We start from the raw sequence: 57,671 nt of genomic DNA on the forward strand, positions 1-57,671 counted from the left end.
GGCGGGCTATATGAATGGCACGATCACAGCGAAAAGCACCTGGGCGGACTCGCAGGATATTGACAGCAACGGCGTCTTTGCGGGCATCTATGGCGACCGGCGCTTCGGGCGCGTGACCGTTGGGTGCGGTGTTGCCGGGGGCTGGCAGTCAAATGACAGCACGCGTTTCATTAATGACAACACCGCACTGACCGGCGGGCTTACCCTCGGTGAGAGCTGGGCAAGCGCGTCGTACGAAAGCTGGTTCATCACCCCGGAGGCCTCTCTGTCCGCTGCCATCCAACTCGGCGACACCGGTCTTGTTCTGACGCCAACCGTGCGGGGCCGCTACGCCCTGCAACACACCGCCGCCTACGAGGAAAGCGGTTCGAACGCCAATGCGTCGGTGGACGCCCATTCGCTAGGCGTGGTGGAAGGAGATTTCGAACTCGCGGTGTCAAGAGATATCGGCCCGGCCGCCCTGACGGGCCGCGCCGGCTATCTGCTGCGCAGCTCAGTAGGCGATGACGACGTGCCCGTGACGCTGCTCGGCATCACCAACGCCGTCGGCCTCGACGCAACCGACCGCTCCGCCGCCTATGCCGGGGCATCGCTCGATCTGCATCTCGGCTCCAATGCCAGCTTCACCCTGGACGGTCAGGGCACCTTCTCCGACGACGTCGACGCCCTCCAGGGCATGGCCCGCCTCGCGATCCGCTTTTGAGCGGGGCGTTGCAGCTCGGCAGTGACCCTCTGTTTGTGATCCCGGCCAAGCGCAGGGCGAGCCGGGATCGGGGAGGCAGGAGCGTTGGCGTTCTTGCCCTCGGCAGCCGCTGGCGTCGCGGCGCCCCGGCCCCGGATCTCACGAAGTTCGTCCGGGGTGACGGTTGGGCGCTGCTTGCCCCTGCCTGTCGTCATGCCATGGCTTGACCCACTGCTGTCCGGTTTGGGAAACACAATCGAGCTTACGTCGTTGAGAAAGCCATATATCTCCGTGCGGCGCCAAATTGGGATACGGAATTGTATCCCCGATTTGTCGTCCCGGTTTGCCGCATATGCGGCAAGACCGGGAACCAGTACTCCAAGTGGCTGGATCTTGAAAAAAAAAGAGAAACAGGTGGTTACTGGGTTCCGGCCTTCCGCTTCGCTTCAGCCGGAATGACAAGTTCCTTTTCTGCGGAGCTCCTCACGAGATCCAAGTCGGGTTAAACCGGACAGCAGTGGGCTTGACCATGGCATCCATGCCGCTCCATCGCCACCTTGCAAAGATCGTATCTGTAGACGCGTCACGGCATGGATTGCCGGATCAAGTCCGGCAATGACGCAGATGTTGGGGACGAGGTTTGGCGTCTTCACGCTCGTGCTGCACCCCGGACGGCGAGGGGAGCGGATGCGCTCTCTTTCCCACCGGCGTCATCCCGGACTTGATCCGGGACCCAATCCACGTTGCCTCAAAGCCCGTGCATAGGGGCAGGAAACGGCGGACCCTGCCCGGTCAAACAACAGCTGCTCTGCAAACGAGTAGGCCCCGGATCTCCGCTGCGCTGCGTCCGGGGTGACGGTTGGGCACTGGCTAGCCTCTGACTATCGTCATGCCATGGCTTGACCATGGCATCCATGCCGTTTCGGTTCGGTGCGGTGCGGCTGCCGCACTCCTTATTTGGCAACACCGTGTCGTGGTCATAATGTCGCCATGACGCATTCACGCTATTCGCACTTCCGTTCTGTCGCGATACTGCGCCGCAAGGATCGATGTGCAGGTCGTGCACACCAAAGGCAATGAGGCGGCGAAGTCGCAGGCCGCTTCCGCGTAGTGAAGAGGAATGAAACATGTCAGCATTTCCTGACAGGGCACAAATCGTCATCGTCGGGTTGGGGGGCATCGTCGGTGCCTCGGTGGCGCATCACCTGCTGGAGCGTGGCTGGACCGATGTCGTCGGTATCGACAAGTCCGGCATTCCGACCGACATCGGCTCGACGGCGCACGCCTCCGATTTCTGCTACACGACCAGCCACGACTATCTGTCCGTCTGGACGACGCAGTACTCCATCGAGTTTTTCGACAAGATGGGTCACTACGCACGTGTCGGGGGGCTGGAAGTCGCGCGCACGGGCGACGACACCTGGATGGAAGAGATCAAGCGCAAGGTCACGTCCGGCAAGGCATTCGGCACCAATGTGCGCCTGGTCGATCCAGCCGAGATCAAGGCGCTGTTTCCGCTGATCGAGGAAGACCAGGTGCAGGGCGGCATGTTCGACCCGGATGCGGGCCTTGTCGTGCCGCGTTCGCAGACGGTGGCGGGCAGGCTTGTCGACATGGCCGAGCAGACCGGCAAGCTCAAGGCCTTCGCGAACACGCCTGCACAGTCGCTGATCGTCGAAGACGGCCGCATCAAGGGTGTCGTCACCCATCGGGGCACAATCATGGCGGATCATGTCATTGTCTGTGCCGGCCTCTGGGGGCGGCAGATTGCGGCAATGGTGGGTGAGGATCTGCCGGTCATGCCGGTCGATCACCCGCTCACCTTCTTCGGCCCCTATAACGAGTTCGAGGGAACGGGCAAGGATATCGGCTACCCGCTGCTGCGCGATCAGGGCAACTCCGCCTATATGCGCGATACCGGCGATCCCAAGACCGCGGAAGGCGGACAGATCGAATGGGGGTACTACGAGACTGAGAACCCGCGCATGTGCCACCCGCGTGATCTACTGGAAAAGGACCAGGCACGCCTGTCGCCGTCCCAGCGTGATCTAGAGATGGAACAGGTCATCGAACCGCTCGAACGCGCCATGGAGCTTACCCCGATCCTGGGTGAACTCGGCTATAACGAAGGCCATTCTTATAACGGCTTGCTGCAGGTTTCGGCCGCCGGCGGTCCGTCCTGCGGCGAAAGCCAGAAGGTCCGCGGCTTGTGGTACTGCGTGGCGATCTGGGTCAAGGACGGGCCGGGATACGGCAAGCTGATCGCCGACTGGATCACGGACGGGCGCACGGAAATCGACCACGCGCCGATCGACTATTCCCGGTTCTACGCCCATCAGATGACCGAGGACTTCATTGCCGGCCGTTGCTATGAGGCCGCGCAGAAGATCTATTTCCCGGCGATCCATCCCCGTGAGCCCTATGCGACGGGACGCGGCGTCAAGCGGTCACCCTTCTACGAGCGGGAAGTCGAGCTCGGCGGCCACTTCATGGAACTTGGCGGCTGGGAGCGGGCGCACGGCTACGCGGCGAACGAGCATCTGCTTGAGAAATACGGCAACCGTGTCCCGGTGCGCGAGGCGGAGTGGGACAACCGGCATTTCTGGCGTGTCTCGAATGCCGAACAGCTGGCCATGAGTGAGGATTGCGGCATCATCAACCTGTCGCATTTTTACATGTTCGACGTCTCGGGACCGGATCATGTCGCGCTGCTGGAGTGGCTCTGTGCGGCCAGGATCGGCGGTGACAACAACATCGGCAAAGGCATCTACACCCACTTCCTCGACGACGAGGGCAACGTCCGCGCCGACCTGACGGTGTTCCGCATGGCCGACCGCTGCCGCATCGTTGACGGTGCCGACGCCGGGCCGCGCGACTATCACTACGTCAAGCGCATTGCCGAGGACAAAGGCTACGATGTGACGGTGACCGATGTCAGCGAAGAGTTCACGACAATCGGCATCTGGGGCCCGAACGCCCGCGACAATCTGAAAAAGGTGGTATCGGATCCTGCCGCGCTGGATGTGGAGAATTTCCCGTTCGCCGCGATCCGGCAGATCGAGATTGCCGGCAAGCCTGTCTCCGCCCTGCGCCTGTCCTATGTCGGTGAGCAGGGGTGGGAACTGCATATGAAATACGAGGACGGCCTTGCCGTCTGGGACGCGCTCCGGGACCTCGGGGTCATGGCCGTCGGCGTGGAGACCTATGCCAACTCCCGGCGCATGGAAAAGAGCCTCAGGCTGCAGAACGCGGACCTGCTCACCCAGTACAATCTCTACGAGGCCGATCTGGCGCGTCCGAAAATCAAGGAAGCCGACTTCCGTGGCAAGGCGAAGCATCTGGAATACCGGGCCCGCGACAAGCAACCGGCCATGCTCTGCACGCTCGTGATGACGGAGAACACCGACAGCAACGGCGTCAGGCGTTACCCGGTCGGCGCCATGCCGGTCATGGACCCGGATACCGGAAGAACGCTGGTCGACAGTCTGGGCCGGATTTCCTACACGACCTCCGTCGCCTTCGGGCCGACAATCGGCAAGAACATCGCGCTGGCGTATCTTCCGCAGGACTATTGTGAGGTCGGCCGAAGGCTCAACGTGGAATACATGTCGGAAACGTACCCGGTCGAGGTCGCCGGCGTCGGCTATGCACCGCTCTACGATCCGGAGAACCTCAAGCCGCGCAGCTGATCCGCGGCGTTTGCATGGAGCGCTGGGCGCTCCGGAGCGCGCATGGCCGTGTGCTTACGCAATCTGCAAAACCCGCGTGGACTTCTGCGCGGGTTCTGCTATTGCAGGCACCGGTAATTCCTTGGGGTGGCCACACCGCCTGACTTTGACTTGAAAGACCTCCGCATGTCGAAACTTGAAGACCTGCTTTCGCGCAAGGGCGCGCTCCTTGCCGATGGCGCAACGGGCACCAACCTGTTTGATATGGGCCTGGTCTCCGGCGATGCACCGGAACTATGGAACACGGACGAGCCCGACAAGATCCGCGCCCTGCACCAGTCCTTCGTGGATGCCGGCGCCGATATCATCCTGACCAACACCTTCGGCTGCAACCGCCACAGGCTGAAGCTCCATCAGGCAGAAGGCAGGGTGAAGGAACTCAACGCCGCCGGCGTCATGCTGGCACGCGACGTCGCCGCGACGGTGGAGCGCGAGGTTCTGGTGGCCGGGTCCATTGGTCCGACCGGAGAACTCTTCCAGCCGCTCGGTGCCTTGAGTTTCGAAGACGCCGTTGCAGCCTTCCGTGAGCAGATGGAAGGGCTGTTCGAAGGCGGGGCTGACGCGCTCTGGGCCGAGACCATGTCCGCCGTGGAGGAAATGAAAGCCGTCGCCGAGGCAGCCAAGGACTTCGACCTGCCGCTTGTGATCACGGCGAGTTTCGATACGGCAGGCAAAACCATGATGGGGCTGCCGCCCAAGGGACTGGGCGACCTGCAAGCCGAGTTTGCCTGCACACCGGTCGCCATTGGCTCCAACTGCGGTGTCGGCGCGTCCGATCTGCTGGCGGCCATCATGGAAATCACCGAGGCCTACCCGGACGCGATTGTCGTTGCCAAGGCCAATTGCGGTATCCCGCAGATCCAGGGCGACGAAGTCGTCTATACCGGCACGCCCGACCTGATGGCACGATACACGCACAAGGCGCTGGATGCCGGTGCCCGGATCATTGGCGGCTGCTGCGGAACCTCACCCTTGCATCTTGCAGCGATGCGCGCGGCGCTCGACAGCCATTTGGCCGGTGAACGCCCGACATTGGATGAAATCCTGAGCGACATCGGCCCTCTCGTCTCGCCGCCCAACAAGGCCGCGGATGCAGCCCGGGCGGAGAGCGAGGGATCGGCATCGAGTGGACGCCGGCGCGGTCGGCGCAGGGCCTGACAAGGAGCGCGCAGCCCGGTGTCAGCAGCTGCCGGGCTTTGCATCCTTGAAGGACGCGTCTGTTTCCTTGAGGCTCGCCGAATCGATCGCCATCGACTGGTAGGGCGGATCGGTCTGCATGCCGGGATTGCTCATGTGGATCTTGTAGCAGCCTGAATAGACGAGGCTCTTGCCGTCTGTCTGCACGGCTTCGATAACCACGGGCAGAGCCCAGTAGATCTGACCTGCACCCGGATCAGGTGCGGTCGATCCGAACTTGACGGTGACCGATTTGGTTTTGGCATATCCCGAGGACCACTCTTCGAAATCGCCGGGCGCTGAATCCGGTTTGAAATAGCCGTAGGCCTGCGCGTAATAGCGGTTGCTGATCGCGAAATAGTAGCTCTCGACGAGCTTCTGCGGGCTCGAGCGGTCGTCCATGTAGGTCCAGTCGTCGGCGAACGCGTCAAGACTTGAACCGTACACCGCCAACAGGAACACAGCGGAAAACAGGCCGCCGGCGAAACAGGTTTTACGCATCTGGGTCTCCGTTCAGACATCAATGGCCATCAGTCTCAGCGCGGGATGATTTTCTACCAGGGACGCGTTATTGCAACCTGCACCAGGGAAGTTTTATTGAATTTGAACGATCTCCTTTTACGCCGTCGCTGTGTCACTCCTGCCCGCGCGTCCCGCGGTAAAACCTGTTGGAGAGCTGTTTGAGATATTTCGGTCTGATACTGATTGCCGCCGCATGCCTCGTTCCCGTTGTCTGGTATGTGCCGTTGGCTACATCCCGCGATCCGATCGCGCTTTTCAGTCAGTATCTCGGGTCCGCGGCCCTGGTGCTGATGGGGCTCAACCAGTTCATTGCCACCCGGATGCCGGGCCTGGAAACGGTTTTCGGTCCTCTCGACAGGATTTATGTGCTGCACAAGTGGCTCGGCGTCATCGCCATGGTCGCCATTGGCCTTCATGACATCATCGATGCGGAAATGAACGGACTGCGCGGCGGTCCGCTTGCCGGTATTGCCGAAGACATCGGTGAGATCAGCCTTTACGGGCTTCTCATTCTGGTGCTCGCATCCGTGATCACCTTCATTCCCTATCACTTGTGGAAGTGGAGCCACCGGCTGATCGGGATCTTTTTCGCGCTGGGCGCCTTCCACTTCTTCTTCATCGAGAAACCTTTCTCCAATGCCGAACCGCTCGGGCTCTACATTTCCGCATTCTGTCTGCTTGGGCTCGTCAGCTATGCCTGGATGTCAGTGCTGAGGCCCATGGCGCCGCGCGGGCACGGCTACACGGTTGCGTCGGTAAAGCATCTGGGCGGATTGACGGAAGTCGAGTTGACGCCCAGAGGGCGCGGCCTGAAACACAAGCCGGGGCAATTCGCCTTTCTCTCGGTTTCAGGAAGCGGGCTTTCCGAAGAGCATCCCTTCACACTGAGCGGCGCACCGCGCCAGGATCGGGTCCTGCGGTTTTCGATCAAGGATCTCGGTGACTACACCCGCCGTTTTCGCGACAGGATCGAACAGGGCATGGACGCGACCGTCTCCGGACCTTTCGGCCACTTTTCGATGCCGTCCGGACGGGAGCCGCAGGTCTGGGTCGGCGCCGGGATCGGCATAACCCCGTTCCTCGCCTTTGCCGAACACCTGAAGCAGCGGGAAACGGGCCAAGTCAAGCTTTATTACTGCGTTCGCGAACGTGACGACATTCCCTACGCGGTCGAGCTTGAAAAAATAGCGGAAGCGGTTTCCAGCCTCGAAGTGATCATCGTCAACTCGGCCGAAGGCGTCCGGTTGACGCCTGAACGGATCGCGGCTGACCTTGGCGGTGAACTCGCACGGGCCCATGTCTTTTTCTGCGGACCTGTTGCCATGCGCAAGGCGTTGAAGAGCGGTCTGGTGTTGAAGGGAATGCGCGCATCGCGCTTTCATTTCGAGGAATTCGAGATGCGCACCGGCATTGGCCTTCGCAGGTTTGCAGCATGGCTTTGGGATCGTGGTACCTACGCCATTGAAAAGCGGCGCGCGTCCGGTGCTCACCCTGCCGAGTGACACAATCACAAAAAGCGGCACTTGCAATTCTCCTTGTTTGACGTTTACGTAAAAGAAGGCCGGAATACCGGCATGAAATGAGAGGCATAGGAGACTTTCATGCAGCCGGTGATGACAGCTGAACAGATTGCAGCGTTTCTCGACAGGGAGTTTCCGCAGATCCATGCCGGTGGTCGCGCCTATTCCATTGAGAGCGTTTCGGAAGGCGAGGCGGTCATGCGCCTTGCGGCGACGGACCTTCATTTGAGACCTGGCGGTACGGTTTCAGGCCCCTCGATGATGGCGCTTGCAGATCTTGCAGCCTATGTCGTCATCCTGGCGCATATCGGCCCGGTGGCCCTTGCGGTCACGACTAACTTCAACATCAACTTCCTGCGCAAGCCCCAACCGGGAGATCTGCTCGGGACCTGCCGTCTTCTGAAGCTGGGCAAGCGGCTTGCCGTGGTCGAATGCGGGATTGCCGGGGCAGGGGACGAAGATCTTGTTGCCCATGCGACGGCGACTTATTCCGTGCCGCCGCGTGGATGAGCATTGTGGAGCTTCCAGGCAAGGCCTGTAATGTCCAAAGCAGTCAAATTTAGTGTGGTATTATAATACCGTTTTTGTAAAGCATTGAAATATATTAGAAAATTAAACCTATATGGAAATAATCAGTCTTGACGCTCCTTTTGTGCCGGCGTATAAGCTGCCTCGAACGAATTCAGGGTCCGTTTGCCGGCTCATTTGGAAGCTGCGCGGGCCCTTTCCTTAACCGACCAAGTTGGATCAAACACATGAAGACCTTCTCTGCCAAGCCGGCTGAGGTCGAGAAAAAGTGGATCTTGATCGACGCAGAAGGCATGGTTGTCGGCCGTCTCGCCGCTTTCATCGCCAATCACCTGCGCGGCAAGCATCTGCCGACCTATACGCCGCATGTCGACACCGGTGACAACATCGTCGTCATCAATGCCGACAAGGTCGTGCTCACCGGCCGTAAGTACGACAACAAGAAATACTACTGGCACACCGGTCACCCGGGTGGCATCAAGGAGCGCACCGCGCGCGGTATCCTGGAAGGCCGTTTCCCCGAGCGTGTTCTGGAAAAAGCCGTGCAGCGCATGATGCCGGGCGGCCCTCTGTCCAACAAGCAGCTCAAGAACCTCAAGGTCTACGCTGGTCCGAACCACCCGCATGAAGCTCAGTCGCCCGAACTGGTCGACGTGAAAGGCCTCAACGCAAAGAATGACGGCAGGAGGGCTTAACGATGGCTGAGCTGCAATCCCTGGAAGAACTGGGCGGCGCGGTCGACACCGCTGCTCCCGAAGCTCCGGTCCATGTCCAGAAGCTGGACGCACAGGGCCGCGCATACGCAACCGGCAAGCGGAAAGACGCGATCGCCCGCGTCTGGATCAAGCCCGGCACCGGCAAGATTTCCGTCAACGGCAAGGACTTCACCGAGTACTTCGCCCGTCCGGTTCTGCAGATGATCCTGCGTCAGCCGATCATGCTGACCGACCGTGATGGCCAGTACGATGTTGTCGCAACCGTCACAGGTGGCGGTCTGTCCGGCCAGGCCGGCGCCGTGCGTCATGGCCTCTCCAAGGCTCTGACCCACTACGAACCCGAGCTGCGCGGTGTCCTGAAGAAAAACGGCTTCCTCACTCGCGACAGCCGTGTTGTCGAGCGTAAGAAGTTCGGCAAGCGCAAGGCACGTCGTTCGTTCCAGTTCTCCAAGCGTTAATCGCTCGAACGACATTGCAAGATTCATGCGGCGCTTCCAGGACATGGGAGCGCCGCATTGCTTTTGGGGGAAGCACGCGCGCCGGCCGCACGTTTTTCGACTGTGCGCGGAGACCCGACGGCCTTTCGAGATCACCTGTGGGACCTGGGCGCAGGATGCGCGCAAATACGCATTGTCGCAGATGGTGGAGGGGCCGCATCCGCGCCTGGGTGCCTGGCTTCATTGTTTGCATTGCCCCAAGAGACGACATCCTGGTCCGTCAGGTAGATCGACGGATTCGAGGCCAACTTGCAGGTTTCTGCGAATTACCCCAAGGTCTGCAATCAATTGGTAGATTATGCGACTTGGTCTCTACGAAAGGCAAAACAATTGAAATTCCAAAAACTCTATTGCGACTCTCAAGGTGAGAGCCACTGGGAAGATATTGAGGTTGAATTGCAAGAACAGACCTTTGCGCCTCCTGCAAAGGCAATAGAGATTTCTACGCCTGAGGTCGTCAAACAAACCATGTTTTTGAGGCTGAAGTCTGGTTGGAATGAGCCAATTCATCCAACCCCTGTCGTCCAAAAACTGATTTGCCTCTCCGGCACAGTGCGCGTGACCGCCAGTGACGGAGAGTTCAGGGACATTGGCCCAGGTGATGTTTGGCATATGGAGGACAAGCACGGTAAGGGGCACCACACTGTCGTCACGAGCGAGGAGGATTTCCTCTCTGTAATCGTTCAATATGAATGAGTGTGATCGCGGTCCGTATTCCCATTTGCCCGAGATTGGAAAAGACGAAGAAACAAGTGGTCACTGGATTCGGGCCTTCCGCTGCGCCGCGGCCGGAATGACAGTCTTGTTGACGGAAGATCGTTTCACGAGACCCATTTCGGGTTAAACCGGACTATAGTGTTTTCTCTTATGAGCTAACCTAACGGAAGAAATATTAAGTAAATATCAGCATGAATTTAAGGTTTGGATAGCTCAATAAGAATATTATATAGAATTATATCATGTATCATGTTGTCGGCTGCGCATGAATTAACTAGATGGATCCAGGTACCGATCTTTAAACTCGTGCGCGCAAACATGGACTGCTTCTCCGAAATCGCTGCATGTTTTGTTCGTAAGCTGCGAGGATGCCGTGATTGTCAGTCACAGACACAAGTTCATTTTCGTCAAGACGGTCAAAACGGCCGGAACATCCATAGAGGTTGACCTCAACAAGGTGCTCGGCGCGGGCGATATTGCGACACCGATCGTCCCGGCGGTCCCCGGTCACATGCCTCAAAATTTCGCTTACAGGAAATGCGGCCTGTTCTCGCGGAACTGCTCCAACCACATGAGCGCGCGTGAAATCAGGAAGATCGTCGGGCGCAGGGCTTTCCGGAAGTACTTTGTTTTTTGTGTCGAGCGTGAACCGGTAGACAAGTGCATGAGCCACTACAGCATGTTGGTCAACAGTCCCGTCCACAACAGGGGCAACCAGGGCCTTACCTGGGATGATTATGTGGCTCGGGGGAAGTTTCCCGTCGATGTCGGAAAGTACACCGACAGGCATGGCGGATTGCTGGTGCACAGGATACTGAAATACGAAAACCTGGCCGAAGAGCTGAGGTCCGTCGCTGATATGCTTGGTTTCGAGGTCGATCTGACGGCGAAGGCGAAATCAGGGTTTCGAGAGACTTGCCCCGTGTCGGAAAGACAGACGAAAATCATCTATGACGCCTTTGCGAAATCCAACCGGTATACGGGGTATTCGATCCCGGACCGCGTCTGAGCACGGACCCATAGATCGCCGGACAGCCGCAAGGCGTCTGTTTGTAGAGCCTCTTTGCGGACACAGACAAGGCTTCTGCAAGGCCGGTTTTTAAGCTAGGGTACGGCTTCATTTATGAGCCCGTACCCTCGAGCTGTCTTCGAACGAACATTTCCGCATTCGCCACCGGACCCGGCAGGTCCCGTGTCCCGACTTGACCAGGCCAGATGTCCCAGGCGCGATTTCTTGAAGGCAACCTGTTTCGCCATGTCACGGTGATGTCGCTGACGTCCTCGATTGGCCTTATGGCGATCTTTGCCGTCGATTTCGTCGACATGATCTTCATTTCCATGCTCGGCAAGGACGAACTGGCGGCAGCGATCGGATATGCAGGCGCAATCCTGTTCTTCACGACCTCCTTCAATATCGGTGTCGCCATCGCGGCCGGCGCGCTCGTCGCGCAGGCGCTTGGGGCAGGGGACAGGGAACGGGCGCGCCAGCGGGCATCGAACGCCCTGACCGCTGGCTTTCTGTTCGCGGCTGTGTTTGCGCTCGGTGTGTGGCTGGCGCTTGATGAACTCGTCACGCTGATCGGCGCGCGCGGCATCACCCACGACCTTGCCGTTCTGTACCTGGCCATCATTGTGCCGACACTGCCCATATTACTGCTGGGAATGGCGGGCGGGGCCATTTTGCGCGCGCATGGTGATGCACGGCGGGCGATGATGTCGACCATTGTCGGCGGTATCGTCAATGCCGTTCTCGACCCGATCCTGATTTTCGGCCTGGACCTAGAACTGACTGGAGCGGCCCTTGCCAGCGCGATCTCGCGCGTGGCGATCGCAGCCTATGCACTCGCACCGATCATCCGGTATCACGGCGGCCTCAGCCTGCCGCGGCCGTTGCAGCTCTTCAGGGACCTGCCGCCGGTATCCGCGATTGCCTTCCCGGCCATTCTGACCCAGCTGGCAACGCCTGTCGGTCAGGCCTGGGTGACGCGTTCCATGGCGGAATTCGGCGAGGATGCCGTTGCCGGAATGGCCGTCATCGGGCGTATGACACCGCTGGCTTTTGCGACCATTTTCGCGCTGTCCGGCGCCGTCGGTCCAATAGCTGGTCAGAATTACGGAGCAGGGCGTTTCGACCGTGTCCGAGAAACCCTGCGCGATGCCCTGCTGTTCACCGCCCTTGTCGTCGGTGTCGCGGCATTGGCGCTCTATATGCTGCGCGAACCGATCGCACGGCTGTTCGGCGCGGACGGCATGGCGCTCACGCTGATCTATCTCTTTTGCGGTCCGCTTGCGCTGGTGTTCTTCTTCAACGGTATCCTGTTCGTGTCGAACGCCTTCTTCAACAATCTCGGACGTCCGTTCTACTCTACCTGGATGAACTGGGGCCGCCATACGCTCGGCACGATACCGTTTGTCTGGCTCGGAGGCGCCTATCTCGGCGCGCCCGGTGTGCTGATCGGGCAGGCCGCGGGCGGCATCGTCTTCGGGCTCCTGGCACTCGTCCTGGTGCGGCAGGTGGTCAGGGACGTTGAGAAACATCCGGAGCAACCCAAGGGTCCCGGCATCTTCCAGCGCCAGGCGCGTCAGGTGATCCTGTTCTTTTCCAGAAGGTAGGTGAGCCGGGGCCGTCAGGTCTTGCCATCGGCCTTTTGTTTCAGACGCATGAGCACTTTTATCGCAGCCGTTTCGCACATCGGCGGGTCCAGATCAGCACCGGCAGCATCGGCTCCGGACAGGAGACTTGGGGCAAGAATGCGCGGGTTGCGGTAACGCACCCATCCGGGCTTTTGTGTCCACTTTTCCTCGGCGAGCAGATCACCGGTGTCGATATCGAGCAGGTAGCCTTGAACAGTCACGGATGGTCGCAAAAACAGGGGCATCCAGAAGTCTGCGTCGCGGAGGGTATCGAAGAATCCGTGATGCAAGTCGACAATGGCCAGGTGAAACAATCGGTCGCCGGGAGCAGAAGCAACTGCGGGGTCATGTTTTGGCAGCCCAAGAAAACTGGAAAAGTGCTCGCGCAGGACCTGGGGGCTCGGCTGCGGTTCCGAAGTGTAGTCCAGATCGTCGAAAAATACGCTCAAGAGGTTCCAGTTCAAACGCATCTGGACGTCGCCGAGATAGATTTGTGGTGGTTTCTTGCGACCGAAGGAACGACTCAACCAGGACATGCAAATAAATTGACAAACAGGCAGACCACGTCAACCTAGATGTACAGGGTTCAGGCGTGGTGCGCGAGTTTTCCTGTCGATCAGGAGAACACCAGAACCTTGACGGGCAGCAGCAGGGCCTGCGCCCGAATGACGATCGCGTTCGCAATGCCCATGCCGTCGACGATGCGCGAGATGAAGGCAGAGAAGCCCGTGATCTCGCCGGCCGCGATGGCCTTTTCATGGCTGGAATAGGCGACGCCGATGCATCGGCTTCCCGGGGGAACATAATCCGCATGACCTTCATAGAGAGGTTCGATCACGGTCAGGATGGTGCCGGGACGGGCACGGTCCTGAATGTCGATCAACTGGTCGGTCGGGCGCAGCTGCCCACTGGCGATCGCCTGCTGAACCTCGACGACCTTCATCGGGATAACGGTCAGCGGTTTTGACGCGCAGGTGATTTCCACGATGGTTCCGGGATGAAGCACCTGCGCGGAGATCTGGCCGAACCCGGCCTGGAAGCGTCCAAGACCGGATCCCTCGGGCACGAGGATTCCGGCCGGTCGCAGTATCGGATTGACAAGATCCCCCGGCTTCAGCTTGAACTGCCGCACCGTGCCGTCCGTTCCGGCAAACACGGTCGATTTTTCGATTTCCGTCTCTGCCTGCCGCAAGGCGGCCTCCGCGCTGTCGCGTTGCGCGGGCAGCAGTGTTTCGAGGCGTCCGACAACGACGTCCCGTTGGGCTTCGGCCGCCGCAAGTGTTCCCGTTAATCCGACGACGGCCAAACGAAGGCGTTCGAGTTCCTGTTCGCTCACGATAGTCTGGTTGCGGTCTGCGAGATCTTCCCGGCGGCGCAGGTCGTCCTCGGCCTGCTTCAACTGGCTTTGCGCTGCAACAATGGCACCGTCTGCAGCCGCGATCTCGGACCTGGCGACCGCAATGGCGGCGTCCACTTCCAGAATACGCCGTCTTGCGGTTTCGGCGGCGGCCCTTTGCCGCTGCGTGTCCAGCCGGAAGATCGGCGCGCCCGCACGGACAAACTGGTTGTCGGAAACATAGACTTCCTCAACGCGCCCCGGCCTGTCGCTCAAAATGGACACGGTGCGAAACAGCGACGTCACATTGTTGGTTGTCGGATGAAAATAGAAGATGACGGTCAGGAGTGAAATGGCCAGCACCGCGCAGCCGGTGATACCCCAGCGCAGCTCATACCAGACCGAAAAGAGGTTTATCTCGTGTCCGAGGCGCTTGCCCTGTTTGTACCGGCGATAGAGATAGTCCGGCAGGATCGTGACCAGAGCACTGAAAAAAAGTTCGAGCATCAGTCAGGTGTCCTGGTTCCGGTCTTTGCATGGCGGCGCCTCAGGGAATGGACCTTGACCGGAACAACGATCCTTGAAATCGGAATGGCAGCGAGCAGAAGCGCCGCAACCCAGAGCGCGTTGTTCATGAGGAACAGAGACAGGAGCCCGAGGATACCGACAATCTGCAGCTGCGCCTTGCCGGCACCGGAAGCCAGGCGATCGGGGAGGGCCTGAATCGTGAAGTAAAGCGCTCCGAAGCCGAGCAGGACAAGAACCAGGACGATTGCCACGGCAACAAACAGAATATCGCTTGCGCCCGGACCCGTAACAAAGAAGGGAACCGGGTCCGGCTGAATGTCACTTTGCAGCAGTTCCATGGCGCAAGGTTCCGGATTGTTTCGTGTCCTGGACAGTAGACAAGGCCGGATTGTTGCAGGCAATTCGCATTAATACGGAAGTCACGACTTGCAGATTATTTCGACGCCGGTCCCGCTTCAGCCAATCAACTTCCGTTCCCGGCGCATGGACGAGTTTTTCTTTCGTGATCTGCTTCCAACGCGCAACAGCTTTTTGAAGCGCGGGCACTCCATGTGCGACGGCGCTGAACACACGGCGACATGACGGATCATGTCTCTGAGGCTCCCGAGACGCTGGATCTGATCGTCAAGTTCATCTGCCCTGGCGGTCAGTTTTTCGCGCGAGATATCTGGGCGGCCGTCAGGCCCGAACATGTCCTTGATCTCGTCGAGTGAAAACCCGGCGCTCTTGCCGAGAGTGATGAGCGCCAGCCGGTCGAGCACGTCCGGACCGAAGAGGCGTCTCAGGCCCCGCCGGCCCACTGACGTTAGCAGGCCTTTCTCCTCGTAGTGGCGAATGGCCGAGGCGGCAATGCCGGTATGGTCGGACACTTCGGAAATATCCAGCAATTTCATCTCTTGACCTCAAGTCGACTTCAATTGGTAGCGTGACGCGATCCTGTCCGAAATGCAAGGAAAACCGATGCTTCACCTACACCGAATGTCTGTGCGTCCGTTCTGGCTGGATGCCGCCGCCATTGGCCTTCTGCTGACGGCCACATTGAAAATCATGGCGAATGCCACGATCAGTCCGGCCCTGCCGGCTCTGGAGGCGAGTTTTGCGCAGGACCCGCATGCCGGACATCTGACGCGCTTCCTGGTGGCCGCTCCATCGCTGACGGTCATATGCGTCGCACCGGTGGCCGGCCTGCTAGCCGACCGGATCGGAAAGGCGCGGCTCCTGGTCGCTGGCGTTGTCCTGTTCGTCCTGGCGGGAAGCGCCGGTGCTTACCTGCCGGATCTTCAGTCCATCCTGCTAAGCAGGTTGGCGCTCGGGGCAGCCGTCGCGTTGACAATGACCGCTCAGGTCGCGCTTGTCGGCGATTTGTTCGAAGGTTCCCGGCGCAACGCGTTCCTTGGATGGCAGACCGTTGCGATCAACTTCAGCGGCCTGATCTTCATTTCTCTTGCCGGCTTCCTGGCAGGCCTGTCTCCGCGGCTTCCGTTTCTGGTTTACCTGTTGCCCGTTATCCTGTTGCCGTTTCTGTCAGGAATACGCCGTCAGGAACGCAAGGCGGCACACGTGGCAAGTGATGACACGCGCACCCGACAGGGCAGCGGGAAGGGAACGTGGCTCGGCGCGATTGCGGCCATTTGCGCACTGACGATGAGCACCGTGACGCTGTTCTTTCTGATGCCGAGCCAGATACCGTTCTACTTGCTGGGGATCGGTTTTGACCCTGCTTCGGGAACCGCCGCAACGCTCGGTGTCCTGATGCTCGCCGGTGGGGCGACCGCGCTGTTGTTCAAGCCTTTGAGTGACAGGTTCGGTCTCACGGTGGTGCTTGCGGCCGGTTTCGCGGCAATGGCAGCGGGGTTCGCGGTCATCGTTTCCTACCCGGTCTGGGTACTGGTGCTGTCCGGTGCAGGATTGATCGGCGCGGGATATTCCCTGGTGCAGCCGGGGTTTTTCGTGCTGGCCCTGAAGGTCGCACCGGGCAATCGCAGAGGCAGCGCTTCGGGACTGGTGACCACGGCCATGTTCGCGGGACAGGTTGTCTCGCCGCTGCTCCTGACCACCTGGCTGGAGGCCTCCGGTTTTCAACCCGTCTTCTTTGGTGCAGCAGGCGTGTTTGCCGCGTTTGCGATCGGAGCCGCAGCCACCACGCTGTTCGGCTCCTGCGGGAAAGCGGAAGCCTGAGCGGATCAGTGCGCACCGGTGGGCAGCAGGCATTTCTGCGGTGCGCCCGCAACATAGGTTTCCACGACGCAGCGATCATCGCCGAGCGTTTGCAGGAGGAACAGTTCCTCAGAAAGGGTCGTGACGGTTTCCATGCGCAGCGCCTTTGCGGGCGTTGCGCCTGCGTCGAGCACCACCAGATCGGCATCCGTGCCGGGATCGAGCGTCCCGATCCTGTCGGCAAGCGACAGGGCCTGGGCGTTCCCCAGAGTGATCCAGTAGAAGCTGGTGAGCGGATGCATGCGCTGCCGCTGGAGCTGCAGGATCTTGTAACCCTCATCGAGTGTGCGCAGCATGGAGTAATTCGTTCCGCCGCCGACATCCGTCGCGATCGCGGTACGGATGCCCGCGCTTTCAAGGCCTGACTTGTCGAAAAGGCCGCTGCCCAGGAAGAGATTGGACGTCGGGCAGAAAACGGCGACGGACCCTGTTTCGCGCATGACGTGAAGTTCGTGTCCGGTCATGTGAATACAGTGTCCGAGCAACGTCCTCGGACCCAGGAGATCAAAGCTTTCATAGACCCCGAGATAGTGCGCGGCATCCGGATAAAGTTCCCGCGTGAACGCGATTTCGTTCTGGTTCTCGTTGATATGGGTCTGAAGGTGGCACTCGGGATGTTCCCTGAGCAGGGTTCCGGCAGCCTCAAGCTGCTCCGGCGTCGAGGTGATTGCAAAGCGCGGTGCAATGACATATTTCGCCCGGCCTTTGCCGTGCCACTTGGCAAGCAGCCGCTTGCTGTCATCGTAGGAACTTTGCGCCGTGTCGCAGAGAGCGGGCGGCGCGTTACGGTCCATCATCGTCTTGCCGCCGAGCATCATCATGCCCCGGCGTTCTGCCTCTTCGAAATAGGCGTCGACCGAGTTCGGATGACTGGAACAATAGGCGACCGCCGTGGTGGTCCCGTGTGCGACCAGGGCGTCGTAGAAATGGGCCGCGATCCGGTCCGCATGCGCCTTGTCGGCAAATTTCTGTTCGGCCGGAAACGTGTAGTCGTTCAGCCAGTCGAGCAGTTGATCCGCCCAGGAGGCGATCACCTGTGCCTGGGGAAAGTGAATATGCGTATCGATGAAGCCTGGAAGGATCAGGTGCGGACGGTGATCGATGACTGTCACCCCGTCAGGCACCTCTCTGGAAATCTTTGAAAAGTCGCCATATGCCTCGATCGTACCTCCGGACAGAAGCAGGGCGCCGTCTTCCAGGTAAGTATAGGCGTCCGTGTCATCCGCTCCGCCCGGGCAGGCGTTGAAGGTCAGAAGTCTGCCGCGCAGGAGTGTTCTTGTCTGGTCTGCCACAGCGTGATGTCCTTGGTCGGTCTGCAGGAAGCGGGAAGAAACCCAGTAATAGTCCCGCGCGCGCCGGGGAACAATGGGCGCCATCAGCCTGTTGAAAAGCGACCGTGTGCACTTGGCCAACCGCGCGCGCAGGTTCGCGTCTTTCTGGGATTGTTTCGATTGGCACGATCTGATGTCGTCTGTTAAAGACCGTCTGTAACACGTGAAGCTGCCTTGAAACCACACCAAGGGTTGCGCAGAGGAAGATGATATGTCAGCAGATTTGCCGCGTCCGACCGACAATGCCTTTCTTGGAAAGTCGCTGAAGGGCGGGTCGCATGAATCGACCTATGCCGGTGCGCTGTCCTTCATGCGGCGGCGATACAGCCGAGACCTTGATGGCGTCGACCTCGCGGTCTGGGGCATTCCCTTCGATGCATCGGTGTCCAACCGACCGGGTGCGCGCTTCGGCCCCCAGGGCGTGCGCAGGGCCTCGGCCATTTTCGACGGCGATCCGCAATACCCCTTTCACATGGATCCGTTCGAAGAGATCGCCTGTGTCGATTATGGTGACTGTGTATTCGACTATGGCCGCAACGCTGATGTGCCGGGCCACATCGAAGCCCAGGCCGCCGAAATTCTGGCAACGGACACACACCTGTTTTCGATCGGCGGCGATCATTTCGTCACCTATCCGCTGTTGCGCGCGCATGCCGCCAAACACGGCCCGCTTGCACTGGTCCAGTTCGACGCCCACCAGGACACCTGGCCCGACGAGGGCGACCGGATTGATCACGGGACATTCACCGGGCGTGCGGTCCGGGAAGGCCTGATTGATCCGCACAAGTCGATCCAGATCGGCATCCGCACACATGCCCCCGAAACCTGCGGACTGGACATCATTTTCGGTCACGAAATGGAAGACCTCGGGGTATCGGGCGTGATCGACCTCGTCAAAAGACGCGTCGGTTCCGCGCCCGCATACATGACCTTCGACATTGATTGTCTGGATCCCGCCTTCGCACCTGGAACCGGTACACCGGTTTCGGGCGGACTGACGTCACGCGAAGCGCTCTGCATCCTGCGGGGGCTGCGTGAAATCGACTTTGTCGGAGGAGATGTCGTCGAAGTCGCCCCGGCCTACGATCATGCCGATATCACATCGATTGCCGGCGCCAGTGTGGCACTGACCTATATCGGTCTGATGGCTGAAAGGCGAAAGCGCGCGGGATCATGATCCGGCGGAAGCCGCCGGCAGGATCTACGGCCGATTTGGCATTGCAGAACGGGCAAGCAGGACGTCAGGCATTCTTTTCGGAGTTGTCATTGTCCGGTGCCGACGACCAGAACCGGTAGAGTGGCGACCTGTCCTTCATCTGCCTAAAGAGCACGACCTGTTTCTGGAAACACACGAGTTGCGCCGAATACGCAACGAGCAGACCTGTCCCGGTCAGAAGGAGGGATGCCGTGATGCCGCCCGTATAGGCGATCACGGCCCCGAGCCAATAGACCAGGAAAAGCGTGGTGATGCGGGCACTTAATTTGTCCGGTATCGGCGTGTGGAGGCGGTTCAGCCAGATCCGTTCTCCAAAACCGACCGCGTTTGCCCAGGTCGGCTTTGTCGAAGGTGCGGCCTGCTTACTCTGAAGAAAAACCAGTCCTGCGACGGCCAGGGTCGTGAGGGCAATGGCGGCAGCCGTGCCAACCCAGATGTGTGACCAGATCGCAAGGCAGACAAGCGCAGGCGTCAACAGCTTGGCGTAGGTGGCGCGTGCTCCCGCCGGCTTGCTTCCGCCTGTTATTCGCAGGGTCCCGAGAACCGAATTTGCGGGGTGTCCCCCGTGATGTGCCGGCTGTACCTGTCGGAACTGATGTCGTTCGGGTGTCTGCATGGTTAACGCTGCGTTTACAATCGAAGCGCAACCATACCCTCAGTCCCGGACACTTGGCAATCTCGGTTGGCCGATGCGCCGAAAGTGCCGCAGCTCCGCACCGGCGAAAGGGTTCGGCACAGACATGAAATCGGCAAGCTGCTTGTTCGGCAGAGCCTTGGATTCCGCAGGGGAGGCGACGCACATCTCTTAGCGTAAGTCGCCGTTCACTTCTGAAAGTTGCTGCCTATTTATTGTTTATTAGGTGCAAAATACATAAAATATCGAACTATCCGATGAACCAGGCGGGTGAACCGACCGGATGAAAAAAGAGACAATGCTTGCCGGTAATCAGCACGTTCAATTGACGAGTGGAAAGACGCTCGCGGAAGAACTTGACCGCATCAACGGGCTCGATCATCTGGAAAAAGGTGATCAGCTGCACCTGAGTGATGACTGGGTGCAGACGCTGGTCAACAACGTTTCGGACTACATTTTCGCCAAGGACCGGCATCACAGGTTTGTCATGGCCAACCGCCAGGTTGCGCTCGATCTCGGACTTGAGGACCCGTCCCAGGTGATTGGCAAGACAGATCTCGAGCTGCACCCATTGGAAACCGGCCGTGAGTACAAGGCTGCAGAAGCGGAGATCATGGCTTCCAAGGAAGCACGGATCGACTTCGAGGAAGTGGCCCTTCCGAAGAACGGCACGCGGCGCTGGTTGTCGACATCGAAATACCCGGTCCTCAACGCCGAAGGTGAGGTCGTCGGCATCGTCGGGATTTCACGTGACATCACGGAGCGCAAGAAGGCGCAACTCCTGCAAGAGGGGCAGAACAAGGTCCTCCAGGAGATTGCGACTTCGAAACCGCTGCATGAGGTGCTCGAAACCCTCGTCCTGACCATGGAAAGCCAGATGGATGGCGTCATGGGATCCATCATGCTGGTCAGCGAAGATGGTGAGCATCTGGTTCCAGCCGTCGCTCCGAATTTGCCGGAAGGTTATGTCGAGTTGTGCAAGGGAACCCCTGTCGGCCCGAAGGTCGGATCCTGCGGAACCGCGGTTTACCGGCGCGAAAGCGTGTTCGTGGACAACATGCTGGAACACGAATTGTGGAGCGAGTTCCGGGATCTCATCCGTGAATTCGACATGCGCGCCTGTTGGTCCGTGCCTTTCTTCGGCAAGGACGCGCGCGTTCTCGGAACCTTCGGGCTCTACTCGAACGAAGTGCGCGGGCCGAGCGAACATGAGCACAAACTCGCTGTCGAGGCCGCCCGCTTGGCGTCCATCGCCGTGGAACGGGAGCGTGCGGAAACCGAGATACGTTACCTCGCAAATCATGACGTTCTCACGGGGCTTCCCAATAGGCACGATTTCAAGGCCAAGCTGGCTGAAAAGGTGTCCGGCAGCTTGCAGTCCGGCGAACCGGTTGCGGTTCTCTTCGTCGATCTCGATGACTTCAAACTTGTCAATGACAGTTTTGGCCATGCGATCGGCGATCAGGTTCTCATGATCATCGCCGAACGCATCCTGTCCGTGCACGGCGGTCAGCATGAATCGGTGCGTTTCGGTGGAGACGAATTCGTCCTGATTGTCGAAGGAGAACACGCGCAGAAACTGGCGCTTGTCGACCTGATGACGAAACTCAGAAATGAAATCACCCGGACGATATCCATCGGTGACCTGTCTTTCCACGTGACCTGCAGTATTGGCGCGGCAAGCTGCCCGTCGGACGCCGAAGACGCGGAACAACTCCTGAAGAATGCCGACAAGGCGATGTTCGAGGCAAAGTCCCAGGGCCGCGACGGTTTCAAGCTTTTCGAACACTCAAGGCCGAAGAAATCCTTCAACCGGCTGACCCTGCTTGAGGAAATGCGCCGTGGGATCGAAAACGACGAATTCCACCTCGAATACCAGCCGCAATACGATCTGTTCAGTGGCCGGATCGTGGGCGCCGAGGCACTGGTGCGGTGGCGGCATCCGTTTCTCGGCAGGCTGATGCCCGAAGACTTCGTGCCGCTGGCCGAGGACAGCGGCCTGATCGTGCCGCTCGGGCGCTGGGTTCTGTTCGAGGCCTGCCGCCAGAACAGGGAATGGCAGCTTCAGGGTTTGCCGACCATCACCATTGGCGTGAATGTCTCCCCCCGGCAGTTCCGCGATGCCGCTCTGACCGGCGACGTTTGCGACACGCTCGCGCAAACTGGGCTGTCGGCGCAACATCTCGAACTGGAAGTCACGGAAAATCTTCTGATGAAGAACGCCGATCAGGCGGTCAAGCTCATGGACGATTTCCGCAAGATCGGTCTGAAGCTTGCGATCGACGATTTCGGAACGGGGTTTTCCAGCCTGATTGCCCTGAAGAACTTTCCGCTCACGCGCCTGAAGATCGATCAGAGTTTCATCCGTGACCTGGAAACCGACGAGAACGATCGGAGCATTGCACGCGCCATTATCTCACTCGGTCGGGAACTCGGACTGAACGTCGTGGCTGAAGGCGTCGAAACCGCGAAGCAGCAGGCATTTTTAGCAAGCTGCAAATGCGAAACCGTACAGGGGTTCCATTTCGGCAGACCCATGTCGCCGGAAAAATTCGCAACGCTCCTGGGAATGACCCTGATGCCGATCAGCGCGCAATCACGCTGATCCGTACGCTAAGGTACGGACCCGTAAACCTAGAGCATTTTCCGACCAATTTGGATCATTTGACCGAGGCCCTTTTTCGCGCTGGCGAGACGGTTCGCCCGCCGTGGTGTTGCCCACCACAAGGGTGAACCAACGACGCCAGAGCGGAAAAGGGCCCGGCCAATCTTGATGTTTGTCGCTTGAATGCGTTCCACAAAGGGTGAGGATATCCAGCCCATCGGCTGCGTTGTGCCACTTGCACGATGCACCGCATCGCGCTTCGTGACCCGCCTGGCCGAGTGAACCGGATATCCGCATCAAATGATTCAAATTGGTCGGAAAATGCTCTAGACCTTCTGCATAACGTAGGAACCGGGAGCATCCTCAAGTATCTTGACCCTGTTGGCGCCCGGTTTGCGCGCCTTGACCGTCGCCCCGTCGTTTGAACGGATCCATTGATCCCAGTAGGGCCACCAGGAGCCCGGATGCTCCTCGGCATTCTTGAGCCAGTTTTCCAGCGTCCCCTTTGCCTCGCCGCCGGTCCAGAACTGGTATTTTTTCTTCGCCGGCGGATTGACCACGCCCGCAATGTGCCCGGACCCGGCAAGGACATAGTCGACGGGACCGCCGAAGCAGCCGGACCCGAGGAAGACGGATTTGGGCGGCGCGATGTGATCCTCGCGCGTGGCGAGGTTGAAGATCGGAATGGTGACCTTGGAAAGATCCAGCATCTCGCCGGCGACTTCCATCTCGCCCCTGGACAGCTTGTTGTCCAGGTAGCAGTTGCGCAGGTAGAATGAGTGGTTCGCTGCCGGCATGCGCGTCGAGTCGGAATTCCAGTAGAGAAGGTCGAAAGGGAAGGGGTCCTTGCCCTTAAGGTAGTTGTTGACCACATAGGACCAGATCAGGTCGTTCGAACGCAGCATGTTGAACGCCGACGACATTTTCGAACCGTCCAGATAGCCCTGTTCTTCCATCCGTTTTTCAAGGACCGAGATCTGCTCCTCGTCCACGAAGACCTTGAGGTCACCCGCAAAGGTGAAGTCGACCTGTGTGGTGAAGAAGGTTGACGTCTTGATACGTTCGTCGCCGACCTTTGCCATGTAGGCGAGGGTGACGGCCAGCAGCGTCCCGCCGACGCAGTAGCCGATCGCGTTGACCTCTTCCTGACGGGTCGCGCGCTTGATGACGTCCAGAGTGTCGAGAATACCTTCCTTCATGTAGTGCTCGAAGCTCTTCTGCGCTTGCCGTTCGTCGGGATTCACCCAGGAGATGACAAAGACGGTATGTCCTTGATCGACCGCCCACTTGATGAAGGATTTCTCGGGGTTCAGGTCGAGAATGTAGAACTTGTTGATCCAGGGCGGCACGATCATCAAAGGCCGTTTCAGCACCTCGCCGGTCGTCGGGGTGTACTGGATGACCTGGCACACATCGTTTTGGGCAATCACCTTGCCCGGCGTGTTGCCGAGATTGTCGCCAAGCTTGAATTTGGACGGGTCCGTCTGCCTGATCTTTAGTTCGCCCTGGCCGGTCTTCAGGTCTTCCGCCAGATGCTGCATGCCTTTCACGAGGTTTTCGCCATTGCTTTCCATCGTGAGGCGAAGCAGTTCCGGATTGGTCAGGACGAAGTTCGACGGCGATACCGCGTTGGCGATCTGGGTGACGTAGAACTCCGCCTTGTGACGGGTGTGTTCGTCGAGCCCCTGGGCGTCGTGGACCATTTCCTCGGCCCACTTGCTGGTGATGAGATAGAGTTGCTTGATGAAGTCGAAATACTGATTTTCCTGCCACTCGGGATCCGCGAAGCGCCGGTCCTTGGCCGGTGTTTCGACAGCCGGTTCCGCCTGTTCGCCCATCATCCGTTTCAGGGACGAATTCCACAATTCGATGTAACCGTTCCAGAGCCTTGACTGTGCCTCCAGTGCGCGTTGCGGGTCGGAAGCCCAGTATTCACCAACCTGGGCCAGCGTTTTAACCACGCCCGTCAGTTCGTCTGTCGATTCGTGCTTGATCTTGCCTTGTTCGCGCGGCTCGATATAGGCAGCCAGTGCTTTTCCCGCCTGTTCCAGGGTCTTTGCCAGGTTCTGGGCAAACGCTTCCGGGTTGTTGATAATGTAGTGCAACATCGGATGCGGGCGGTCGTCAGACATCGGTATGGTATCCTCCGGTGTTTTCTTTGTCCCTCCTGTCCTCAAGGCGGAGGGTATTGGGCTTCAAATCGCGTTATCTGGTTGGGTTTCCGCCAGTATTCTGCCTGTTGTTCCTATATGGCATAAGGCGCGCGCGCAGTCGATCCGTATTGAACCTCAGACAGACGGTATGCGGCATCGGTTCTGAGGGGGAGGGCAGGTGCCCGGACGCGCGAAAGTTTGAAGGAAAACACCTTCATACTTCTGGAAAAGACCGGAAACTTTCCGCACGAAGGCAAAATACCTGATAGCGTTTGTGGAGAGGCCGCCGAGGTCTTGAATGCACCGCTTCGGGAGGAACACGGTGAGTTTGACCGGCATGCGCACGATGTGCAGCGCGATACTTCTCTGCTTCACCCTGACCGCCTGCGGCGTCGGGCCGGGAACGCCGCTTATCGTCGCCCTGAAACGCGACAAATCGCAACTGGACGGCAATGTGCCGAAGCCAAAGGGCTACGATCGCCCGGTGAGCGCGGGTGTTTCAAGCGGGTTGATCAACCCGGCCGATCGCGAAGAGACCGCGGAATATCTGGAATCGCTCGCAACGTCGCAGTGATTGCAGGCGGCTCTTGAGCGGGAACAGCTTGCAGGCTGAAAACGCGTTGCCGCCTTAATCGGTTTAATTCGGAGCGTCCCGGTGGTCGTGGAAATTTCTTTTCGGAAAACCGGCCAAAATTAGGTGGCTAGTTTCGCAAAGACGGATGCGAAAACGCGTTGGGGCTGCTAAAAGAGCCCCGCCGCGCAGGCAAGGACATGTCTGCGCGCCGCCACTACGTCAACTCGCAAGGATCAGCGCCATGGAGGAATTCCATAAGATCAAGCGGCTGCCGCCGTATGTCTTTGAACAGGTCAACCGTCTGAAGGCAAAAGCGCGCGCTGCGGGTGCTGACATCATCGACCTCGGCATGGGAAATCCGGACCTTCCGACACCGCCTCATATCGTCGAAAAGCTGACCGAGGTGGTCCAGGATCCCAGAACGCACAGGTACTCGGCGTCGAAGGGCATTCACGGCCTGCGAAAGGCCCAGGCTGCCTACTATGGCCGCCGCTTCGGTGTGAAGCTTGATCCCGACACGCAGGTGATCGCCACGCTCGGCTCCAAGGAAGGCTTTGCGAACATGGCGCAGGCGATCTCCGCTCCGGGAGACGTGATCCTGAGCCCGAACCCCAGTTACCCGATCCACACCTTCGGGTTTCTCATGGCCGGCGCGTCGATCCGCAACGTCCCGGCCGAACCTGGCCCGGCCTTTTTCGATGCGCTGGAACGCGCCGTCATTCACTCGGTTCCCAAGCCGATCGCGATCATCCTGTGCTATCCGGCAAACCCCACCGCCTATTGCGCCGATCTGGACTTCTACAAGGACGTCGTCGCGTTCGCGCGCAAGCATGACATCTTCATCCTGTCCGATCTTGCCTATTCGGAAATCTATTTCGGGGCGACGCCGCCGCCGTCCGTTCTCCAGGTGCCCGGCGCCATGGACGTGACCGTGGAGTTCACCTCGCTTTCCAAGACGTTTTCGATGCCGGGCTGGAGAATGGGCTTCGCTGTCGGCAACGAACGCCTGGTCTCTGCGCTGTCACGCGTGAAATCTTATCTCGACTATGGCGCTTTTACGCCGATCCAGGTCGCGGCGACGGCTGCGCTCAATGGCCCTGAGGACTGCATCGCCGAGACCCGGCAGGTCTATAAGAAGCGCCGCGATGTCGTGGTGGATAGCTTCGGTCGGGCCGGCTGGGACGTGCCGGCTCCTGAAGCAAGCATGTTCGCCTGGGCACCGATCCCCGAGAAGTTCCGGGCTCTTGGCAGCCTCGAATTCTCCAAGTTGCTGCTGGAACGCGCCGACGTGGCCGTCGCGCCTGGTCTGGGCTTCGGGGAACACGGCGATGATTATGTGCGCATCGGACTGGTCGAGAACGAACAGCGGCTTCGGCAGGCCGCGAGAAATATTCGCCGCTTTCTTGAAACTGCGGACCAAAAGCTGCACAACGTCATCCCGCTCGAGACTTCTGGCTGAATTGAACTGGACAATAATCTGAATGGCTGAAGCATTGAAAATTGGCGTCGCTGGTCTTGGCACCGTCGGCACGTCGGTTGTGCAACTACTGGACAAACACGGTGAGCAGATTGCCCGGAAAACCGGGACAGCCGTCAAGGTGACCGCCGTGAGCGCCCGCGACCGCGCCAGGGACCGCGGCATTGATGTGTCTGCCTGCACGTGGTTCGGCGATCCGGTCGAGATGGCGCGATCCGCTGACATAGACATTTATGTGGAGCTGATTGGCGGCGAAGCCGGTGCGGCCGAAGACAGCGTTCGCGCTGCGCTGGAACGTGGCGTCCATGTCGTGACCGCAAACAAGGCCCTGCTGGCGCGCCACGGCGTGGAACTGGCGGAGATCGCCGATGCGAACAACGCCGTCCTCAATTACGAGGCGGCGGTTGCCGGTGGAATTCCGATCGTCAAGACGCTGCGCGAATCCATGACGGGCAACGACATCAGCCGCGTTTACGGCATCCTGAACGGCACCTGCAATTACATACTCACGCGCATGGAGGCGGAAGGGATCAGTTTCGAGGACTGTCTCGCCGACGCGCAGCGCCTCGGCTACGCGGAAGCGGATCCGACCTTTGACATCGAAGGCAATGACACCGCGCACAAGCTGGCGATCCTGACCAGCCTCGCATTCGGCACGAAGATTTCAAGCGATACGATTTTCATGGAAGGCATCACGTCCATTACCACGGCGGACATCCAGGCGGCCGATGAACTCGGCTTCCGCATCAAGCTGTTGGGTGTGGCGCAGCGCACCGATACGGGAATCGAGCAGCGCGTTCATCCGACCATGGTGCCGAAATCTTCTGCGATCGCACGGATTGACGGCGTCCTGAACGCGGTTGCGGTCGATGGGGATTATGTCGGCGAGATCGTGCTCGTCGGCCCCGGAGCCGGCGGAAATGCGACCGCGTCTTCTGTCGTCGCAGACATCTCCGATATTGCCCGGGGGGATGCGACCCATGCCCTCGGAATGCCAGCGCGGGACCTGAAAGACTATCAGCGGGCGCGCATGCGGCTTCACGAGGGCGGCTACTACATCCGTCTGTCCGTGTTCGATCGCCCCGGTGCGTTTGCGGAGATCGCGCGCTGCATGGGCGATGCCGGTATTTCGCTGGAATCGATTGTTCAGAAAAGGCAGTCGGCGGAAGAGCCGCCGGCGTCATTCGACGCTGAGTTGCCTCAACCTGTCATACTGATCACGTATGAGACGACCGAGGTTGCGATCAAGGAGGCCCTGGACGTGATCATGTCCAAGGGCGTCGTCGCCGAGCCTCCTCAAATGATACGCATTGAAAAGCTGAACTGATAGCAAGGTGCCTGCCGCTTGCTGCGGGGGAAAGACTGGAGAAGTTGATGTCCGATACAGAAAATCAGCCGTCGAGTGGACTGGACCGGATTCTGACCCTTGAACTGGCACGTGTGAGCGAAAGGGCGGCTGTGTCCGCAGCGCGTCTGCGGGGACACGGGGATGAAATGGCTGCTGATCAGGCAGCGGTCGATGCCATGCGGCGCGAGCTGAACCGCTTGCCGATCGACGGGACGGTCGTCATCGGCGAGGGGGAGCGCGACGAAGCACCCATGCTCTATATCGGCGAGAATGTCGGCACCAAGCAGGGGCCGCAGGTCGATATTGCTCTCGATCCTCTGGAAGGCACCACCATCTGCGCAAAGAACCTGCCGAATTCCCTGGCCGTTATCGCGTTGGCCCCGGCGGGCGACCTCCTGAATGCACCGGACAGCTACATGGACAAGATTGCCATCGGGCCGGGCTACCCCGCCGGTCTGATTGATCTCGATGCGCCGGTTGCCGACAATATTGCAGCCGTCGCAAAGGAAAAGGGCGTCGCCGTCTCGGAAGTGACAGCCTGCGTTCTTGACCGTCCCCGGCATGCGCGCCTGATCGAGGACATCCGCGCCACGGGCGCTGCAATCCGTCTGATCGGTGACGGCGACGTTGCCGGCGTCATTCACACGACCGACCCCGACGAAACCGGCATCGACATCTATGCCGGTATCGGCGGTGCTCCCGAAGGGGTGCTGGCGGCGGCTGCCCTGCGCTGCATCGGCGGACAGATGCAGTCCCGGCTGGTCATTACGCGCGACGAACAGGTCGACCGTGCCCACCGCATGGGTATCGAGGACATCAAGAAGAAATATACGCTGGAGGAAATGGCGGGGCCGGACGTTCTCTTTGCGGCCACGGGCGTGACCGACGGCAATTTCCTGCAAGGCGTCCGGTTTGGACGCGAGCATATCACCACCCACACCGTTGTGATGCGGTCCTCGACGGGAACGGTGCGCTACATCAAGGCGCAGCACCATGATCTGGAGAAATTCCACCTGGATTGAGGGCCGTGCCGAAAGTCTGTCGAGATTCAGGATCCGGTCTTGCTTTGAATGATCAAAAACTCCGATGAGGAAGACGGGCGGCTCGTACTCGGGGTCGCCAGATCGGCAAACGACAACGCCTGGCGCGAACGCCTGAGCGCGTCCGAGGCACGCACGGCCATGGCCATTGCACAGATGGAGGGCATTCCGGATGTGCTGGCGCGCGTTCTCGCAGCGCGCGGCGTTGCGCAGGAGAAGGCGGCCGACTTTCTCGATCCGACCCTCAAGTCCCTGATGCCTGATCCGTCCAGTCTGCAGGACATGGACGCTGCGGTCGAAAGGATCGCGGATGCCGTTCAGGCGGGGAAGAAAATCGCGATCTTCGGCGACTATGACGTCGACGGTGCGACTTCTTCCGCGATTTTTGCCAAATACCTCAACTGGCTGGGTCTGGATCCGATCATCCACATCCCGGATCGCATCGTTGAGGGATATGGGCCCAACGGTCCGGCGATCGAACATCTGCACGCCAGCGGAGCGGAACTGCTGGTCACGCTGGACTGCGGCAGCACTTCGTCCGAGGCGTTCGAAACGGCCCGGTCGCTGAACCTGGATGTGGTTGTCATCGACCACCACCAGGTTGGAGAAACGCTTCCCGACGTCGCGGCACTGGTCAACCCGAACCGGCAGGACGACCTGTCCGGCCAGGGGCATCTGGCAGCGGTCGGCGTCACGTTTCTCTTCCTTGTCGGTCTGAACAGGGAACTCCGGCGCCGCGGGGTGTTCGACAGCGGCCGTCAACCCGATCTGATGTCACTGCTTGATCTTGTTGCTCTTGGAACCGTCTGTGACGTGGTTCCGCTCAGGGAACTGAACCGCGCCTATGTCACCCGGGGTCTGGCGGTCATGCACCAGCGCCAGAACCCGGGTCTCACTGCGCTGGCCGATGTGGCCCGGGTGAACGGCAAGCCTGTTCCGTACCATCTGGGATTTCTGGTTGGCCCGAGAATCAACGCCGGAGGCCGAATCGGAGATGCCGCTCTTGGCGCACGCCTGCTCACCACGCAGGACAGCCACGAGGCCCGCGCAATCGCCGAGCGGCTCGATCAGTTGAACAACGAACGCCAGGCGATGGAAGCGCATATGCTGGAAGAAGCGGGCGCTGAGGCACTTGCGGCCATCGACACGCGCGACCCGGCCGTGCTTCTCACCGGGTCCGAAGACTGGCATCCGGGCATCGTGGGGCTGATTGCCTCGCGCTTGAAGGAGGCGCATAGGCGGCCGGCCTTCGCCATTGCCTACGATGCCTCGGGCAAGGGGACAGGCTCCGGCAGGTCCGTTCACGGTGTCGACCTCGGCGCTGCCGTACGCAAGGCTGTCGAAATCGGGCTGCTCGAGAAGGGTGGGGGTCACGCCATGGCCGCTGGTCTGACCGTACAGCGGGAAAAAGCCGGTGACCTCGAAGACTTCTTCAATCAGACTCTCAAGGACGACGTTGAAGGTGCTACAAGAAAAAGAGAAATTCGGGTAGACGCAGCGCTGACAGCGGCGGGTGCTACCCTGGATCTGGTGGAGCTGCTTGAAAAAGCCGGGCCGTTTGGGGCAGGCCATTCCGAACCTGTCTTTGCATTTCCCGCGCATCGCATCTCTTTTGCCGATGTTGTCGGAAAGGGGCATGTCCGGGCGACCATTGCCGCCGGTGACGGAGCCTCCTTGAAGGCCATCTGCTTCAAGGCGGACGACAAACCTCACGGGCGCATGCTGCTGGAAGGCAGGGGACGGAACCTGCATCTGGTCGGGACGCTCTCGATCGACACCTGGCAAGGCACTCCAAAGGTACAAATGCGCATACTCGATGTTGCCGATCCGCAAAAGAGCCGCCTGTAAGCGTGCCCGGTAAGCGGTCATTAACCAAACTCTAAGGCTCGCTGCGTAAGCTTTCTTCACGAAGGAATCGTGAGGGAAAGATATGCGCGCTCAGAATGAGCTTTCGCCATATTTTGCGGAAATTGACAAACGCACCGACAACGCGCTGAAGGGCATCCGCGAAGTGCGCCGGTCTGCGAAACTGAAATCCTTGCCGTCGCAACCGAAGGGAACAGTCGCTGGAACCGGGTTCCTCGTGCTTTTCGCTGTTTTTGTCGGGTTTTTCCTGGATTGATCCGGACCGCCATTCGCACTTGAAATAAAAGCGCCGCCGCTTTTATGTCTGACAGCTGAACTGTTGGAGATACCTGCGGCATGACCGATTATCCTATTGCACTCTGGTCCTTTAATCTCGGCCGCGCACCGGCCTCGGTCGACGCATTGGCGCGTGCCATCCAGGACGAGATGCGGAAAGCAGCGGACGCAGGCGCGAAGCTGCTCATGCTCCCGGAATACTTCATCGAATGCTGTCTGGCTTTCAAACCGGCAGGACTGCCGCCGGACCGCGAAATGGCGTTTCTCGCCGATGTGGGCGAAGACTTGTTGAACCTGCTGGCGCCCCTGCCGCAGCTACACGGGATTTCCGTTCTGGCCGGAACGATGCCGGTGAAAACGGATGGCGGCATTACCAATACCGCGTTTCTGCTGACCGCGGATGGCCGCCGGATCAGGCAGGACAAGCTTTGCCTGACACCTTTTGAGCAGGATCCTGATACCTGGAACCTGACACCGGGGGACCGGCTTGCTGTTTTTGAGCTCGATGGCCTCAAAATGGCGATCCTGATTTGTCTGGATATCGAGATGCCGGCCCTCAGCTGCCTGCTCGCCAAGGCAGGTCCGGATCTGATTCTGGTGCCGTCCATGACGGAAAAACTGTCCGGTTATCATCGGGTCTACGGATGCGCCAAGGCACGGGCGGTCGAACTGATGTGTGCTGTCGCCGTGTGCGGCGTTGTTGGGGTTTCAAAGGGCACGACACAAAACGAGACCAGCGTTTCGGGCGCCGCCCTTTATGTTCCCTGTGAAGAAACCCTCGGTTTTTCGGGCATTGCAGCCGAAATTGCGGCGACAGACGGGAGCAATTCCGAAGAACCGTTCCTGACCTGTGGTGTGCCGATGAAGGAACTGCGTGACCTGAAAGGCGGCAAGGCTGAAGTGTGGCCGGGAGCCTGGAGCGCTGATGCGGTGTCGATAAGCGAAGATGCCTTAAGGTAAATTGTGTTTAAGTACTAAACCTGATGCACAAAGTGCGCTTTTGTCTAGACAAATCGAGCGAATGCCACTAAGTACACACCTCCATTGAAGGAAGGTGTGAAAGTGAGTCTGTCCAGATCGTTTGCAAGGGGGGATACGTCGTGGCTGCGGGGGCTATTGGGTTTGTTCTACAAGCCGGCCCGGTTGCAGATCGCTGCCCTGTGCATGCGTCCGGGCGAGACCGAGACCGAGATCCTTCTGGTTTCGACACGCGATACGGGTCGCTTGATCCTGCCCAAGGGCTGGCCGGAGCCTGACAGACAGGACCACGAGACCGCTGCGACGGAGGCCTACGAGGAAGCGGGAGTCGTCGGGCAGGCAGATCCGCGCGCACTCGGGACCTTCAGTTCGTACAAGGGACGGTCGGATGGCTCGAAAGTGCGGACAAGGGTGTTGGTCTTCAAGCTGCAGTTTGAAAAGCAACTGAGCAAGTTTCCCGAACTGGGGCAGCGGCAATGCCTGTGGCTGCCCTTTTCCGAAGCCGTGGACCGGGCCAACGAAAGCAGCCTGAAGCGCTTTCTTCTCCGCCACCGGGCTGAAATCGCCTAGTAAATCTCTTCCGAAGACTTTTTCGCGCTGACGGACAGGTGACCGGAAGCTTCGAGCGAAAGGTGCGCCCAGACCGGCAGATGGTCTGACGCCACGCGGGCGGTCCTGGACTTGTGAACGCCGGCCTTTTGCACGGTGAATTCCGGACTGGTGATGATCCTGTCGAGACTGCCGACGGGCAGCGGGCTTGGAAAACTCTTGCCCGGTGTCGTGACCTCGTAGCGTTCTTCCAGGAGCTTCAGGCTGCGCGCCGTGTCGCGCCATTCATTCAGGTCGCCAATCAGCACGGTCGGCAGGTAGTCGAGATTTTCATGCAACTGGTGCATCAGCGAGCTGATCTGCTTCTTGCGGAAATGCCCGAGCAGGCTGAGATGCATCGCGGCCACGCGGATCTTTTCGCCGCCGATGTCGAGATCCACGGCGACCGCGCCGCGCGGTTCCAGTGTCGGCAGTTCCAGCTTTCTGAAATCGACGATCCCGATCGAGTCACGGACCAGGATCGCGTTGCCGTGCCATCCCAGGCTCTTGCCGTTTTCCGAAAAGGGGACGGGCCGGTAACCGGTTTCCGACAGGATCGTGACCCTGTCCAGCGTGCTTTCGCGCGGACCGAAGCGTTTGTCGGCTTCCTGCAGCGCCAGGACATCGCAATCGAGTTCACGGATGACCTTCAGGGTCCGTTCCGGGCGGCGACGGGCATCGACGCCGATTGCCTTTTGAATGTTGTAGGAACCGATTTTCAGCATGCGGGAGAGACTTGCGGGATTTGACGGCGGTTTGCAAGTCAACGCTTCGAGAAACCGATGGACGAGCGCAAACGCCTCTTAAAATTCGCGCACAGTTGGGCAGTCCCAAAGAAAAAGCCCCCGTGGCGCTTGCCACAGGGGCGTGCATTTATCCGCGGGCGCGCGTCAGGCCGCTTCCAGCTCCCCGGCGGACTGCATCAGCAGTCCTGAAACGTAGTCCATGAAGGAGACCCACGCTTCCACGACGAACGTATCCGGACCGGTGCGCCAGACCATCACCGGCGATTTGTGGAAGATCGTGCGAGAAACCGTGCCGACGGGAAAGGCATCGAGTGAAAAGTCGATGAAGATACCCGTGTTGAGCAGCCAGACCGCTTTTTCACCGCTTACGATGATCGCTTCGGACCGCTCCGAAATGTCCACGAGCGCATGCGGCTGGTCCTTGAGCCCGGTCTCGACCGCCTCGAAGACAGGGTCCAGATCGTCTTCCGGAGCCAGCAGGGTCCATTCGTCCGGCCCCATCCAGAGCGCGGCGCGCTTGTCTCCAACCTCGCAGGACATCGGTTTGGTAGGCAATGCGGCGCCGAAGGCGTTACCCGCATCATCAAGAGACGCGGGCCGCACGCGCAGGGAAAGCCGTGTCACCGGTGCCGCCTTGAGGATCGAGACATCGCCAAGGCTCAGCAGCGGGTCCGCCCCGGCGTCGGGGGTGATCAGATCATTGGCCAGAACTTCAGACATTGATCCGCGCTCCTTCCTTGTCATAGAACACCGGACCGGTCACTTCGACCGGGATGCTGCCGTCCGGCATCGGAACATAAAGCCTCTTGCCTTCAAGCGCATGACCGTTCTTGACGACGGCAAGGGCAATCGTCCGGTCAAGTGCAGGGCTGAAATAGGACGAGGTGACGTGACCTTCTGCCGGCGTACCCGTTGCCGGGTTTTCAGTGGTGGTTATCTGCGCACCTTCCTCGAGTTTCACCTTCGGGTCCTTCGTGAGCAGTCCGACGAATTGCTTGCGGTTTTCCGCCACGAGATCCGGACGTTCCAGCCCGCGCTTGCCGACAAAGTCGAGTTTCTTCTTGCCGATGGCCCAGGTCATGCCGGCATCCTGCGGGGTCACGGTTCCGTCCGTGTCCTGACCGACAATGATGTAGCCTTTCTCCGCGCGCAGGACGTGCATGGTTTCGGTTCCATAGGTGGTGCCGGCATGCTTTTCGATTTCCTTGGCCAGCGTCTCCCACATCATCTTGCCATGCCGGCGCGGCACGTTGATTTCGAAACCGAGTTCCCCGGTGAAGGAAATCCTGAAGAGGCGGCAGGGAACGCCGCAGAATGTGGCCTCCCGCACGCTCATGTGCGGAAACGCCTCGTTGGAAAGGTCGGCGCCTTCGATGAACGGGGCGATGACATCGCGCGCCTTCGGGCCCTGAACGGCGGCAACCGCGTATTGTTCCGTCGTCGATGTGATCCACACGTCGAGATCGGGCCATTCGGTCTGAAGATAGTCTTCCATGGTCGCGAACACGCTTGGCGCGCCACCAGTCGTGGTGGTGACATGAAAGCGGTCATCTGCAAGGCGCCCGATAACACCGTCATCGGTGATGAAGCCGGCGTCATTGAGCAGAAGGCCGTAGCGGCAGCGTCCGGGCGCGAGCTTCTTCCAGGGATTGGTGTACATGCGTTCCAGGAATTCCGCCGCATCCGGTCCGACGACCTCGATCTTGCCGAGGGTCGACGCATCGAACAGGCCGACGCTGTCGCGCACCGTCTTGCACTCACGTGCGACCGCGGAATGCATGTCCTCGCCCGGCTTCGGGAAGTACCAGGTTCGCTTCCACTGTCCGACATCTTCGAAGACACCGCCATTGTCGACAACCCAGTCATGCGACGGGGTCTTTCGAACCGGGTCGAAAAAGTCGCCTCGGGCAACGCCCGCGAAAAGGCCGAACGTGGTCGGCGTGTAGGGCAGGCGGAACGTGGTCAGTCCCACATCCGTCATCGGGCGCTCCAGCGCGCCGGACGCGATCTGCAGGGCGTTCATGTTGGAAAGTCGGCCCTGATCGGTTGCCATGCCGGTCGTGGTGTAGCGCTTGATATGCTCGATGGAGTGCATGCCCTCGCGCACGGCCAGCTTGACGTCCTTGGCGGTGACGTCGTTCTGGTAATCGACGAATGCCTTGACCTTGGACGCGTTGCGATCGTGGGGCAGGGCGCCAAGCGTTCCGCCTTCGCCCGGCTCTCCGCCGCTGGCAGCAGCATGGGACACCTTGGCCGATTTTCCGGTCGCAGCCTTTGCGGCTTCTTCACCGGCTGCATAACCGTCCTCGAGCGTTGCCTGCAGGCCGTAGAGGCCTTTCGCGCCGCCGACGGAACGCTCTTTCTGAACGGATTTTCCGGGAACATAGGCACCCTTGTCGGCATCCCAGACCACCTTGCCGCGGGACTGGGAATAGAGACTGACCGTCGGCGTCCAGCCGCCCGACATGAGCAGCGCGTCGCACTCGACTTGGCCGCCCGAGGCGACCTGGCCGGATGTCATGAGTTTGCCCAGAAGCACCGACTTGACGCGCTTGCGGCCGAGTGTTCCGGTGATCACGCAGCCCGCCTCGACGCGGATATTCCGCGCCTTCGCGATCGAAATCAGGCTTTCGGGCGGGGTCTCGCGCAGATCGGCGATCGCGGCGATTTCAACGCCGTGGTCTGCAAGATCGAAGGCAACCTGCCAGGCGGTGTCACATGCGGTCGCTATCACCACCTTGTGGCCGACCTTGACGCCGTACCGGTTCAGATAGGTGCGGCCGGCTTCGGCCAGCAGAATGCCGGGGCGGTCGTTTTCGGGAAACACCATCGGCCTTTCAATCGCGCCGGAAGCGATGACGACTTCCTTGGCCCTGACCTGCCACAGCCGCTCCCGCGGCAATTTGGGATCCGGGTTTGCGACGTGCTCCGTTACCCGTTCGGCAAGCGCGACATAGTTGTGCGCGAAATAGCCGAATGCGGTGGTTCTGGAGAGCAGCCGGACATTGTCCATCGAAGCGAGTTTGCCGATGGTCTCGCCAACCCAGTCGGCCGGCGCCTGGCCGTCGATGGTGGCATTTGTTTCCGTCAGCAGGGAACCGCCGAATTCCGCCTGTTCATCGCACAGAATGACGCTGGCGCCGGTTTCTGCCGCGGCGAGCGCCGCTGCAAGCCCGGCGGGCCCTGCGCCGGCAATTAGCACATCGCAGTGAGCATACTGGTTGCCATAAAAGTCCTGATCCGGGTTCTTCGGCGGCTTGCCGAGACCGGCTGCAGCCCGGATGACGGGCTCGTAGACGCGGTCCCAGAAGGACTTCGGCCACATGAAGGTCTTGTAGTAGAAACCGGCCGGAAAGAACATCGACAGACGGTCGTTGATCGCGCCGACGTCGAAACCGAGCGAGGGAAACCGGTTCTGCGAGATCGCTTCGAGGCCCTGGTAAAGCTCCACCTGCGTTGCGCGCAGGTTCGGTGTCTGGTCACCGTGCCGGAAAACACCGACCAGGGCATTCGGTTCCTCCGAGCCTGCGGTCACGATCCCGCGCGGACGGTGATACTTGAAAGACCGGCCGACCAGGTGGACGCCGTTTGCAAGCAGCGCGGAGGCAAGCGTGTCGCCCCTGTGGCCCTGCATCTGTTCCCCGTCGAAGGTGAAACTGATCTGTTCGGCCCGGTCGATCCGGCCGCCTTTTTCGGTGCGGAATGGCTGGCTCATTTGCCGGCCTCCTTGGCAAGTTCTTCAAGGTCCGGCATCGGTTCGCCCGCCTTGTAGAAACTGAGAAATTCGTCTGAGACCGTGTGGCGAACCGCGTTGAAGAAACGCCCGCACCCGTGGATATGGCGCCAACGCTCGGCATAGACGCCCTTGGTGTTGCTTCTCATATAGAGGAAGTTCACCCAGTCTTCGTCGCTCGTTGCCGACGGGTCGGCAGGACGCGCGATATGGGCCTGGCCACGGCAGGAAAATTCCGTTTCCGGACGCTCGACACCGCAATAGGGGCAATAAACCAGCAACATCTGATGAAATCTCCCCTCAGTGAGCCACGGCGGCCGCGGCCGCTTCGTCGATGAGACGACCGGTACGGAACCGGTCGATCGTGAATGGTGCGTTGATCCGGTGCGGCTCGTCCCTGGCGATCGTGTGTGCAAAGACGTGTCCGGACCCCGGTGTTGCCTTGAAGCCGCCGGTGCCCCAACCACAATTCACGTAAAGGCCCTGCACGGGTGTCTTGGAAAGGATCGGCGACCGGTCGGGTGTCACGTCGACGATGCCGCCCCAGTTCCGCAGCATCCGCATGCGCCGGAAATGCGGGAAAAGTTCGCAGATCGCGTCGATCGTGTGATTGGAGATGTGAATGCCGCCGGTCTGCGAGTAGGAGATGAACTGGTCCGTGCCTGCGCCGATGACCAGTTCGCCCTTGTCGGATTGCGAAATGTAGGCGTGGATCGTGTTGGACATCACGACACACGGGAAGGCCGGCTTGACCGGTTCGGAGACGAGCGCCTGAAGAGGGTAGGACTCCAGCGGCATGCGAACGCCGGCCATGTCCATGATGGTCGATGTGTGCCCGGCCGCAACGACACCGACCTTCTTTGCCTTGATGAAGCCTTTCGAGGTTTCAACGCCTTCAACGGACCCGTCGGCACCGCGGCGAATGCCGGAGACGGCGCAGTTCTGGATGATATCGACACCCATGTCGTCTGCGCCGCGCGCATAGCCCCAGGCAACCGCGTCGTGTCTCGCCGTCCCGCCGACGCGCTGAAGAGCTGCGCCCATGACGGGGTAGCGGATGTCCTTGGAGATATTGAGGGGCGGGCAGTATTCCTTGGCCTGCTCGGGCGACAGCCACTCGTTCTGGACGCCCGCGAGCCTGTTGGCGTGAATGTGGCGCTGTGCGACCTGAACATCGTGGACCGTATGCGCCAGCATCATCACGCCGCGTGCGGAATACATGACGTTGTAATTGAGTTCCTGCGACAGACTTTGCCACAGGCCGATTGCGTGATTGTAGAGTGCCGCGCTTTCTTCCCAGAGATAGTTGGACCTGACGATGGTGGTGTTGCGGCCCGTGTTGCCGCCGCCCAGCCAGCCCTTTTCGACAACGGCCACGTTGCGCACGCCGTGTTCCTTGGCGAGGTAATAGGCCGTTGCGAGTCCATGTCCGCCAGCGCCGACAATCACGACGTCGTATTCGGACTTCGGCTCGGGGGAGCGCCACTGGCGTCCCCAGTTCTGGTGCGCGGAAAAGGCGTTTTTCGCCAGTTCCAGGAAGGAATATCGCTTCATGAAGCAGCGGCTCCGCACGTTTACGCGCCGGTTTCACGGATTGAATGTCGTGACGCCGGCGCGGCTTGATTGAATTTTCAGGCGGCGACCATACCGATGCGGTCGAGAGCCGTCCATTGCCGCGCATAATTACGATTGAACCCTCATGTGCGTATAAGGTTTCAGTCGCCTGCTTGTCAGAATACGACATAGGTGTCGCATTGCCCGCGTCCATTGGAAGCAGCGCACAGGAAACCCCTTGGAACGGAACAACTTACAGGCTCGGAACAAGTTCGTTTTCTGTGTTGATTCCGTTCCGTTTTTCGCATTCCGGACACCTAACGTCGTTTCGGTTCTTGCATTTCAGACCGGGGGCGGTAACTCTCGTTGCCAAGCTATTTCAGGGAGGTCTTTCGATGGAAGTTCGTGCAGCTGTGGCCGTGGGGGCCGGAAAACCGCTTGAGGTGACCACAGTCAATCTGGAAGGTCCGCGTGCCTTCGAGGTGCTTGTGGAGGTGAAGGCCACGGGCATTTGCCACACCGACGAGTTCACGCTGTCCGGAGCGGATCCGGAAGGTCTGTTTCCGGCGATCCTGGGTCACGAAGGCGCCGGTGTCGTCGTGGAAGTGGGGCCGGGGGTCACCACGTTGAAGCCGGGCGACCATGTCATTCCGCTCTATACGCCCGAGTGCCGCAACTGCGAATACTGCCTCAATCCGAAGACCAATCTGTGCCAGGCGATCCGCTCCACCCAGGGGCAGGGGCTGATGCCGGACGGCTCGTCGCGCTTCACCACGCTCGATGGCGATCCGATCCTGCACTACATGGGCACCTCGACCTTCGCCAACTACACGGTTGTGCCGGAGATCGCGCTGGCCAAGATCCGGCCCGACGCGCCCTTTGACAAGGTCTGCTACATCGGCTGCGGCGTGACCACCGGCATTGGCGCGGTGATCAACACGGCCAAGGTGGAGGAAGGCTCGCGCGCCATCGTCTTCGGCCTCGGCGGCATCGGCCTGAACGTGATCCAGGGTCTGCGCCTTGCCGGTGCGGACCAGATTGTCGGTGTCGACCTGAACCCAGCCAAGGTGGAGATGGCGACCCGTTTCGGCATGACGGATTTCGTCAACCCGAGCGAAGTCGAGGGGGATCTCGTTCCGTATCTGGTCGATCTGACCAAGGGCGGTGCGGACTACACCTTCGACGCGACGGGCAATGTGCAGGTCATGCGGGCAGCGCTTGAATCGGCCCACAAGGGCTGGGGCGAGAGCATCATCATCGGCGTGGCCCCGGCCGGGGCCGAGATTGCCACGCGTCCGTTCCAGCTGGTGACGGGCCGGTCCTGGCGCGGCACGGCCTTCGGCGGCGCGCGCGGACGCACGGACGTGCCGAAGATTGTCGACTGGTACATGGACGGCAAGATCGAGATCGATCCGATGATCACCCACACCATGCCGCTCGAGGACATCAACAAGGGCTTCGACCTCATGCATGCAGGCGAATCCATCCGCTCCGTCGTTCTTTATTAGGAAACGGACCGGGCGCATTCCGGTTTTCGGTCCCGTGACGGCCTGCCGATGACAAGTGCAGGACTACGGACCGCTGCAATCAAAAGACGTTCCGGCGAGAGAGCTGTTTCGGTTTCGAAGCGGCTCTCTGTCTTCCAACAGGCAGGAAATCATGAAAACCATCTCGGAAAACAAGGCTTTCGGCGGCGTACAGGGGGTCTATTCCCACGATTCGGAGGCCTGCGGATGTGAAATGACGTTTGCGGTCTATCTGCCGCCGCAGGCCCAGGAAGGACCGGTTCCCTGCCTCTGGTACCTGTCGGGCCTTACGTGCACCCATGAAAACGCGATGACCAAGGCCGGGCTTCAGGCGCATGCGGCCGAATTCGGCATTGCGATCATCTTTCCCGATACCAGTCCGCGGGGCGAGGGGGCTGCGAACGACGAAGCCTACGATCTCGGCCAGGGAGCCGGCTTTTACGTCAATGCCACCCAGGACCCCTGGTCGCCCCATTTCCAGATGGAGACCTATGTTGCCGGCGAATTGCGGGATCTTGTTACGGAGAATTTCCCGGTAACCGTTCACCAGGGCATCACCGGACATTCCATGGGCGGGCACGGCGCGCTGACCCTGGCGATGAAATACCCGGGCCAGTACCAGTCGCTCTCAGCCTTTGCCCCGATCTCCAATCCGTCTGCGTCCGATTGGGGACGGAAACAGCTCGGCGCTTACCTGGGAGAGGATGAAAGCCTCTGGAACGCCCATGACGCGTCGCGGCTGCTCGTGGACAAGGGCTGGGTCGGTGATGTGCTGATCGACCAGGGAGCCGACGATCAGTTTCTGGACCTGCTGAAGCCGGCAGCGCTGGCGAACGCGCTCATCGAGACCGGAACCGCGCACTGCTACCGGCTCCAGGAGGGCTACGATCACTCGTACTACTTCGTTGCGAGTTTTGCGCGCGATCACGTGGCCTGGCATGCGGAGAGACTGAAAGGCTGACCTGCGGCGTCAGGATTGACGCGGAACGACCCTGAGCGCGCCGAGCGCAAGGGAGAGCCATCCGACGATCAGGAACATGCCGCCGATCGGTGCCGCCATCGGAAACAGGCTGCTGCCCAGGAATGTTCGGCTGAACAGGTCGCCGCAGAACAGGAAAAGTCCGCAAAACAGAAAGATCGCCGTGACCGGCAACAGCAGCACCTTGCGCGATTGCGCGAGCAGGCCGATCCCGAGAAAGACCGGAGCGTGGAACAGCAGCATTCGTGCCGCGGTGCCGAGCGAACCCGGATTATCCGCGTGCGCCGCCATTGCAAGCGTGACAACGCCGAGGGCGCCTGCGAGACCGCTGAATGCGAGGCAGACCTTCAACAGGCCTGCAGTCGGTTCTGGTGGCGGCGCCATCGGTTTAATCATGTGCGATCCCTGAGCAGTTGAACCCGGCCGGCGGTGCACCGGCCGGACAACATTCAGGCCGCAAATCCGCGTTTTTTCAAGAGGGCGTCGATTTTGGGCGGGCGTCCGCGGAATGCCCGATAGGTTTCCTCGGGGTCTGGCAGGCCGCCGGCGGAGTAGATGTGGGTGTGCAGCCGTTCGGCCGTTTCCCGGTGGAATATGTCGCCTGCTTCCTCGAACGCGCCGAAGGCGTCCGCGTCCATGACCTCGGACCACATGTAGCTGTAGTAGCCGGCAGAGTAGCCGTCTCCGGAGAAGACATGCTGGAAGTGGGGAATGCGGTGGCGCATGGTGATGGCGTCGGGCATGCCGATCTTGCCGAGTTCCGTCTGTTCAAAGGACCTGATGTCGAGATTGCCCGGCTCTTCCAGCAAGTGGAGTTCCAGGTCCATCAGGGCGGACGCCGTGTATTCCACGGTCGCAAAGCCCTGATTGAAGTTGGCGGCGGCAAGGAGTTTTTCCAGCAACGCCTGCGGCATGGTCTCGCCGGTCTTGTAGTGCGTCGCAAATCTCGACAGCACGTCCGGTTCGGACAACCAGTGTTCATAGAGCTGTGAAGGCAATTCGACGAAGTCCCGGGCTACGCTGGTTCCCGAGATCATCGGATACGTCACGTTGGAAAGCAGTCCGTGCAGACCGTGCCCGAACTCGTGAAACAGGGTCCGTGCATCATCAAAGGTGAGCAGGGTTGCTTCGCCCGGTGCGCCTTTCGAGAAATTCATCACGTTGACGATGATCGGCGTGACGTCGCCGGCCAGCTTGTGCTGCGAGCGGAAGGCGGTCATCCAGGCACCGGATCGTTTGGACGGCCGCGCAAAATAGTCGCCGAGGAAGAGCCCGACATGTTTGCCGTCCTGCCCGAGAACCTCGTAGACGCGGACGTCCGGGTGGTAGACGGGTATCCCGTCCAGTTCCCTGAAAGTTACGCCGAAAAGGCGGGTGGCGGTATCGAACGCCGCCTCGATCATGTTTTCCAGCTGCAGATACGGCTTGAGTTCAGCCTCGTCGAGATCATGTTCCGCCTTGCGGACCTTCTCCGCGTAAAAACGCCAGTCCCAGGCTTCGATCGCATGGTTCTCGCCCACGTTCGCCGCCATTTCGACCAGCTTTTCCTGTTCTTCGCGCGCTTGCGCAACCGCGGGTTCCCAGACCTTGGTCAGAAGCTCGCGCACATTTGCCGGCGTCTTCGCCATCGTGTCATCGAGCTTGTACTGGGCGAAGTTGTCGAAGCCGAGCAACCTTGCCTTCTCGGCGCGCAGCGCAAGGGTTTCGGCGATGATGTCCTCATTGTTCGTGTCACCGGAAAGTTCACCGCGTGAACTCCAGGCGCCGAACGCCTCCTCCCGCAGCCGGCGGTTGGTCGAGAATTGAAGGAACGGCTCGATGCTCGATCTTGAGAGCGTGATCACGTGCTTGCCGTCCAGCCCGCGCTCGCGCGCCGCTTCAGCTGCGGCAGTCAGCAGGAAATCGGGCAGGCCTGCCCGGTCCTCGGCCGTTTCCAGGACGAGCTGATAGTCCGATTCGTCTTTCAGGATATTCTGCGAAAACCGGGTTCCGAGGGTTGCGAGCCGCTGGGATATCTCGGCCATGCGTTTCTTGCCCGGTCCGTCCAGCCCGGCGCCGGCGCGCTGGAACATCTTGTGATACCGCTCGAGCACCTTTGCGTCTTCTTCCGAAAGGCCAAGCGAGTCGCGTGTCTCCCAGAGCGCGGCAACGCGATCGTACAGTTGCTCGTTGAGCAGCATGTCCGAGGAGTGTTTGGCAAGCTTCGGCGCAATGTCCCGCTCCACTTTCTGAAGCGTTTCATTGGTATGCGCGCTGGTGAGATTGTAGAACGTGCGCGCGACCCTGGTCAGCTGTTCGCCCGATTTTTCCAGCGCCGCAATCGTGTTTTCAAAACTCGGCGTTGCGTCCTGACCGGCAATTGCGTCGCTTTCCCGGCGGGCGTCCGCCATGGCCGCTTCGAAGGCCTCTTCGAAGTGACCGGGCTCGATCTTGTCGAAGGGGGGAAGTTCGAACGGGGTGGTCCATTCGGTAAGCACCGGATTGGTGGTCATGACGGTCCTCTGTGTGAAGAAGTGGCTTTAGGCGGACATATGGAGAGGAAGGGCATCTCAGCCAAGGGGCATTCGGAAAAGAGCGCCGGCAGGGTGCAGCGGACGGTCAGGGCGAAGATCATGGCACTTGTGCGATCCTGCCGCGCGAGACCTCCTTTCATGCTTACCACATGCTTTTGGCCGCGCGGCCCGGCCATTCCGCATCATAGGTGTCTCCGTCGAAGCCTTGCTTGATCTCCTGCATGATCATGCCCGGCGAAGGTAAGGAGGAGGGATCTCTGAGGTCTTCGGCCTTCCAGAGACCGGCACGCATGATGGCACGTGCGCATTGAAAATAGACCGCCTCGATGGTGATTTCGATCACCGATCGCGGCAGATGACCTTCCATCTCGAAAGATCCCAGCAGATCCGGATCGACCGAAATCCTGGCCGTGCCGTTGATCCTGAGAACATTGTTCCAGCCGGGGATCATGAACATCAGCGAAACACGCGGATCCCTGACGATATTGCGAAGCGAATCGATGCGGTTGTTGCCGCGGCGATCGGGCATCAGCAGCGTTTTCTCGTCCGCGATGCGGACGACGCATCCGGCATCTCCGCGTGGAGAACAGTCCAGGCCTTCCGGCCCGCAGGTCGTTAGTGCACAGAAGGACGATGCTTCCACGATCCTGCGGTAGTGGCCACTGAGAAAACCGATCTCCTTTATGGTCGAGGCCTCACCCGCAACGCCGTAGTGGGCGTGCAGTTCCTCGAGCGACTCGATAAATGGCATGGAGCGAAATCCTGATGAAAATTTGGGTGGCGGGTGTGTGTTCGCGACATTACTGCGGGGCCGGTGAGCGCGTCAATTTTGTTGGCCACAACCTATTGGAGGTGTCTGCGTGCAACTTTGGTCTAAGTGCTTGATCGAGGGCTAAAAAATAGGCAGTGCCCAACAGTATTTTTGCGTTGCAGCATGAAATTGATTAACCCGCTTGAAATAATGAGAAAAAAGGTTTTCGCATTGCGAAAAACAAAGACGTATTTCTCCTGCGGCCTGCACGAATACTTCGAAAGTCTAATAAAGTGTTGAGCGGGCACGATCCGATAGTCGTATTGCTGATTTGTAATGACTTTTTCTACAGTCGCCCCAGCTTGCGGTTTTGACGTTGAGGAACCGGTTTTCCGGTCGGGGAACACTCCAGAACTGCTGGCGGCTGTACAGCTACTGCAGGTGCGTCCGAAGGGGGCGCGCCGATCCTTTCTGGGAGGAAAGTATGAGTTTAATACGTAAACCCCTAAATCGTCGTTCTATCCTGCGCGCTGGTGCCCTTGGCGGCAGTGCTTTGGCGATGCCAACGATCTTCACGAGCCGCGCATGGTCTGCCGGCTACCTGAATGAGCCGACCGGCGCGACGGTGACACTGGGTTTCAACGTGCCGCAAACCGGCCCGTACGCCGATGAGGGTGCTGACGAACTGCGCGCATACCAGCTCGCGGTCGAGCACCTGAACGGTGAAGGCGACGGCGGCATGCTCAACACGTTCTCGTCCAAGGCGCTCAAGGGCAATGGTATCCTTGGCAAGAAGGTCGAGTACGTCACGGGTGACACGCAGACCAAATCGGATGCGGCGCGCGCGTCGGCGAAATCCATGATCGAAAAAGACGGCGCCATCATGATCACCGGCGGTTCGTCGTCCGGTGTGGCTGTTGCCGTGCAGGCGCTCTGCCAGGAAGCAGGCGTCATCTTCATGGCCGGTCTGACCCACTCCAACGACACCACCGGTAAAGACAAGAAAGCCAACGGCTTCCGTCACTTCTTCAACTCCTACATGTCCGGTGCTGCACTGGCGCCGGTTCTGAAGAACGCCTATGGCGATGACCGCAAGGCCTATCACCTGACCGCGGACTACAACTGGGGTTACACCACCGAGCAGGCTGTTCGTGAATCCACGGAAGCTCTGGGTTGGGAAACGGTCGAAACCGTCAAGACGCCTCTGGCTGCAACGGACTTCTCGGCCTACATCACGCCGGTTCTGCAGTCCGATGCGGACGTGCTCGTCCTGAACCACTACGGCGGCAACATGGTGAACTCGCTCACCAACGCCGTTCAGTTCGGCCTGCGCGACAAGCAGGTGAACGGCAAGAACTTCGAGATCATCGTTCCGCTGTACTCGCGCCTGATGGCAAAGGGTGCCGGTGAAAACGTTAAGGGCATCTTCGGGTCCACCAACTGGCACTGGTCGCTGCAGGACGAAGGCTCCAAGGCATTCGTTCAGTCCTTCGGTCAGAAATACGGCTTCCCGCCGAGCCAGGCGGCCCACACGACCTACGTTCAGGCTATCCTCTATGCAGATGCATGTGAGCGTGCAGGCACGTTCAACCCCTGCGGTGTTGTCGAAGCCCTCGAAGGCTTCGAGTTCGACGGTCTGGGCAACGGCAAGACGCTCTACAGGGCTGAAGACCACCAGTGCTTCAAGGACGTCCTTGTCGTGAAGGGTAAGGAAAACCCGAGCTCCGCATTCGACCTTCTGGAAATCGTCGAAGTGACACCGGCTGCTCAGGTTACCTATCCGCCGGATCATCCGCAGTTCGCGGGTGGTGCGCTGGGAACCTGTAATCCGGGCGCATAAAACCCATGAAAACGGAGGGACGGGGCGCGCGTCGCCCTGTCCCTTTATATTAGAAATAGTGCGTGGTTGGGGATTTTGACTCGCGCTGATGATCCGAGTTGATAGCGATGGACGCGATACTTCTTCAAATTCTGAACGGTCTCGACAAGGGGTCAGCCTACGCGCTGATTGCTTTGGGCCTTACCCTCATTTTCGGAACGCTCGGCGTGGTGAACTTCGCCCACGGTGCACTGTTCATGATCGGGGCGTTCTGCGCGGTCACGCTGAGCCGTCTGCTCTCCTTGTCGTTCGTGACGATCGATGAAACCCAGAAGGATTTTCTCGGCAATCCCCTGAAGGTTGAAACGCCTTATGTCGAGGCCTGGTTCGGACCGGAGACGGGGGCGGCGATCATAGACTGGTCGGTCCCGCTAGCGATCCTGTTTTCCATCCCGATCATGGCACTTGTCGGGCTCATCATGGAACGCGGCCTGATCAAGTATTTCTACAAGCGTCCGCATGCGGACCAGATCCTGGTGACCTTCGGACTGGCCATCGTGCTGCAGGAAATCATCAAGTATTTCTTCGGTGCCAACCCGATCCCGACCCCGGCGCCTGACGTGTTCGCAGGCAGTCTCGATTTCGGCGCGATGCTCGGCATGGACCCGAACATCATCATCTATCCCTACTGGCGTATCGTGTATTTCCTGTTTGCCGCGGTCATCATCGGCGCAGTCTTTGCCTTCCTGCAGTTCACGACCTTCGGAATGGTGGTTCGAGCGGGGATGGCAGACCGGCAGACGGTCGGGTTGCTCGGCATCAACATCGACAAGCGCTTTACCGTGATGTTCGCGCTTGCCGCCGTCGTCGCCGGGCTTGCCGGTGTCATGTACGCGCCGATCAATTCACCGAACTACCACATGGGAATGGACTTCCTCGTCCTGAGCTTCGTCGTGGTCGTTGTCGGCGGAATGGGCTCGCTTCCCGGCGCCGTTCTGGCCGGCTTCCTGCTTGGTGTTCTTGAGAGTTTCGCCTCCATGGCGCAGGTCGTCGCGTTGCTGCCCGGCATCAACCAGATCATCATCTATCTCGTTGCAATCGTGATCCTCCTGACCCGTCCGCGGGGTCTGATGGGCCGCAAGGGCGTTATGGAGAGCTAAGTCATGTTCGGACTCAACAAAAAAGATACATCGCTCTTCTTCCTGGTCTTGCTGCTCGTGGTGTTGGCGCCGTTCCTGCTCAACCCGTTTCCGGAAGGCTCGGAACTGGCACAGTTCAACGCCGGTTACCCCGACCTGATGCAGCGGTTCCTGATTTTCGGCATCTTCGCGATCGGCTTCAACATCCTGTTCGGCCTGACCGGCTATCTGAGTTTCGGCCACGCCGCCTTCCTGGGTGTCGGTTCCTATGCCGGTGTCTGGATGATGAAGCTGCTGACAATGAACGTCATTCCGGCGATCTTCATGTCGGTCGTGTTCGCCGGGTTGTTTTCCCTGCTCGTCGGCTACATCTCACTGCGCCGGTCCGGGATCTACTTCTCGATCCTGACCCTGGCCTTCGCGCAGATGTCGTTTTCGCTTGCCTATTCGGTTCTGACACCGATCACCAACGGCGAAACGGGCCTGCAGCTGGCGCTTGACGATCCGCGCATTCTCGGCGTCAGCTCCGAAAACGGCGCCATACCCGCTGCGAACTTCTTCGGCATCCCGATGCGCGAGAGTTTCGAGCTGAGCATGGGGGGATGGCTGTTCACCTTCAACGCCGGGTACTACCTGTGTGCCGTGGTGATGATGATCGCGTTCTATGTTGCAATCCGGATCTTCCGGTCGCCCTTCGGTATGATGCTCCGTGCGGTCAAATCCAACCAGCAGCGCATGAATTTCACCGGTCTGAACAGCAGGCCCTACACGCTCGCAGCGTTTGTCATCTCCGGAATGTATGCCGGTCTGGCTGGCGGACTGATGGTCGCGATGGATCCGCTGGCAGGTGCAGAGCGCATGCAGTGGACGGCGTCTGGCGAGGTTGTCCTCATGACGATCCTCGGCGGGGCAGGGACCCTGATCGGTCCGGTCCTCGGTGCTGGCTTCATCAAGTACTGCGAGAACATCTTCTCCAAGATCAACGACAACATTCTCTACGACTGGTTCGCCGCGCTTCCGCAAGGTCTGGCCGATTTCCTCGTCTTCGTCATTCATCCCTTCATCGGTAAGGGCTGGCACCTGACGCTTGGTATCATGTTCATGCTGATCGTGATCTTCCTGCCGGGCGGCATCATGGAAGGCGTGGAGAGGATCGGGAGGCTCTTCAAACGCAAATCGTCCAAGGACGAGAATTCCACCGCGCGTCCCAAGGCCGCACCAGCTGAATAAGGTGAAATGACATGGAAATCTTGCGTGTCGAGGGCGTGAACAAGTCGTTCGGCGGACTGAGAGCCCTGAATAACGTCAACTTCTCCGTCGAGGAAGGCACCGTTCAGGCGATCATTGGCCCGAACGGAGCGGGGAAATCGACCTTCCTCAACTGCCTGATCGGACGGCTCGTACCGGATACCGGAAGCGTCATGTTCGGCGACATCTCGCTGACCGGGATGAAGCCGTTCGAGATCAATCAGGTCGGTATTTCACGCGTGTTCCAGACGCCTGAGATCTTCGGCGATCTCACGCTGATGGAAAACATCATGATCCCCGCACTGGCTAAACGCGACGGTGAATTCAAGCTGCATGCATTCGCGGATGTCGGCAAGGACGCCGAGATTCGCGACAAGGCGCTCCACATGCTGGAAGATGTCGGCCTCGTCGAAAAGAAGGACATGGTTGCCGACAGCCTGTCGCGCGGGGACAAACGCCGCCTGGAACTGGCCATGTGCCTGTCGCAGGACCCGAAACTGCTGCTTCTGGACGAGCCGACAGCAGGCATGTCCAGGGCCGACACCAACAACACGATCGATCTCTTGAAGCGGATCGGCGACCGCGGCATCACCAAGGTGGTCATCGAGCACGACATGCATGTGGTGTTCTCGCTTGCCGACAAGGTAACCGTCCTTGCCCAGGGCGCGATCATCGCCGAGGGCAAGCCGGAAGACATCAAGGGCGATCCGCGCGTTCAGGAAGCCTACCTCGGAGGAGCACACCTGTGACCATTCTCGAAGATCAGTTCGCGGGCAAGACGGCTCCTGCGGTCAAGCCGCAAAAGGCGCGCGGAACGGCACCAGCCTATTTCTCGGCCTGGGACCTGCACTCCTACTATGGCGAGAGTTACATCGTTCAGGGGGTCAGCTTTGACGTTCGCGAGGGTGAAATCCTGGCGTTGCTCGGGCGCAACGGCGCTGGCAAGACGTCGACGCTCCGCACGATCGCGCGCATGGATGATCCCAACCTGACCCATGGTGAAATCTGGCTCGATCACCAGCCGCTTCATGACATGCAGAGCTATCAGGCCGCGCGTGTCGGCGTCGGCCTCGTGCCGGAAGACCGGCGGATCATTCAAGGCCTGACGGTTCAGGAAAACCTGGAGCTCTCACAGATCGCCGAGCCCAAGGGCTGGTCGATCGAGCGGATCTACGACCATTTCCCGCGGCTGGCGGAGCGCCGCGCCCAGGAGGCGGTGACGATGTCGGGCGGCGAACAGCAGATGCTCGCCGTGGCGCGTATCCTGGCCCGTGACATCAAGCTTCTGCTTCTGGATGAACCGTATGAAGGCCTCGCCCCGGTGATCGTTCAGGAAATCGAGCGCATCCTTGAAGGCGTCAAGGAACTCGGCATCACCACGATCATCGTGGAACAGAACGCGATCGCCGCGCTGCATCTGGCCGACCGCGCCGTCATTCTTGATATGGGCGAGGTCGTGTTCGATGGCACGGCTCAGGAAGTTCTCGACAACGAAGAACTGCGCCAGGAGTATCTCGCGATCTGACGGAACAATGCTTTGACAAGGTCTGGCCGGCGCGCTGCGCCGGCTTTTTTTGTGCCCGTTGTTTTTCGATGTGGTCATTTGAACCCCGGAACGGCTAAAAAGGAATCACGCAGTTTCCTGAAACGGAACGGTGGTTTCAGTGTCCATTTTCAGATCCGAATTTCCCAGTCTGGCCGGTTTTCTCGTTTTTGCGGCCTTTATTGCTGCCGGAGATCTTCTGAACCCGTCAGCCATCGGTGTCGGGCCGTCTCTTGCCTTGCTTGCGGTCATCTTCCTGACCGTGATGTGGTGCGCCTTCTCGGTCGTCCGACACGCGGAATGTCTTGCGACCATTCTTGGAGAGCCGTTCGGAACGCTGATCCTGACGCTTGCCGTCGTCGGGATCGAGGTGGCGCTGATCGTTGCGATCATGGTTTCGGGCGAGGCCGCGCCGACCATGGCACGCGACACGATGTTCTCCGTGATCATGATTGTTCTGAACGGCCTGATCGGTCTGTGCCTGCTGGCCGGCGGGCTGAAACACAAGAACCAGACCTACAACCTTCAGGGCGCGAATGCGTTTCTCGCCGTTCTTGTTCCCCTTGCGGTTTTCGCTCTCGTCTTGCCGCGCGTCACCCATTCCGCGCCGGGCGGTGAACTCTCTCCCTTGCAGGCGAGCTTCGAAGTCGTGATGTCCGTCTTGCTGTATGGCGTCTTTCTGGCCATGCAGACCGTGACCCACAGCGACATTTTCCGGCAGCCGGATGCAGGCGAGGACGGCGGAGAGCACCACGGTGCCGTCGTCAGGTCGATACCCTTTCACGTGGCCGGGCTCCTGGGAGCCCTGGTGCCGATCATCCTGCTTTCCAAGAAGCTCGCTCTTTACGTCGAATTCGGCATCGCCGGCATTGGCGCGCCGCTGGCGCTGAGCGGATTCATCGTTGCAGCGCTTGTCCTGATGCCGGAGGGAATGAGCGGCTTCCGTGCGGCTCTTGAAAACAAGTTGCAGCGCGCGGTCAACATCTGCCTCGGCGCTGCGGTTTCGACCATCGGTCTGACGGTTCCCGCCGTCCTGGTGGTCAGCTGGGTGACCGGACACAGGATCGAACTCGGACTGGACTATGCGGAGATTGTTCTCCTCGCGCTGACCCTGGTCGTCAGCCTGATCACGTTTGGAACCCGCACGACCAGTTACCTGCAAGGTGCGGTGCATCTGACGCTTTTTGCCGCCTATGTGATGATGATTTTCGATTTGTCATGAATTTGCAGGCAAAATCGTAATTCTTTTCGGGAGATAGCTTGGTCCCGAACGTCTTCTGTGATTTTGTCTAGGGTCAGGATCCATTCATGTGAATGAATTGGCATGGATGAATGGGTTCTGACTCTAACCGTGATTACCGTAATGTGAATGAACCTGCATGCTGCTGCTTTCCGAAGACCAGACCCGTGATGCCCTGCCGTTTCCGGACCTGATAGATGCACTGGCGGAAATGTTCCGCTCGGGTTGCGTCATGCCGACGCGGCATCATCATGACTTTGAAATTCCGGGCGAACCGGCTGGAACGATGCTCCTCATGCCTGCCTGGGTGCCGGGCGGATATGCCGGCGTAAAGGTCGTGAATGTCGTTCCGGGGAACGCGGAGCGGAACTTGCCGGCGGTGCATGGACAGTATCTGTTGTCCGACGCCAGAACGGGCGAGATGCTTGCAATGATCGATGGCGGTGAACTGACCGCACGCCGGACTGCGGCAGCCTCTGCACTGGCCGCGAGATACCTGGCGCGGTCCGACGCGCGGCATCTGCTCGTGCTCGGCACCGGCCGTCTCGCCCCGAACCTGATTGCCGCGCACATGGCCATCCGGTCGATCGAACATGTCACGATCTGGGGACGGTCGAGGGAAAAGGCAGCGCAGTTTGCCCGGGAAATGCAGGCGCAGTTTCCCATCACGATAGAGGCGGCAGCCAGTCTGCGTGATGTGCTCGGCACGGCCGATATCATCAGCGCCGCAACCCTGTCCAGCGAGCCGCTGATCAAGGGGGATCTTCTGAAACCCGGAGCCCATGTCGATCTTGTCGGGGCTTTCAAGCCCACCATGCGGGAGAGCGACGACGACCTCATAAAGCGCGCGGAAATCTTCGTGGATACGCGTGACGGATGTCTGGTCGAAGGCGGGGATATCGTCCAGCCGCTCCAGTCCGGGCTGATTTCGAAAGGCGACATCCGCGCGGACCTCTACGATCTGTGCCGCGGAAATCACGCCGGCCGGCAATCGGACGACGAAATCACCATGTTCAAGTCCGTGGGCGCTGCGCTCGAAGACCTGGCAGGTGCCATGCTTGCGTATCAGAGCACCGAGCACTGATCGGCAAGTGCAGGACGTCAGCCGAGTTCGAAGCTGGCAATGCCGTAGATCTGATCGAGCGGAAGGTCGGGCACGGGGCCGCGATACATGCGGTAGGTCTCGAATTCCGGCGACAGCTCATATCTTTCGGCCAGCAGAAGGGCGGCGGCATTCGGCTCCGGTGTATCCAGGATGACGAATTGCCCTTTGACCTGCCCGGCAAGTGTCCGGAAAAGCGTATCGGCAATCTCCGGCGTATCGGCGAATAGGGGCCCGATCTTGAACCCTTCATGACATGCCCGCAGAACGCCGTATCCCTTGACGTCGCCGTCTTCGATGAACGCGAACCCCTTTCGCGTTTCGAGCATGGGCGCGGCCCACAGTTTCAGAAAGGTTTCGCGTTCTGCCGGGAAGAAGCGCTGGTCATAGAGGTTGATCGCCGGAAAAACGCCGTGACCGAGCGGTGCAATGCGTGGGTCCATGGGCACATCGCAAAGGGAAACCCCTGTCTGACGGATGTTCCGGTAAACGGATTTGAAGCCATGCTCGGCGTAGCTGGCGGTCTGTTCGTTCACCGCATCCAGCCCCATGAGCCTTGATCCGAGATGGGACATTGCCTCCGCCCAGATCTGGTGTCCGTAGCCCCGCGTTCTGTGTTCGCGCTTGCAGATGTAAAAACCGATGAAACCGAAGGCGTCGCCATAGCGCACTGCCGAGATGACCGTGATCAGTTCTCCGCCGATCTCTCCGCCCAGAAATCCCTGTGGGTCCGCTGCATAAAACGCGGGACCGTCCTCGAGACCCGGGTTCCAGCCCTCCAGCATCGCCCAGTCGAGTGGAATGCGGATTTCGGCTTCGCTCAGGCGCCGGATTTTGAGGTCTTTGGTCATGTAATTTGTGCCCGTCGGGTCATGAATCGGCAGGATCGCATGCTGCAAATACAGCAACTGCCCCCGCAATTATCAACGGATATTGAGCGCTGAAAATCAAAAAGTCGAAAAAAGTCGGGTGTTTAAACCGATCACGCGCTTGCCTAGCCTGTGCAAGTGTGCATCACTTTACTCAAGGTAATTTACGACTAGTCTGATCTTTGGGGCGGATCGGCAAAGCTGTGAGCTTCGTCACAGCCTGATTTCAAAATATCTGCGACGTTACGCTGCCTGACATAGCGCTGAGGACGATATGCATAAACGGAAAAACCTGCCGGCTTTGATGCGGTCTGCAAAGGAGAGTGTGACGGGCCCGGTCACAAGCTTTCGCCGTGCCATGCGGGGCGGCGCAATCGGCCTCACCTTCGGCGTGCTGGCGGTTGTTACACCGGCGTTGGCATCGACCGCTGACGATCCCGGGCGACGGGTTGCGCTGGTTATCGGAAACCAGGACTACGAATTCGTCGAACCGCTCGTGAATCCGCTGAACGACACCAAGGAAATCACGCGGGTTCTGCGCGAAGCGGATTTTGACGTGACCGTCGGTACCAACCTCAGCAAGAAGGAACTGGAAAAGGTCGTCCGGAGGTTCCTGCGCGAACTCAATGACGGCGACACTGCGCTTTTCTATTATTCCGGTCACGCGCTGCAGGTCGGCGACTCGAATTTCCTGCTGCCGGTCGATGCCAAGCTGGCGTCCCAGTACGATCTGGAGTTCGAAAGCCTCAAGGTCTCGCACCTTCTGGATTACATGAAGGCAGCGTCCAGCCTGCAGATCGTCATGCTCGACGCGTGCCGCGACAATCCGTTCGAAATCGGAAGTCTGTTCTGGGGCGAAGAGGAATACGCCCTTGGCAAGACCCGCGGTCTGCGCAGGATCCCGAACAAGCTCGGCAGTTTCATTTCCTACGCGACGCGGCCCGGACAGGTTGCCTATGACGGAGAGGGCCCCATGAGCCCGTTCACGTCTTCCGTCGTCACGAATGCGCTGGATCCGTCGCTCGAGATCAAGGACCTGATGACCAAGGTCCGCGATGAAGTCGTGCGCAAGACCGGCGGCCAGCAAATCCCGTACGAAGATTCGACACTCGTGACGAATTTCTACTTCGTGCCGCCGAAGCCGGAGCCCATCGTCACCGCGCATCACCGCGTCAGTGTTCCGCTCACCAGCGACGCGAGCCCGCTCTCCATACCCGAACCCGTACAGCCGGAAGGCGGCGCGATCGTCGCGACCCTGACCCTGTCGCCGGAAAAGGGCACGCTTCGACTGCCTGACGGCAGGACCGTGGGTGAGGGCGATACACTGGATGCGACGGAACTGGCGAGTCTCGAATTCCTGCCGGACGGGTCGGGCGCTGGCGATGTCGAACTTATCGGATACCAGGTCAAGGATGATTGGGGAGGCTCGGCCTCGGCGATCGCCTCCATCACGGTTGTCCAGTCGGCCCCGGCTCCGGACGATGGAGCCAGGGAACGCGAGCGCAAGGAACGCCTTGAACAACTGGTTGCCTGGCTTTCGCAGACATCCAAGGGCTCCGCGGTCGAGGCCGACATCGGTGTCGGCCCGGTACAGATCTATGCCGATGCACCGGATGAAGGTTTGCCGGCAACGGATAATTGGCTGAAAGTGGTTTCGGTCGACAGTGACTTGCAGCTTTCTTCCGACGGGCGGCTTTTGCGCCCCGGTGACCGGTTTCCAATGTCCGGTCTTTCCACCCTGACCGTGCGTCCGCAAATCGGTTCGGAAACGCAGGCACGGCGTTTCACGCTCGAATTGCCGGCCGAAGCCGGAAGTTCCGGCGAAACGTTGACCCAGATCGTGCAGCCGCGCGTGACCCAGTGCGATCAGTTGGCGACGCAGCCATTCGATCTTCAGGCGGTCACCGAGGGTCGCCTGGCCAATGATATCGACTCAGCGGCGGTGGACAAGGCGTGTTCCGACGCCATGACGGCGTATCCGGAAATCGGGCGTTTCGTGTTCCAGCGCGGCCGCGGTGCATTTGCCGCCGGCGACCTTGCCAAGGCTGCCGACTACTTCCAGCAGGCCTACCAGATGGGCCATGTCCGCGCGGGCTAGGTCCTTGGCCGCATGTACTATCTCGGCGCCGGCCGGGACCGCAATCGCGAGAGGGCGGTCGCACTCTACAGCAAGGCTGCCGAACGCGGGGACGCCTATGCGCTCCATTCGTTGGGCATGGCGCAGATCAAGGGCGAGGGCACCGAGCAGAACGAAAAGGCAGGTCTGGAAAAGCTGCTGCAGTCCGTGGAAGCCGGACACACGTTCTCTTTCAATGCGATCGGCGGGTTTTACCTCAACGGCAACCATGTGGAAGAAAACGTCGACCGCGCTGTCTACTACTACAATCGGTCCGCGTCCCGCGAGGACATCTACGGGTATCTGAACATGGGTACGCTCTACCGGGATGGACTGGGTACGCCGCAGGATTTCGACGCTGCGCTTGGCTGGTTCAAGAAGGCCCACGAAGGCGGCCATCCGGCAGCAGGCACCGCGATCGGTCTTCTGTATTTCAACGGCCAGGGTGTCGAAAAGAGCGCAGAAGAGGCGACCAGATGGTTCCGCGAAAGCGCCGAGCGCGGCGACGCCTGGGGGGCCTACAACACGGCCTGGATGCTCGGACAACAGTCCGGAGAAGCTGCAGGCCGCGACCGGATCCGCATGCTCGCGATGGCGGCCGTTGTCGATCCGTCCTCTTCAGCGGCCGGAAAAGGCCGCGAGGACCTAAAGGGCGCCAACAAGCGCCTGAAGGCAATGGTTCTGCAGCAGGCGCTGACCGATCTCGGGTTCGAGCCGGGACCGGTCGACGGTCAGCCCGGCCGCAAGACCAGGGATGCGTTGAACAAGTTTTTCAGCAGTTCGGATCTTTCGCCGGTTCAGGGCGACGAGGCCCTGATTGCCCTTGTGAAGTATCAGTGGGAACAAAGCCGTCCCAGATATGATTTGTTCTGATTTCTTAAGGAGGAATAGATGAAACACATTAGACTAGCATTGCCTTCAGCAGGCTTGATGGCGCTGTTCCTCGCCGGGTGTGCGACACAGCCCACGGTATCGACCGGAGCGGATCCGGTGCCCGTGACGCCTTCGGTGGCGACCACGACCTCGACTGCGCCTGCAGCCACACCGGCGGCCGCGACCCCGGTTTCGGACCCGATCAATGACCCGCTCATCCGCGACAACGACAATGGCGGCGGCGGCGGTGGCGGCGGCGGTGGCGGACCGGGCGGCGGCGGCGGCGGCTCCTGGGGCTGATCACGCACCACTGGTGAGGCTGCTCATGTACGTGTTTTCGAAAGTGGCCCTGGTGTTCAGGGCACTGCGATCGCTTTGCTGCGCGTTTCCGCTGCTCTTCGTCTTCAATCCGGTTGAAGCAGGAGAGTGGCGGGCGCTGGTAATCGGCATCGACGCCTATGAACATGTTTCACCGCTCAAGGGCGCTGTGAACGATGCCAGGGACATTGCGGAAACGTTGCAGGCCGCTGGTGTCGAGGACCTACAAACCCTTTACGACGGCGCTGCAACGAGAGATGCCATCCTGACCGCCTGGCAGGGGCTGATCGAACGATCGGCAGAGGACGACGTCCTCGTGCTGTCCTATGCGGGGCACGGAGCGCAGGAAGAGGAATGGGTCGAGGGCTCGGAAGCTGACGGGCTCGACGAAGTGTTTCTTCTCGCGGGATTTGATGTCTCCGCGCCGGGAAATGCCGAAAGACTGCGCGACGATGATCTCTCGGCAATGCTCAGGGCGGCCGGTGACCGGAGCGTGCTCGTACTCGCTGACAGCTGTCACTCCGGCACGATGACGCGGTCCATCGACCCCAGGATCGTCCGGCTCGGCACGCGGCTCGTCGGATTACCGCCCTTCGAAAATGACCTCTTGAGATCACGTCCGGGCCATCCGTTGTTGCAGCGGCAAGAAGGGGACGGGTCCGACCTTCAGGACCTCGCCAACGTGATCTATGTCGGCGCGACCGTCGACGGCCAG

51 protein-coding genes (2 of these 51 cut by a window edge) are annotated in these 57,671 nt (G+C 59.9%); 34 read left to right on the forward strand and 17 right to left on the reverse strand.

Going from position 1 to position 57,671, the window contains the following annotated elements:
• From ACO07N_RS20300 to bmt, 3 genes are all read left to right on the forward strand, one after another.
• Positions 1-703 carry the 3' portion of an autotransporter domain-containing protein gene (locus tag ACO07N_RS20300; protein WP_421982769.1) on the forward strand. 1,256 nt of this gene lie to the left of the window's left edge, so only the last 703 of its 1,959 coding nucleotides appear in the window; its start codon lies off the left edge, out of view; its stop codon occupies positions 701-703.
• Positions 704-1,809: 1,106 nt separating this feature from the next.
• On the forward strand, positions 1,810-4,371 hold the full coding sequence (locus ACO07N_RS20305; RefSeq protein WP_421982770.1) for a GcvT family protein: 2,562 nt from the start codon (positions 1,810-1,812) through the stop codon (positions 4,369-4,371).
• A 165-nt stretch (positions 4,372-4,536) separates the two neighbouring features.
• On the forward strand, positions 4,537-5,568 hold the full coding sequence (gene bmt, locus ACO07N_RS20310) for a betaine--homocysteine S-methyltransferase (protein ID WP_421982771.1): 1,032 nt from the start codon (positions 4,537-4,539) through the stop codon (positions 5,566-5,568).
• A 21-nt stretch (positions 5,569-5,589) separates the two neighbouring features.
• Here the strand turns inward: bmt and ACO07N_RS20315 are convergent, their stop codons facing one another.
• Complete coding sequence (locus ACO07N_RS20315; protein ID WP_421982772.1) at positions 5,590-6,087, reverse strand: hypothetical protein; 498 nt, start codon at positions 6,085-6,087, stop codon at positions 5,590-5,592.
• 179 nt (positions 6,088-6,266) lie between these two features.
• Between ACO07N_RS20315 and ACO07N_RS20320 the strand changes: the two genes are divergently transcribed.
• The 7 genes from ACO07N_RS20320 to ACO07N_RS20350 all read left to right on the forward strand — a co-directional run bounded on the left by ACO07N_RS20320 (position 6,267) and on the right by ACO07N_RS20350 (position 12,699).
• Positions 6,267-7,610, forward strand: a complete 1,344-nt coding sequence (locus ACO07N_RS20320) for a ferric reductase-like transmembrane domain-containing protein (RefSeq protein ID WP_421982773.1) — start codon at positions 6,267-6,269, stop codon at positions 7,608-7,610.
• A gap of 99 nt (positions 7,611-7,709) precedes the next feature.
• Positions 7,710-8,138 carry a PaaI family thioesterase gene (locus ACO07N_RS20325; RefSeq protein ID WP_421982774.1) on the forward strand — a complete coding sequence of 143 codons (429 nt, stop codon included), beginning with the start codon at positions 7,710-7,712 and terminating at the stop codon, positions 8,136-8,138.
• A gap of 245 nt (positions 8,139-8,383) precedes the next feature.
• Positions 8,384-8,851 (forward strand): 50S ribosomal protein L13, encoded by a 468-nt coding sequence (gene rplM, locus ACO07N_RS20330; protein ID WP_319387201.1) that lies wholly within the window; start codon positions 8,384-8,386, stop codon positions 8,849-8,851.
• Between the two features lie 2 nt (positions 8,852-8,853).
• Positions 8,854-9,330, forward strand: coding sequence for a 30S ribosomal protein S9 (gene rpsI / locus ACO07N_RS20335; RefSeq protein ID WP_421982775.1), 477 nt, complete (start codon positions 8,854-8,856; stop codon positions 9,328-9,330).
• A gap of 288 nt (positions 9,331-9,618) precedes the next feature.
• Positions 9,619-10,065, forward strand: coding sequence for a hypothetical protein (locus tag ACO07N_RS20340; RefSeq protein ID WP_421982776.1), 447 nt, complete (start codon positions 9,619-9,621; stop codon positions 10,063-10,065).
• A gap of 394 nt (positions 10,066-10,459) precedes the next feature.
• Positions 10,460-11,095: a hypothetical protein gene (locus ACO07N_RS20345; RefSeq protein ID WP_421982777.1), complete on the forward strand. Its 636-nt coding sequence runs from the start codon at positions 10,460-10,462 to the stop codon at positions 11,093-11,095.
• A gap of 206 nt (positions 11,096-11,301) precedes the next feature.
• Complete coding sequence (locus ACO07N_RS20350; protein ID WP_421982778.1) at positions 11,302-12,699, forward strand: MATE family efflux transporter; 1,398 nt, start codon at positions 11,302-11,304, stop codon at positions 12,697-12,699.
• Between the two features lie 14 nt (positions 12,700-12,713).
• On the opposite strand, the gene ACO07N_RS20355 is transcribed toward ACO07N_RS20350, so the two are convergent.
• The 4 genes from ACO07N_RS20355 to ACO07N_RS20370 all read right to left on the reverse strand — a co-directional run bounded on the left by ACO07N_RS20355 (position 12,714) and on the right by ACO07N_RS20370 (position 15,477).
• The gene (locus tag ACO07N_RS20355) at positions 12,714-13,190 is read right to left on the reverse strand and encodes a hypothetical protein (RefSeq protein ID WP_421982779.1); all 477 of its coding nucleotides are present in this window, start codon (positions 13,188-13,190) and stop codon (positions 12,714-12,716) included.
• Between the two features lie 146 nt (positions 13,191-13,336).
• On the reverse strand, positions 13,337-14,563 hold the full coding sequence (locus ACO07N_RS20360; protein WP_421982780.1) for an HlyD family secretion protein: 1,227 nt from the start codon (positions 14,561-14,563) through the stop codon (positions 13,337-13,339).
• Positions 14,563-14,922, reverse strand: a complete 360-nt coding sequence (locus ACO07N_RS20365; RefSeq protein WP_421982781.1) for a hypothetical protein — start codon at positions 14,920-14,922, stop codon at positions 14,563-14,565. The genes ACO07N_RS20360 and ACO07N_RS20365 overlap by 1 nt, the downstream gene beginning before the upstream one ends.
• A 117-nt stretch (positions 14,923-15,039) precedes the next feature.
• A complete protein-coding gene (locus ACO07N_RS20370) occupies positions 15,040-15,477 on the reverse strand; it encodes a helix-turn-helix domain-containing protein (protein WP_421982782.1) in 438 nt (145 codons plus the stop codon).
• 67 nt (positions 15,478-15,544) lie between these two features.
• Here ACO07N_RS20370 and ACO07N_RS20375 point away from each other — a divergent pair, with 67 nt between their 5' ends.
• Complete coding sequence (locus ACO07N_RS20375) at positions 15,545-16,762, forward strand: MFS transporter (RefSeq protein WP_421982783.1); 1,218 nt, start codon at positions 15,545-15,547, stop codon at positions 16,760-16,762.
• 5 nt (positions 16,763-16,767) lie between these two features.
• Here ACO07N_RS20375 and guaD read toward each other — a convergent pair whose 3' ends face one another.
• A complete protein-coding gene (gene guaD, locus ACO07N_RS20380) occupies positions 16,768-18,093 on the reverse strand; it encodes a guanine deaminase (protein WP_421982784.1) in 1,326 nt (441 codons plus the stop codon).
• A gap of 250 nt (positions 18,094-18,343) precedes the next feature.
• Between guaD and speB the strand changes: the two genes are divergently transcribed.
• Positions 18,344-19,309 carry an agmatinase gene (gene speB / locus ACO07N_RS20385; protein WP_421982785.1) on the forward strand — a complete coding sequence of 322 codons (966 nt, stop codon included), beginning with the start codon at positions 18,344-18,346 and terminating at the stop codon, positions 19,307-19,309.
• A gap of 64 nt (positions 19,310-19,373) precedes the next feature.
• Here speB and ACO07N_RS20390 read toward each other — a convergent pair whose 3' ends face one another.
• Positions 19,374-19,964 carry a DUF6653 family protein gene (locus tag ACO07N_RS20390; RefSeq protein ID WP_421982786.1) on the reverse strand — a complete coding sequence of 197 codons (591 nt, stop codon included), beginning with the start codon at positions 19,962-19,964 and terminating at the stop codon, positions 19,374-19,376.
• A 301-nt stretch (positions 19,965-20,265) separates the two neighbouring features.
• Between ACO07N_RS20390 and ACO07N_RS20395 the strand changes: the two genes are divergently transcribed.
• Entirely contained in the window at positions 20,266-22,587 is a 2,322-nt protein-coding gene (locus ACO07N_RS20395) for a sensor domain-containing protein (protein WP_421982787.1), read from the forward strand.
• A gap of 326 nt (positions 22,588-22,913) precedes the next feature.
• Here the strand turns inward: ACO07N_RS20395 and ACO07N_RS20400 are convergent, their stop codons facing one another.
• The gene (locus ACO07N_RS20400) at positions 22,914-24,719 is read right to left on the reverse strand and encodes a PHA/PHB synthase family protein (protein ID WP_421982788.1); all 1,806 of its coding nucleotides are present in this window, start codon (positions 24,717-24,719) and stop codon (positions 22,914-22,916) included.
• Between the two features lie 343 nt (positions 24,720-25,062).
• On the opposite strand from ACO07N_RS20400, the gene ACO07N_RS20405 reads away from it, so the two are divergent.
• The 8 genes from ACO07N_RS20405 to ACO07N_RS20440 all read left to right on the forward strand — a co-directional run bounded on the left by ACO07N_RS20405 (position 25,063) and on the right by ACO07N_RS20440 (position 32,869).
• Positions 25,063-25,314: a hypothetical protein gene (locus tag ACO07N_RS20405; protein WP_421982789.1), complete on the forward strand. Its 252-nt coding sequence runs from the start codon at positions 25,063-25,065 to the stop codon at positions 25,312-25,314.
• A 241-nt stretch (positions 25,315-25,555) separates the two neighbouring features.
• Entirely contained in the window at positions 25,556-26,773 is a 1,218-nt protein-coding gene (locus ACO07N_RS20410; protein ID WP_421982790.1) for an LL-diaminopimelate aminotransferase, read from the forward strand.
• 22 nt (positions 26,774-26,795) lie between these two features.
• Positions 26,796-28,118: a homoserine dehydrogenase gene (locus tag ACO07N_RS20415; RefSeq protein ID WP_421982791.1), complete on the forward strand. Its 1,323-nt coding sequence runs from the start codon at positions 26,796-26,798 to the stop codon at positions 28,116-28,118.
• A 47-nt stretch (positions 28,119-28,165) separates the two neighbouring features.
• Positions 28,166-29,161 carry a class II fructose-bisphosphatase gene (gene glpX, locus ACO07N_RS20420; protein ID WP_421982792.1) on the forward strand — a complete coding sequence of 332 codons (996 nt, stop codon included), beginning with the start codon at positions 28,166-28,168 and terminating at the stop codon, positions 29,159-29,161.
• A 48-nt stretch (positions 29,162-29,209) separates the two neighbouring features.
• Complete coding sequence (recJ, locus tag ACO07N_RS20425) at positions 29,210-31,027, forward strand: single-stranded-DNA-specific exonuclease RecJ (RefSeq protein ID WP_421982793.1); 1,818 nt, start codon at positions 29,210-29,212, stop codon at positions 31,025-31,027.
• An 82-nt stretch (positions 31,028-31,109) separates the two neighbouring features.
• Complete coding sequence (locus tag ACO07N_RS20430) at positions 31,110-31,301, forward strand: hypothetical protein (protein WP_319387221.1); 192 nt, start codon at positions 31,110-31,112, stop codon at positions 31,299-31,301.
• An 80-nt stretch (positions 31,302-31,381) separates the two neighbouring features.
• Positions 31,382-32,281, forward strand: coding sequence for a nitrilase-related carbon-nitrogen hydrolase (locus ACO07N_RS20435; RefSeq protein ID WP_421982794.1), 900 nt, complete (start codon positions 31,382-31,384; stop codon positions 32,279-32,281).
• 102 nt (positions 32,282-32,383) lie between these two features.
• Positions 32,384-32,869, forward strand: coding sequence for an NUDIX hydrolase (locus ACO07N_RS20440; RefSeq protein WP_421982795.1), 486 nt, complete (start codon positions 32,384-32,386; stop codon positions 32,867-32,869).
• On the opposite strand, the gene ACO07N_RS20445 is transcribed toward ACO07N_RS20440, so the two are convergent.
• From ACO07N_RS20445 to ACO07N_RS20465, 5 genes are all read right to left on the reverse strand, one after another.
• Complete coding sequence (locus ACO07N_RS20445) at positions 32,866-33,612, reverse strand: endonuclease/exonuclease/phosphatase family protein (RefSeq protein WP_421982796.1); 747 nt, start codon at positions 33,610-33,612, stop codon at positions 32,866-32,868. The two genes, ACO07N_RS20440 and ACO07N_RS20445, sit on opposite strands and share 4 nt — an antisense overlap.
• Before the next feature lie 165 nt (positions 33,613-33,777).
• Positions 33,778-34,353 (reverse strand): sarcosine oxidase subunit gamma, encoded by a 576-nt coding sequence (locus ACO07N_RS20450; RefSeq protein WP_421982797.1) that lies wholly within the window; start codon positions 34,351-34,353, stop codon positions 33,778-33,780.
• Positions 34,346-37,348 carry a sarcosine oxidase subunit alpha family protein gene (locus ACO07N_RS20455; protein WP_421982798.1) on the reverse strand — a complete coding sequence of 1,001 codons (3,003 nt, stop codon included), beginning with the start codon at positions 37,346-37,348 and terminating at the stop codon, positions 34,346-34,348. Before ACO07N_RS20455 ends, ACO07N_RS20450 begins: the two co-directional genes overlap by 8 nt.
• A complete protein-coding gene (locus ACO07N_RS20460) occupies positions 37,345-37,650 on the reverse strand; it encodes a sarcosine oxidase subunit delta (protein WP_421982799.1) in 306 nt (101 codons plus the stop codon). The genes ACO07N_RS20455 and ACO07N_RS20460 overlap by 4 nt, the downstream gene beginning before the upstream one ends.
• Before the next feature lie 16 nt (positions 37,651-37,666).
• Entirely contained in the window at positions 37,667-38,920 is a 1,254-nt protein-coding gene (locus ACO07N_RS20465; protein WP_421982800.1) for a sarcosine oxidase subunit beta family protein, read from the reverse strand.
• 395 nt (positions 38,921-39,315) lie between these two features.
• On the opposite strand from ACO07N_RS20465, the gene ACO07N_RS20470 reads away from it, so the two are divergent.
• Positions 39,316-40,428 carry an S-(hydroxymethyl)glutathione dehydrogenase/class III alcohol dehydrogenase gene (locus tag ACO07N_RS20470; protein WP_421982801.1) on the forward strand — a complete coding sequence of 371 codons (1,113 nt, stop codon included), beginning with the start codon at positions 39,316-39,318 and terminating at the stop codon, positions 40,426-40,428.
• A gap of 151 nt (positions 40,429-40,579) precedes the next feature.
• Entirely contained in the window at positions 40,580-41,407 is an 828-nt protein-coding gene (gene fghA / locus ACO07N_RS20475; RefSeq protein WP_421982802.1) for an S-formylglutathione hydrolase, read from the forward strand.
• 9 nt (positions 41,408-41,416) lie between these two features.
• Here the strand turns inward: fghA and ACO07N_RS20480 are convergent, their stop codons facing one another.
• The 3 genes from ACO07N_RS20480 to ACO07N_RS20490 form a co-directional block, all read right to left on the reverse strand.
• Positions 41,417-41,821 carry a DUF423 domain-containing protein gene (locus ACO07N_RS20480; protein ID WP_421982803.1) on the reverse strand — a complete coding sequence of 135 codons (405 nt, stop codon included), beginning with the start codon at positions 41,819-41,821 and terminating at the stop codon, positions 41,417-41,419.
• A 53-nt stretch (positions 41,822-41,874) separates the two neighbouring features.
• Positions 41,875-43,917, reverse strand: a complete 2,043-nt coding sequence (locus ACO07N_RS20485) for a M3 family metallopeptidase (RefSeq protein WP_421982804.1) — start codon at positions 43,915-43,917, stop codon at positions 41,875-41,877.
• Positions 43,918-44,080: 163 nt separating this feature from the next.
• A complete protein-coding gene (locus ACO07N_RS20490; protein WP_421982805.1) occupies positions 44,081-44,689 on the reverse strand; it encodes a pyridoxamine 5'-phosphate oxidase family protein in 609 nt (202 codons plus the stop codon).
• Between the two features lie 484 nt (positions 44,690-45,173).
• Here ACO07N_RS20490 and ACO07N_RS20495 point away from each other — a divergent pair, with 484 nt between their 5' ends.
• From ACO07N_RS20495 to ACO07N_RS20525, 7 genes are all read left to right on the forward strand, one after another.
• Positions 45,174-46,529 (forward strand): substrate-binding protein, encoded by a 1,356-nt coding sequence (locus tag ACO07N_RS20495; RefSeq protein WP_421982806.1) that lies wholly within the window; start codon positions 45,174-45,176, stop codon positions 46,527-46,529.
• A gap of 107 nt (positions 46,530-46,636) precedes the next feature.
• Complete coding sequence (locus tag ACO07N_RS20500) at positions 46,637-47,668, forward strand: branched-chain amino acid ABC transporter permease (protein ID WP_421982807.1); 1,032 nt, start codon at positions 46,637-46,639, stop codon at positions 47,666-47,668.
• 3 nt (positions 47,669-47,671) lie between these two features.
• Positions 47,672-48,877 carry a branched-chain amino acid ABC transporter permease gene (locus ACO07N_RS20505; RefSeq protein WP_306146131.1) on the forward strand — a complete coding sequence of 402 codons (1,206 nt, stop codon included), beginning with the start codon at positions 47,672-47,674 and terminating at the stop codon, positions 48,875-48,877.
• Between the two features lie 11 nt (positions 48,878-48,888).
• Positions 48,889-49,644, forward strand: coding sequence for an ABC transporter ATP-binding protein (locus ACO07N_RS20510; protein WP_421982808.1), 756 nt, complete (start codon positions 48,889-48,891; stop codon positions 49,642-49,644).
• Positions 49,641-50,420, forward strand: coding sequence for an ABC transporter ATP-binding protein (locus ACO07N_RS20515; protein WP_421982809.1), 780 nt, complete (start codon positions 49,641-49,643; stop codon positions 50,418-50,420). The genes ACO07N_RS20510 and ACO07N_RS20515 overlap by 4 nt, the downstream gene beginning before the upstream one ends.
• Before the next feature lie 139 nt (positions 50,421-50,559).
• A complete protein-coding gene (locus ACO07N_RS20520) occupies positions 50,560-51,660 on the forward strand; it encodes a calcium:proton antiporter (protein WP_421982810.1) in 1,101 nt (366 codons plus the stop codon).
• Positions 51,661-51,817: 157 nt separating this feature from the next.
• Entirely contained in the window at positions 51,818-52,762 is a 945-nt protein-coding gene (locus ACO07N_RS20525) for an ornithine cyclodeaminase family protein (RefSeq protein WP_421982811.1), read from the forward strand.
• Between the two features lie 17 nt (positions 52,763-52,779).
• Here the strand turns inward: ACO07N_RS20525 and ACO07N_RS20530 are convergent, their stop codons facing one another.
• Positions 52,780-53,631 carry a GNAT family N-acetyltransferase gene (locus ACO07N_RS20530; RefSeq protein WP_421982812.1) on the reverse strand — a complete coding sequence of 284 codons (852 nt, stop codon included), beginning with the start codon at positions 53,629-53,631 and terminating at the stop codon, positions 52,780-52,782.
• 292 nt (positions 53,632-53,923) lie between these two features.
• Here ACO07N_RS20530 and ACO07N_RS20535 point away from each other — a divergent pair, with 292 nt between their 5' ends.
• The 4 genes in view from ACO07N_RS20535 to ACO07N_RS20550 are tightly spaced (at most 25 nt apart) and all read left to right on the forward strand, a layout consistent with a single transcriptional unit that may run on beyond the window.
• Positions 53,924-55,747 (forward strand): caspase family protein, encoded by a 1,824-nt coding sequence (locus ACO07N_RS20535; protein WP_421982813.1) that lies wholly within the window; start codon positions 53,924-53,926, stop codon positions 55,745-55,747.
• 12 nt (positions 55,748-55,759) lie between these two features.
• On the forward strand, positions 55,760-56,638 hold the full coding sequence (locus tag ACO07N_RS20540; RefSeq protein ID WP_421982814.1) for a hypothetical protein: 879 nt from the start codon (positions 55,760-55,762) through the stop codon (positions 56,636-56,638).
• A gap of 18 nt (positions 56,639-56,656) precedes the next feature.
• Positions 56,657-56,938: a hypothetical protein gene (locus tag ACO07N_RS20545; RefSeq protein WP_421982815.1), complete on the forward strand. Its 282-nt coding sequence runs from the start codon at positions 56,657-56,659 to the stop codon at positions 56,936-56,938.
• 25 nt (positions 56,939-56,963) lie between these two features.
• A protein-coding gene (locus ACO07N_RS20550) for a caspase family protein (RefSeq protein ID WP_421982816.1) crosses the window boundary here: on the forward strand, positions 56,964-57,671 show its beginning. The gene runs 915 nt beyond the window's last position; 708 of the gene's 1,623 nt are visible here — the first part of the coding sequence; it begins with the start codon at positions 56,964-56,966; the stop codon falls past the right edge of the window.

The sequence above is a fragment of the Roseibium sp. genome (assembly GCF_965229775.1).
Classification (GTDB): Bacteria; Pseudomonadota; Alphaproteobacteria; order Rhizobiales; family Stappiaceae; genus Roseibium.

Coding starts and splice junctions, on each gene's coding strand:
- ACO07N_RS20355 (WP_421982779.1), bottom strand. CDS start 13,190: ATGCGTTTGAACTGGAACCTCTTGAGCGTATTTTTCGACGATCTGGAC.
- ACO07N_RS20305 (WP_421982770.1), top strand. CDS start 1,810: ATGTCAGCATTTCCTGACAGGGCACAAATCGTCATCGTCGGGTTGGGG.
- rplM (WP_319387201.1), top strand. CDS start 8,384: ATGAAGACCTTCTCTGCCAAGCCGGCTGAGGTCGAGAAAAAGTGGATC.
- ACO07N_RS20500 (WP_421982807.1), top strand. CDS start 46,637: ATGGACGCGATACTTCTTCAAATTCTGAACGGTCTCGACAAGGGGTCA.
- ACO07N_RS20510 (WP_421982808.1), top strand. CDS start 48,889: ATGGAAATCTTGCGTGTCGAGGGCGTGAACAAGTCGTTCGGCGGACTG.
- ACO07N_RS20495 (WP_421982806.1), top strand. CDS start 45,174: ATGAGTTTAATACGTAAACCCCTAAATCGTCGTTCTATCCTGCGCGCT.
- bmt (WP_421982771.1), top strand. CDS start 4,537: ATGTCGAAACTTGAAGACCTGCTTTCGCGCAAGGGCGCGCTCCTTGCC.
- ACO07N_RS20435 (WP_421982794.1), top strand. CDS start 31,382: ATGACCGATTATCCTATTGCACTCTGGTCCTTTAATCTCGGCCGCGCA.
- ACO07N_RS20400 (WP_421982788.1), bottom strand. CDS start 24,719: ATGTCTGACGACCGCCCGCATCCGATGTTGCACTACATTATCAACAAC.
- ACO07N_RS20465 (WP_421982800.1), bottom strand. CDS start 38,920: ATGAAGCGATATTCCTTCCTGGAACTGGCGAAAAACGCCTTTTCCGCG.
- ACO07N_RS20530 (WP_421982812.1), bottom strand. CDS start 53,631: ATGACCAAAGACCTCAAAATCCGGCGCCTGAGCGAAGCCGAAATCCGC.
- ACO07N_RS20445 (WP_421982796.1), bottom strand. CDS start 33,612: ATGCTGAAAATCGGTTCCTACAACATTCAAAAGGCAATCGGCGTCGAT.
- ACO07N_RS20505 (WP_306146131.1), top strand. CDS start 47,672: ATGTTCGGACTCAACAAAAAAGATACATCGCTCTTCTTCCTGGTCTTG.
- glpX (WP_421982792.1), top strand. CDS start 28,166: ATGTCCGATACAGAAAATCAGCCGTCGAGTGGACTGGACCGGATTCTG.
- ACO07N_RS20450 (WP_421982797.1), bottom strand. CDS start 34,353: ATGTCTGAAGTTCTGGCCAATGATCTGATCACCCCCGACGCCGGGGCG.
- ACO07N_RS20410 (WP_421982790.1), top strand. CDS start 25,556: ATGGAGGAATTCCATAAGATCAAGCGGCTGCCGCCGTATGTCTTTGAA.
- ACO07N_RS20540 (WP_421982814.1), top strand. CDS start 55,760: ATGTACTATCTCGGCGCCGGCCGGGACCGCAATCGCGAGAGGGCGGTC.
- ACO07N_RS20525 (WP_421982811.1), top strand. CDS start 51,818: ATGCTGCTGCTTTCCGAAGACCAGACCCGTGATGCCCTGCCGTTTCCG.
- ACO07N_RS20485 (WP_421982804.1), bottom strand. CDS start 43,917: ATGACCACCAATCCGGTGCTTACCGAATGGACCACCCCGTTCGAACTT.
- rpsI (WP_421982775.1), top strand. CDS start 8,854: ATGGCTGAGCTGCAATCCCTGGAAGAACTGGGCGGCGCGGTCGACACC.
- ACO07N_RS20455 (WP_421982798.1), bottom strand. CDS start 37,348: ATGAGCCAGCCATTCCGCACCGAAAAAGGCGGCCGGATCGACCGGGCC.
- ACO07N_RS20360 (WP_421982780.1), bottom strand. CDS start 14,563: ATGCTCGAACTTTTTTTCAGTGCTCTGGTCACGATCCTGCCGGACTAT.
- ACO07N_RS20460 (WP_421982799.1), bottom strand. CDS start 37,650: ATGTTGCTGGTTTATTGCCCCTATTGCGGTGTCGAGCGTCCGGAAACG.
- speB (WP_421982785.1), top strand. CDS start 18,344: ATGTCAGCAGATTTGCCGCGTCCGACCGACAATGCCTTTCTTGGAAAG.
- ACO07N_RS20535 (WP_421982813.1), top strand. CDS start 53,924: ATGCATAAACGGAAAAACCTGCCGGCTTTGATGCGGTCTGCAAAGGAG.
- fghA (WP_421982802.1), top strand. CDS start 40,580: ATGAAAACCATCTCGGAAAACAAGGCTTTCGGCGGCGTACAGGGGGTC.
- ACO07N_RS20365 (WP_421982781.1), bottom strand. CDS start 14,922: ATGGAACTGCTGCAAAGTGACATTCAGCCGGACCCGGTTCCCTTCTTT.
- ACO07N_RS20415 (WP_421982791.1), top strand. CDS start 26,796: ATGGCTGAAGCATTGAAAATTGGCGTCGCTGGTCTTGGCACCGTCGGC.
- recJ (WP_421982793.1), top strand. CDS start 29,210: ATGATCAAAAACTCCGATGAGGAAGACGGGCGGCTCGTACTCGGGGTC.
- ACO07N_RS20350 (WP_421982778.1), top strand. CDS start 11,302: ATGTCCCAGGCGCGATTTCTTGAAGGCAACCTGTTTCGCCATGTCACG.
- ACO07N_RS20430 (WP_319387221.1), top strand. CDS start 31,110: ATGCGCGCTCAGAATGAGCTTTCGCCATATTTTGCGGAAATTGACAAA.
- ACO07N_RS20390 (WP_421982786.1), bottom strand. CDS start 19,964: ATGCAGACACCCGAACGACATCAGTTCCGACAGGTACAGCCGGCACAT.
- ACO07N_RS20470 (WP_421982801.1), top strand. CDS start 39,316: ATGGAAGTTCGTGCAGCTGTGGCCGTGGGGGCCGGAAAACCGCTTGAG.
- ACO07N_RS20545 (WP_421982815.1), top strand. CDS start 56,657: ATGAAACACATTAGACTAGCATTGCCTTCAGCAGGCTTGATGGCGCTG.
- ACO07N_RS20395 (WP_421982787.1), top strand. CDS start 20,266: ATGAAAAAAGAGACAATGCTTGCCGGTAATCAGCACGTTCAATTGACG.
- ACO07N_RS20480 (WP_421982803.1), bottom strand. CDS start 41,821: ATGATTAAACCGATGGCGCCGCCACCAGAACCGACTGCAGGCCTGTTG.
- ACO07N_RS20490 (WP_421982805.1), bottom strand. CDS start 44,689: ATGCCATTTATCGAGTCGCTCGAGGAACTGCACGCCCACTACGGCGTT.
- ACO07N_RS20375 (WP_421982783.1), top strand. CDS start 15,545: ATGCTTCACCTACACCGAATGTCTGTGCGTCCGTTCTGGCTGGATGCC.
- ACO07N_RS20315 (WP_421982772.1), bottom strand. CDS start 6,087: ATGCGTAAAACCTGTTTCGCCGGCGGCCTGTTTTCCGCTGTGTTCCTG.
- ACO07N_RS20325 (WP_421982774.1), top strand. CDS start 7,710: ATGCAGCCGGTGATGACAGCTGAACAGATTGCAGCGTTTCTCGACAGG.
- ACO07N_RS20370 (WP_421982782.1), bottom strand. CDS start 15,477: ATGAAATTGCTGGATATTTCCGAAGTGTCCGACCATACCGGCATTGCC.